Source organism: Candidatus Eremiobacteraceae bacterium, assembly GCA_035710745.1.
Taxonomy (GTDB): Bacteria; Vulcanimicrobiota; Vulcanimicrobiia; order Eremiobacterales; family Eremiobacteraceae; genus JANWLL01.
In genome coordinates, this window is the sequence record DASTCX010000014.1 from 1 (window position 1) to 57,671 (window position 57,671).

Annotated in this window: 51 protein-coding genes (1 of these 51 running past the window's edge); 29 read left to right on the forward strand and 22 right to left on the reverse strand. The window is 63.5% G+C overall.

Annotated features, from left to right (window positions below; genetic code table 11):
* Positions 1–274: 274 nt before the first annotated feature.
* The 15 genes from VFO25_05080 to VFO25_05150 all read left to right on the forward strand — a co-directional run bounded on the left by VFO25_05080 (position 275) and on the right by VFO25_05150 (position 19,197).
* Positions 275–700, forward strand: a complete 426-nt coding sequence (locus VFO25_05080; protein HET9342263.1) for a DUF5069 domain-containing protein — start codon at positions 275–277, stop codon at positions 698–700.
* Positions 701–763: 63 nt separating this feature from the next.
* A complete protein-coding gene (locus VFO25_05085; protein ID HET9342264.1) occupies positions 764–1,288 on the forward strand; it encodes a hypothetical protein in 525 nt (174 codons plus the stop codon).
* Between the two features lie 241 nt (positions 1,289–1,529).
* Positions 1,530–2,642, forward strand: a complete 1,113-nt coding sequence (locus VFO25_05090; GenBank protein HET9342265.1) for a hypothetical protein — start codon at positions 1,530–1,532, stop codon at positions 2,640–2,642.
* 670 nt (positions 2,643–3,312) lie between these two features.
* The gene (locus VFO25_05095; protein HET9342266.1) at positions 3,313–4,350 is read left to right on the forward strand and encodes a hypothetical protein; all 1,038 of its coding nucleotides are present in this window, start codon (positions 3,313–3,315) and stop codon (positions 4,348–4,350) included.
* Between the two features lie 135 nt (positions 4,351–4,485).
* Positions 4,486–5,823 (forward strand): alkaline phosphatase family protein, encoded by a 1,338-nt coding sequence (locus tag VFO25_05100; GenBank protein HET9342267.1) that lies wholly within the window; start codon positions 4,486–4,488, stop codon positions 5,821–5,823.
* A 301-nt stretch (positions 5,824–6,124) separates the two neighbouring features.
* Positions 6,125–9,787: an AAA family ATPase gene (locus VFO25_05105; protein ID HET9342268.1), complete on the forward strand. Its 3,663-nt coding sequence runs from the start codon at positions 6,125–6,127 to the stop codon at positions 9,785–9,787.
* Positions 9,777–10,661, forward strand: coding sequence for a carotenoid biosynthesis protein (locus VFO25_05110; protein ID HET9342269.1), 885 nt, complete (start codon positions 9,777–9,779; stop codon positions 10,659–10,661). Before VFO25_05105 ends, VFO25_05110 begins: the two co-directional genes overlap by 11 nt.
* A 10-nt stretch (positions 10,662–10,671) precedes the next feature.
* Positions 10,672–11,463, forward strand: a complete 792-nt coding sequence (locus VFO25_05115; protein HET9342270.1) for an enoyl-CoA hydratase — start codon at positions 10,672–10,674, stop codon at positions 11,461–11,463.
* Positions 11,464–11,592: 129 nt separating this feature from the next.
* Positions 11,593–12,237: a DUF1326 domain-containing protein gene (locus VFO25_05120; GenBank protein HET9342271.1), complete on the forward strand. Its 645-nt coding sequence runs from the start codon at positions 11,593–11,595 to the stop codon at positions 12,235–12,237.
* Positions 12,238–12,516: 279 nt separating this feature from the next.
* Entirely contained in the window at positions 12,517–13,245 is a 729-nt protein-coding gene (locus tag VFO25_05125; GenBank protein HET9342272.1) for a DUF2182 domain-containing protein, read from the forward strand.
* Positions 13,246–13,349: 104 nt separating this feature from the next.
* A complete protein-coding gene (locus VFO25_05130) occupies positions 13,350–13,916 on the forward strand; it encodes a helix-turn-helix domain-containing protein (protein ID HET9342273.1) in 567 nt (188 codons plus the stop codon).
* On the forward strand, positions 13,913–16,060 hold the full coding sequence (locus VFO25_05135) for an alpha/beta fold hydrolase (protein HET9342274.1): 2,148 nt from the start codon (positions 13,913–13,915) through the stop codon (positions 16,058–16,060). The genes VFO25_05130 and VFO25_05135 overlap by 4 nt, the downstream gene beginning before the upstream one ends.
* 697 nt (positions 16,061–16,757) lie before the next feature.
* A complete protein-coding gene (locus VFO25_05140) occupies positions 16,758–17,162 on the forward strand; it encodes a hypothetical protein (GenBank protein ID HET9342275.1) in 405 nt (134 codons plus the stop codon).
* Positions 17,149–17,889, forward strand: coding sequence for a prepilin-type N-terminal cleavage/methylation domain-containing protein (locus tag VFO25_05145; protein HET9342276.1), 741 nt, complete (start codon positions 17,149–17,151; stop codon positions 17,887–17,889). Before VFO25_05140 ends, VFO25_05145 begins: the two co-directional genes overlap by 14 nt.
* 3 nt (positions 17,890–17,892) lie before the next feature.
* Positions 17,893–19,197: a hypothetical protein gene (locus tag VFO25_05150; protein ID HET9342277.1), complete on the forward strand. Its 1,305-nt coding sequence runs from the start codon at positions 17,893–17,895 to the stop codon at positions 19,195–19,197.
* 175 nt (positions 19,198–19,372) lie between these two features.
* Here VFO25_05150 and VFO25_05155 read toward each other — a convergent pair whose 3' ends face one another.
* Positions 19,373–19,921: an alpha-ketoglutarate-dependent dioxygenase AlkB gene (locus tag VFO25_05155; protein HET9342278.1), complete on the reverse strand. Its 549-nt coding sequence runs from the start codon at positions 19,919–19,921 to the stop codon at positions 19,373–19,375.
* A gap of 326 nt (positions 19,922–20,247) precedes the next feature.
* On the opposite strand from VFO25_05155, the gene VFO25_05160 reads away from it, so the two are divergent.
* Positions 20,248–20,841, forward strand: a complete 594-nt coding sequence (locus VFO25_05160) for a hypothetical protein (protein HET9342279.1) — start codon at positions 20,248–20,250, stop codon at positions 20,839–20,841.
* A gap of 62 nt (positions 20,842–20,903) precedes the next feature.
* Here the strand turns inward: VFO25_05160 and VFO25_05165 are convergent, their stop codons facing one another.
* From VFO25_05165 to VFO25_05190, 6 genes are all read right to left on the reverse strand, one after another.
* Complete coding sequence (locus VFO25_05165; protein HET9342280.1) at positions 20,904–21,389, reverse strand: ferritin-like domain-containing protein; 486 nt, start codon at positions 21,387–21,389, stop codon at positions 20,904–20,906.
* 125 nt (positions 21,390–21,514) lie between these two features.
* Complete coding sequence (locus VFO25_05170; protein ID HET9342281.1) at positions 21,515–22,480, reverse strand: hypothetical protein; 966 nt, start codon at positions 22,478–22,480, stop codon at positions 21,515–21,517.
* Between the two features lie 99 nt (positions 22,481–22,579).
* Positions 22,580–23,083: a DUF4239 domain-containing protein gene (locus VFO25_05175; protein HET9342282.1), complete on the reverse strand. Its 504-nt coding sequence runs from the start codon at positions 23,081–23,083 to the stop codon at positions 22,580–22,582.
* Positions 23,047–23,388, reverse strand: a complete 342-nt coding sequence (locus tag VFO25_05180; protein ID HET9342283.1) for a hypothetical protein — start codon at positions 23,386–23,388, stop codon at positions 23,047–23,049. The genes VFO25_05175 and VFO25_05180 overlap by 37 nt, the downstream gene beginning before the upstream one ends.
* Entirely contained in the window at positions 23,388–24,290 is a 903-nt protein-coding gene (locus VFO25_05185) for a pirin family protein (GenBank protein HET9342284.1), read from the reverse strand. Before VFO25_05185 ends, VFO25_05180 begins: the two co-directional genes overlap by 1 nt.
* Positions 24,291–24,325: 35 nt before the next feature.
* Positions 24,326–24,841: a hypothetical protein gene (locus VFO25_05190; GenBank protein HET9342285.1), complete on the reverse strand. Its 516-nt coding sequence runs from the start codon at positions 24,839–24,841 to the stop codon at positions 24,326–24,328.
* A gap of 114 nt (positions 24,842–24,955) precedes the next feature.
* Here VFO25_05190 and VFO25_05195 point away from each other — a divergent pair, with 114 nt between their 5' ends.
* A complete protein-coding gene (locus tag VFO25_05195) occupies positions 24,956–25,957 on the forward strand; it encodes a hypothetical protein (GenBank protein ID HET9342286.1) in 1,002 nt (333 codons plus the stop codon).
* 88 nt (positions 25,958–26,045) lie between these two features.
* On the opposite strand, the gene VFO25_05200 is transcribed toward VFO25_05195, so the two are convergent.
* The gene (locus tag VFO25_05200; GenBank protein ID HET9342287.1) at positions 26,046–26,771 is read right to left on the reverse strand and encodes a TonB family protein; all 726 of its coding nucleotides are present in this window, start codon (positions 26,769–26,771) and stop codon (positions 26,046–26,048) included.
* Between the two features lie 47 nt (positions 26,772–26,818).
* Positions 26,819–27,457, reverse strand: a complete 639-nt coding sequence (locus tag VFO25_05205) for an HD domain-containing protein (protein HET9342288.1) — start codon at positions 27,455–27,457, stop codon at positions 26,819–26,821.
* 156 nt (positions 27,458–27,613) lie between these two features.
* Here VFO25_05205 and VFO25_05210 point away from each other — a divergent pair, with 156 nt between their 5' ends.
* On the forward strand, positions 27,614–27,997 hold the full coding sequence (locus VFO25_05210) for a VOC family protein (protein HET9342289.1): 384 nt from the start codon (positions 27,614–27,616) through the stop codon (positions 27,995–27,997).
* Between the two features lies 1 nt (position 27,998).
* On the opposite strand, the gene VFO25_05215 is transcribed toward VFO25_05210, so the two are convergent.
* Together VFO25_05215 and VFO25_05220 are read right to left on the reverse strand one after the other, a co-directional pair.
* On the reverse strand, positions 27,999–28,424 hold the full coding sequence (locus VFO25_05215) for a hypothetical protein (GenBank protein ID HET9342290.1): 426 nt from the start codon (positions 28,422–28,424) through the stop codon (positions 27,999–28,001).
* 94 nt (positions 28,425–28,518) lie between these two features.
* Positions 28,519–29,592 (reverse strand): acyltransferase, encoded by a 1,074-nt coding sequence (locus VFO25_05220; GenBank protein HET9342291.1) that lies wholly within the window; start codon positions 29,590–29,592, stop codon positions 28,519–28,521.
* A 240-nt stretch (positions 29,593–29,832) separates the two neighbouring features.
* On the opposite strand from VFO25_05220, the gene VFO25_05225 reads away from it, so the two are divergent.
* Positions 29,833–31,305, forward strand: a complete 1,473-nt coding sequence (locus VFO25_05225; protein ID HET9342292.1) for a hypothetical protein — start codon at positions 29,833–29,835, stop codon at positions 31,303–31,305.
* Positions 31,306–31,344: 39 nt separating this feature from the next.
* Here the strand turns inward: VFO25_05225 and VFO25_05230 are convergent, their stop codons facing one another.
* Positions 31,345–31,890 (reverse strand): GNAT family N-acetyltransferase, encoded by a 546-nt coding sequence (locus VFO25_05230; GenBank protein HET9342293.1) that lies wholly within the window; start codon positions 31,888–31,890, stop codon positions 31,345–31,347.
* A gap of 360 nt (positions 31,891–32,250) precedes the next feature.
* Here VFO25_05230 and VFO25_05235 point away from each other — a divergent pair, with 360 nt between their 5' ends.
* The 5 genes from VFO25_05235 (at position 32,251) to VFO25_05255 (ending at position 37,585) form a co-directional block, all read left to right on the forward strand.
* On the forward strand, positions 32,251–33,312 hold the full coding sequence (locus VFO25_05235; protein HET9342294.1) for a hypothetical protein: 1,062 nt from the start codon (positions 32,251–32,253) through the stop codon (positions 33,310–33,312).
* 190 nt (positions 33,313–33,502) lie between these two features.
* Positions 33,503–34,588 carry a hypothetical protein gene (locus VFO25_05240; protein HET9342295.1) on the forward strand — a complete coding sequence of 362 codons (1,086 nt, stop codon included), beginning with the start codon at positions 33,503–33,505 and terminating at the stop codon, positions 34,586–34,588.
* A gap of 193 nt (positions 34,589–34,781) precedes the next feature.
* Positions 34,782–35,864, forward strand: coding sequence for a hypothetical protein (locus tag VFO25_05245; GenBank protein HET9342296.1), 1,083 nt, complete (start codon positions 34,782–34,784; stop codon positions 35,862–35,864).
* 96 nt (positions 35,865–35,960) lie between these two features.
* On the forward strand, positions 35,961–37,037 hold the full coding sequence (locus VFO25_05250; protein ID HET9342297.1) for a DUF2891 family protein: 1,077 nt from the start codon (positions 35,961–35,963) through the stop codon (positions 37,035–37,037).
* Entirely contained in the window at positions 37,034–37,585 is a 552-nt protein-coding gene (locus tag VFO25_05255) for a hypothetical protein (protein ID HET9342298.1), read from the forward strand. Before VFO25_05250 ends, VFO25_05255 begins: the two co-directional genes overlap by 4 nt.
* A gap of 25 nt (positions 37,586–37,610) precedes the next feature.
* Here VFO25_05255 and VFO25_05260 read toward each other — a convergent pair whose 3' ends face one another.
* The 3 genes from VFO25_05260 to VFO25_05270 are packed head-to-tail and all read right to left on the reverse strand — an operon-like array spanning position 37,611 to position 40,467.
* Complete coding sequence (locus VFO25_05260) at positions 37,611–38,384, reverse strand: hypothetical protein (GenBank protein ID HET9342299.1); 774 nt, start codon at positions 38,382–38,384, stop codon at positions 37,611–37,613.
* Positions 38,384–39,763: a M20/M25/M40 family metallo-hydrolase gene (locus tag VFO25_05265; protein HET9342300.1), complete on the reverse strand. Its 1,380-nt coding sequence runs from the start codon at positions 39,761–39,763 to the stop codon at positions 38,384–38,386. The genes VFO25_05260 and VFO25_05265 overlap by 1 nt, the downstream gene beginning before the upstream one ends.
* Positions 39,760–40,467 carry a GntR family transcriptional regulator gene (locus tag VFO25_05270; GenBank protein ID HET9342301.1) on the reverse strand — a complete coding sequence of 236 codons (708 nt, stop codon included), beginning with the start codon at positions 40,465–40,467 and terminating at the stop codon, positions 39,760–39,762. The genes VFO25_05265 and VFO25_05270 overlap by 4 nt, the downstream gene beginning before the upstream one ends.
* A 94-nt stretch (positions 40,468–40,561) precedes the next feature.
* On the opposite strand from VFO25_05270, the gene VFO25_05275 reads away from it, so the two are divergent.
* Complete coding sequence (locus VFO25_05275; GenBank protein HET9342302.1) at positions 40,562–42,064, forward strand: alpha/beta fold hydrolase; 1,503 nt, start codon at positions 40,562–40,564, stop codon at positions 42,062–42,064.
* Positions 42,065–42,451: 387 nt separating this feature from the next.
* Here the strand turns inward: VFO25_05275 and VFO25_05280 are convergent, their stop codons facing one another.
* From VFO25_05280 to VFO25_05290, 3 genes are all read right to left on the reverse strand, one after another.
* Entirely contained in the window at positions 42,452–42,889 is a 438-nt protein-coding gene (locus VFO25_05280; protein HET9342303.1) for a hypothetical protein, read from the reverse strand.
* Between the two features lie 210 nt (positions 42,890–43,099).
* Positions 43,100–44,965, reverse strand: a complete 1,866-nt coding sequence (locus VFO25_05285; GenBank protein ID HET9342304.1) for an aspartyl protease family protein — start codon at positions 44,963–44,965, stop codon at positions 43,100–43,102.
* Positions 44,966–45,037: 72 nt separating this feature from the next.
* A complete protein-coding gene (locus VFO25_05290; protein HET9342305.1) occupies positions 45,038–45,766 on the reverse strand; it encodes a helix-turn-helix transcriptional regulator in 729 nt (242 codons plus the stop codon).
* A gap of 63 nt (positions 45,767–45,829) precedes the next feature.
* Between VFO25_05290 and VFO25_05295 the strand changes: the two genes are divergently transcribed.
* On the forward strand, positions 45,830–46,177 hold the full coding sequence (locus VFO25_05295) for an NIPSNAP family protein (GenBank protein HET9342306.1): 348 nt from the start codon (positions 45,830–45,832) through the stop codon (positions 46,175–46,177).
* A 253-nt stretch (positions 46,178–46,430) separates the two neighbouring features.
* Here VFO25_05295 and VFO25_05300 read toward each other — a convergent pair whose 3' ends face one another.
* From VFO25_05300 to VFO25_05315, 4 genes are all read right to left on the reverse strand, one after another.
* Positions 46,431–48,137 carry a S53 family peptidase gene (locus tag VFO25_05300; protein ID HET9342307.1) on the reverse strand — a complete coding sequence of 569 codons (1,707 nt, stop codon included), beginning with the start codon at positions 48,135–48,137 and terminating at the stop codon, positions 46,431–46,433.
* 70 nt (positions 48,138–48,207) lie between these two features.
* Positions 48,208–51,375: a BTAD domain-containing putative transcriptional regulator gene (locus VFO25_05305; GenBank protein HET9342308.1), complete on the reverse strand. Its 3,168-nt coding sequence runs from the start codon at positions 51,373–51,375 to the stop codon at positions 48,208–48,210.
* A gap of 334 nt (positions 51,376–51,709) precedes the next feature.
* On the reverse strand, positions 51,710–53,608 hold the full coding sequence (locus tag VFO25_05310) for a S53 family peptidase (GenBank protein HET9342309.1): 1,899 nt from the start codon (positions 53,606–53,608) through the stop codon (positions 51,710–51,712).
* 216 nt (positions 53,609–53,824) lie between these two features.
* A complete protein-coding gene (locus tag VFO25_05315) occupies positions 53,825–54,073 on the reverse strand; it encodes a hypothetical protein (GenBank protein ID HET9342310.1) in 249 nt (82 codons plus the stop codon).
* Positions 54,074–54,185: 112 nt separating this feature from the next.
* Here VFO25_05315 and VFO25_05320 point away from each other — a divergent pair, with 112 nt between their 5' ends.
* The 3 genes in view from VFO25_05320 to VFO25_05330 are tightly spaced (each overlapping or abutting the next) and all read left to right on the forward strand, a layout consistent with a single transcriptional unit that may run on beyond the window.
* Positions 54,186–55,718 carry a hypothetical protein gene (locus VFO25_05320; GenBank protein HET9342311.1) on the forward strand — a complete coding sequence of 511 codons (1,533 nt, stop codon included), beginning with the start codon at positions 54,186–54,188 and terminating at the stop codon, positions 55,716–55,718.
* Positions 55,715–57,331, forward strand: a complete 1,617-nt coding sequence (locus VFO25_05325) for a hypothetical protein (protein HET9342312.1) — start codon at positions 55,715–55,717, stop codon at positions 57,329–57,331. Before VFO25_05320 ends, VFO25_05325 begins: the two co-directional genes overlap by 4 nt.
* Positions 57,328–57,671, forward strand: partial view of a hypothetical protein gene (locus VFO25_05330; protein HET9342313.1) — the 5' portion only. 1,501 nt of this gene lie beyond the right edge of the window; only the first 344 of its 1,845 coding nucleotides appear in the window; the start codon lies at positions 57,328–57,330; its stop codon lies beyond the right edge, outside the window. Before VFO25_05325 ends, VFO25_05330 begins: the two co-directional genes overlap by 4 nt.

Consider the following 57,671-nt stretch of genomic DNA (forward strand, 5'->3'; position numbering starts at 1 on the left):
GGCGCGAATCGCAGCAGCATCCCAACGAGTGGTATAATGCATGAGGAGCCCTCCGGGTGGTGTGTGTTCACAACAACACCGTTCCGGAAGGGCTCTCTTCGTACCTCAGGTGTGTGGGGAGTACACTTTACGGTCGACCGCCGCGGCCCGTCCAGGCGATCGATGTAGCAGGCCGAGCGAAGCTCGGCGATACGCTCCTCCACGATAGTAGGAAGCGCGGGCGTGTCGGATTGAACCGCCGAGCATCTCCCATTCCCGAGAAAGCGAAATAAATATGGACCTGACGAAATCCTATCCCCGCAGCCCGCGCGCGACGCTCATGGGGCTGCCGATGTTGCCGCGGACGATCGACAAAGCGCGCGCGTCGATCGACGGCACGCTCGGCGAGTACGTCTTCGGCGAAAAAAGTTCGTTCGACATGGCGCTTTTCGACTTCTTGGCGGTCAAGCCTGATGCGTTCCGCGAAGGCGTGCGCGCCTCTGCCGACGATGCCGCGGTCGAGAGTTGGATAAAGGCCAACGCACGCAAGTTCACGCCCGATGAAGCAGCGGTCTTCGCGCGCGTCTTCACCAACGACGGCGATGATGACGCGGACCGGGCGCGCTTCCAAGAACGGCGCGCGAAGCTTCCCGCTCATGTGCAATCACGCGTGACAGGATGGGTCGATTTGCTCGACGTTGCCGAGGACCGCATCGCCTGACTTGAGGCCGCGGCGAGGCGAGGTGGTCGAGGTCTCGAATAACGATCCAAAGAAGATTCAACCGTGCATAAGAAACCGGCCGAGCTTCGCTCGGCCTACTACATAGTGCCGATAATGGTGCCGATCGTGATTGCTGCAGTCGCGCTCGTAGCGGCCGCTCCCACGCCTGTACCGATGCCGAGCGTCGCGCCGGCGCCGGCGGAGTCGCTGCCGCCGATCGCGGTCGAGATGTGCCAAGCAGAGCCGGAGAGCCAGGACAATCCCAACCTTCGCGTCGGGATCTCGTTCCGCGACCTGCGCGATGAAGAAGCGACGACCGTCCGGTTCGACGTGCTCGTCGTCGACGGTTCGGGCAAGGTCGTCAACGTGCAGCTCGTGAGCATCGACGGACATTTCGGGTCGAACGTCTTGATCTCGCCCAAGCGGTCGCCGCTCACCGACGAGATGCTCACCCAACCTGAATATCCTAGCTCTCCCGCTTGGAACATAGCCAACCATTTCGGGTCGGGCGCCCGAAGCGTGCGATGCGAGGTCGACTCGGCCGAGTTCGCCGACCATACCGCCTGGCAGCGCACGCCGCCGGAATAGCCGCGAAGTTCGATGTGATAAGGCCGCGGCGGTCCAGATGAATCTCGACCGCTCCCTGTATCTATCACGAAAGCGTGGTCCAATCCACTATATGAATGAAAGCGGCCGTCTTCTAGTCGTAGGTCTAACGTCTCCAAAATCGGGCCGTCGGAGGTAACCGAAGGGCGCCGCTAAACAACCATATTCTCGGAAAACTGAAGACGGCGCCGATTTTTTCGCGTGCCGACGGGAGGAGACTGGAGTGAGGCTATTCTCGCGCATCCTAGGTTTGGCCATCGTGGCACTGGCGCTGTGTTCGCAATCCGCGACGGCTGCTCAGCGCTATTATGGTACGCCGGTGTACGTCACCGGGATTCCCGACCACGTCAATTACGCTACGCTCAACGCGCAGCGGCAAGCGGGAATCACGATACCGTTCTTCCAGAACACGGTCACATCGCCGCTCGACGGCCACACGTATACATTCCAAATCGCGGGAACCGATCCGACGTTGGCACCCGCATCGACGACCATCCAGTACGTACCGGTCGCTCTCGTCGTCCATTTCTCGAACGGCGCAGTTCTCGATCCTCGCCTGCCGGGATGCAACGACACGAAATCCGTTAAGGCGCGCTTCTTCAGGTCGCCGCTCTTCACGAACGCGAGTCTCGTCTCGAACGGCATCAACGTCGGCACCACGCAGATCATCGACGCCTTCCAGCGCGCCGAGTTCTGGTCGCTCGTCGGCGGCACGGGCTATCACATGCTGCTCGCGCCTTCGGCCGCGGTCAAAGTCGTCAACATCACCGCGCCCTCCGGTTCGACCGCGGTGACGGGCGCTTGCTCGGGTTCGGGTCACGACCTCGGTGAGATCCCGTTCTTCGCGTGGGATTCGATCGTCCGGACCGAAGTCACGAAGTTCGCGCAGCCGAACCAGCTCCCGGTCATCATGGCGTACAACATCGTCCTGACGTCCGGCGGCTGCTGCATCATCGGTTACCACAATGCGTTCGGCACGGGCAACGGCACGCAGACGTACGCATACGGCGCTTACACTGACGCCGGCATCTTCAGTGGCGGTCTCCAAGACATCCACGCGTACACGCACGAGATCGGCGAATGGGCGAACGATCCGTTCGTCAATAACGCGACGCCCGCGTGGGGTCACGTCGGACAGGTCAGCGGTTGCCAGAACAATCTCGAAGTCGGCGATCCGTTGACCGGCACGGCGTTCCTCGTCACGAAGAACGGGTTCACGTACCATCCGCAAGAGCTGGCGTTCTTCGATTGGTTCTTCCGGACGCCGTCGAAAGGCACCGGCGGCAAGTTCTCGTTCGAGGGCAAGTTCACGATGGCCCAAGGCGCTTGCCACTGACGAGGATCGTAGCCTCAGCCTAGACCGTGGCGGTCGAGCTAAAGCTCGACCGCTACATTTTTGTCAAAGGCGAGGCCGCGGCGGTCGAGATAAAGCTCGACCGCTCCCCATTTCCTTTATGACGAGATAAAGCTCGACCGCTCCCCATTTCCCTTATGACGAGATAAATCTCGACCGCTCCCCATTTCCTTTGTGGCGAGCTAAAACTCGACCGTTCCCTTGCTTTCGAGCCCTATGGCGAGGTCGCGAGTTAGCCCCATGACCTAGGTCCCACGAGCAACGTATAGCCCTTGCTTGCCTGGCGACGTCTGCGCGATACGTGCTCTGCACGCATCTAGAACGTCATGCGATCGAAGCAATTTACGGCCATCGCTCGACACCAAAAAAAACCTCTCTAGAACATCGGTCCCGTTCTCATATGATGCCGAATCGACTGAAAATTTTCAAACGTGTCGCGCCGAAAAATTTTCAAAAAATTGAGGCGATTGGTCCGAAGGACACGCAAAGGAACGGTGTGAAATGACGCCACCTTCGTTTGAGCAGATCTTCGTCATGTCGTACGCGGCGACGCGTGACAACGGGCCGGAGAAAAGCGCAGGCGAATATCGGATGAAGTTGCATGCCCCTGTGGGCATTGCAGTTTCCCGCTGCTTGAGGAGGAAAAACAAACATGCGAGTTACCCGCATTGGGTATGCGCTCGGCGTCGCCGCGGCGGTCGCGGTCTTCGCCGGCTGTTCCGGCAACGGATCGTCGCTCGGATCAGTCGCGCAGTCGCCGACGATGGGCGGACAGGCGATCGTGAGAAATCACCCGGCGTCCGTTCTCCCGTCGCGTTATCTCAGAGCTTTCCCGCAGAGCAACCAGGTCACTGGCCACAACTGGCAATCGGTCAAGCCGAATGCGAACACGACGTACGTCATCGGCTGCCAGTTCTTCAGCGGCTTCTGCAACATGTATGTCCAGAACCATAACACCGTTGTCGGCCAGATCTTCGAGTCGTATGTCAACGGTCTGTGCCAAGACAACCTCGGCAACGTGTACATCCCGGATGGCGGAGCTCAGACGGTCAGCGTGTATGCGCACGGCAGCACGACGGCCTTCAGAACACTCGCAGCCGGTGACGGCAACCAGCCGTCGACGTGCACGGTCGGCAACAACGGCACCGTCTACGTCGGCGACATCACCGCCGCCGAAGTCGCTGTCTATCCGGCGGGCCACAACAGCCCGACGCGTTTCATCTCGGTTCCCGACGCGGTTAGCGGCTTTGTCGGCGGCGTTTCCGTTGACGAGCTCCCGTCGCGCAACAACCTCGCGGTCTCGTTCGAGGGCGCGGGCGGTGTGGGCGTCGACACGTTCACGCACGCGAAGGGCTCGGGGAGCAGGCTTGTCAACACGACCGGTCTTGCCGGCGTAGTGTACGACAAGAATGAGAACCTCGTCCTGACCGACGACGGACTCGGCGAGTGGGAAGTATACAATGGAAGCTTCTGCAACGCCCAGCTCTCGACGAACGGTGGCGACGCGATCTTCAGCACGCTCAACCATCCGAACACGCGCATCATCAGCGGTGACTTCGTCAACAGCGAACTCATCAGCCAGACGTATGCGTTCTGCACGGGCGGCGGCACCAATCCGAAGATCTACACTGGCTTTGTCTCCGGCGACGACGTCGAAGGCGTTGCCATGAGCCCTGGTCAGACCAACTAAACTCGGCTTAGTTAGAACAGCCGGAATGGGTGAGGCGGGCGCTCCGGCGTCCGCCTCACTCTTTTCACCAGGACGAACGAACGCGAACACGGCAATCTAGTGCACTCATACCTTCATAACGGATTCGGAGCCGTCATGCGAAGTTCAACCGGGTTATCATTCATCTGCGCAGTCGCACTCGCGATCACACTCGCCGCTTGCGGCGGCGGCGGCGGTGGAAGCCAATCGGTGTTGGGTGGTCCGCATCCATCGCCGTCGCCCTCGCCGACAGGCAACCCGCTTTCTCGCATCCAGCATATCGTCATCATCGAGCTCGAAAATCGCTCGTTCGACAGCTATTTCGGCACGTATCCTGGCGTCAACGGCATCCCGCCGAACCCGAACTGCAATCCCGACCCGAAAACCGGCCAGTGCATCTTGCCGTGGCACAATTCGAATCTCATCAACTACGGCGGGCCGCACAGCACGAACGACATGTACAAGGACATCGACGGCGGCAAGCTCGACGGCTTCATCGAGTCGGCTGAGAGCGGCTTCGGCGGTTTCGAGGACCCGTCGCCCGACGACGTCATGGGCTACCACACGTGCGCCGAGATCCCGGTCTACTGCAACCTTGCGGCGGCGAACACGCTGGCCGACAATCATTTCGCCGCCTCGAACACGTGGAGCGCGATCGCGCACCTCTATCTCGTGTCGGCGTGGTCGGCGAAATGCGTATCGTCCGATCCGATGAGCTGCGCGTACTCGGGCAACGTCACACTCGGCGCCGACGACTTGGCATGGACCGACATCACGTGGCTGCTGCACAAGAACAACGTCAGCTGGAAGTTCTACGCTTTCAAATTGGCCGGCAACGGCCAGCTCGGACCGTTCAATCGCCAGAATGACGGCGAAGAGCCGGAAGCGGTGGGGGTCAAGACCGGTACCGGGGCGCCCGCGACCGATTGGAACCCGCTCCCCGATTTCGACGACGTCAACCAAGACGGCGAGCTCGGGAACATCGTGCCGGGCGGCAACTTCCCGCTCGATGCGAAGGCCGGACTGCTGCCTTCCGTCGCGTGGGTGACGCCCGGCTTCGCGGACAGCGATCATCCCGCCGAGTCGATCCAAGGCGGGCAGACGTTCGTGACCGACATGCTGCGTGCGCTCGACAAGGGCCCCGACGCGTCGTCGACGATCGTGCTGCTCACGTGGGATGAATGGGGCGGCTTCTACGACCACGTCATCCCAGTACAGATCGACCAGGGCGGCTACGGCTTCCGCACGCCGCTCATCATCATCGGGCCGATGGTGAGGCACGGCTTCATCGACCACCAGCTCTTGACGAGCGACTCGTACTTGAAGCTCATCGAGGATCGGTTCTTGGGGGGCCAACGGCTCGACCCGACGACCGACGGCCGGCCGGATTCGAGACCGGACGTCCGCGAGACGCAGCCCGGACTGGGCGATATCATCAACGACCTGACGAACTAGGGGGCCGGCCCGGGGTTTGGACGCATAGCGGACGCCCCGGGCCGTATCATGTGGCCATGGCGCGAAGCGAACACCGATTTGTCGTCAAGGTCTGGCATGAGGAGGGGTTGGGAGGTCCCGGCGGCTGGCGCGGCGCGGTCGATCATCTAGGACACGACCGCCGTCTCTATTTCTCGTCGCTCGGGGACCTTATGGACTTCATCCGCGCTCGGATGACCGCGGAAGACGCGGAACCGTCGACGCCTCGCCGGCCGAGCTAGGGCCGACAAGAGCGCCCCTCGCGCGGAGCGAATCGCCGACCGTGGGCACTTCTCCGGCTGCCGCACCCTTGCGCATCTATCTGCTGGGGCAGCCGCGCTTCGAGGCGGCCGGCGCACCGTACCGTTTCACCGCGCCGCCGAAGGCGCTGCCGCTGCTCGCCTTGCTCGTGCTGCGCCGCGTCGCACCGGTGCCTCGCGAGAAGATCGCCTTCACCATCTGGGAGGACGAGACCGAGGAAGACGCGCGCGCGAACCTGCGCCGCCACATCTACCACCTCCAGCGTGCCCTCCCACCGCCGCCACGCGCGTCATCGCCGTGGGTCGTCTCCGACGGCGATTCGATCCAATGGAATCCGGAATCGGGCGCGTCGACCGACGTCGACGATTTCGAACGTCTGGCGAGCAGCGAGCGCGATCGGGCTGCGGCGGTCGAGCTGTACGGCGGCGATCTGCTCGAGGGATCGTACGACGAGTGGCTATTCGCCGATCGCGACCGGCTGCGCAACCTTTATCATTCGATCCTCGCCGAGCTCGTCGTCGAGTGCCGCGGACGGCGCGATCTCCAGCGCGCGGCCGGCTACGCGCAACGCATCCTCAACAGCGATCCGTGGCGAGAAGATGCGGTCCGCCATCTCATGGCGGTGCGCTACGAATCCGGCGACCGCGCCGGCGCTATCGCGGCGTATCAGCAATTCGACCGGCGGCTGCGCGACGAGATGGGCGTCGAGCCGATGCAGGACACGGTCGCGCTGCGCGATCTCATCATGCACAACGAACCGCTGCCGTCGGTGCTCCTGCCTACGGGCGCGCCTGCTTCGCTATCAGGCATGTCGCGCGTCGACGACGATGAAGGATCGCGAGGCGCGTCATCGTCGCCGCTCTTGCCGTTCGTCGGTCGTGACGACGAGATGGAACGGCTTCGGATGTCGTGGAGCCGCGCAGCGCGCGGGCGCGGCCGAATCGTGCTCATCGGCGGCGAGGCGGGCATCGGCAAGTCGCGTCTCGCAGGCGAGTTCGCGCTCCAAGCGCAGGCGCAGGGCGGCCGAGTGCTCATGGGGACGACGACGTATCCGGAAGGCAAGCCGTTCCAAGCGATCGCCGATGCGTTGCGCGGCGCGGCGTCGCTGCTCGTCGCTTTAGATATCGCGCCGATCTGGCTCGGCGTCGCGACGCAAGCCGTTCCGGAACTCCGCGTCCGCAAGTCCGACCTGCCGACGCCGCCCGACGTCGAACCGGCGCACGAGCGCATGCGGCTGTTCGAAGCGTTCGCCGTGTGCTTCGAAGCGCTCGCAAAACAGCGGCCGCTCGTCGTGATCCTCGAAGACCTGCACTGGGCGGGCGAAGCGACGATCGCGGCGTTGCAGTTCATCGTGCGCCGGCTCGCGCAGCAGCCCGTCCTCGTCATCGCGACGTATCGCGAGGAGGACGCGCCGCGCGTGCACCCGCTGCGCCGGATGCGTCGCGAGCTGCAGGAGGAGAACATCCTGTTCACGCTTGCGCCGACGCCGCTCGGCCGCGATCACGTCGCCGATCTGCTCGGCCGGATCGGAGCTTCGAGCGGAGCGGCGATCGCACCCGAGAGCGAGGCCGGCGCATTGCGCGAACGATGTGCCGGCAATCCGCTGTTCTTGAACGAGCTCATACAAGGCATGCGCGAGCACGGCGGTGGCGCGGGCGGCGCCGGTGCTGGTGCCGGCGCCGCGCTCCCGGTGACGACGCGCCAGGCGATCGCGCAGCGCGTTTCGCGCCTCGACGATCGTGCGCGTGCGGTCGCGGAGATCGCCGCGGTCATCGGGCAGGGCTTCGACGTCGATCTCGTCAGCGACGTCAGCGGCTGGTCCGAGAACGACGTCCTCGACGGCTTGAGCCAGCTCATCGACCGGCGCATCGTCAAAGAATCCGGGCGACGCAGCGGCTACGCGTATGCGTTCACGCACCACCTCGTGCAGGACACGATCTACGGGCAGATCGCCGACGATGCCCGCTCGACGCGCCACCGGCGCGTCGCGCGCGCGTTGGAAGAGACGTTTCCCGAGCGTATCGGCGAGTTGGCCGCCGAGATCGCGCGGCACCGCGAGCTCGGGCTCGAGCCGGAGGCTGCGGCGACGGCGTATCTCACCGCCGCTCGTCGCGCGTTCGACGTCTACGCGTACGATGAAGCGCTCATCCATCTCGATCGCTGCGTGAGGCTCGACAGCGCCGGCACGCTTCGCCGCGAGGCGCTCGGCCTGCGCGAGACGATCCGTTCGCGAAGCGGCTTGCGGCAAGCGCAGCGCGAGGATCTCGACGCGCTCGAACGATTGGCGGCGGAATCGGGCGATCCGGTCTTCGTCTGCGACGTGCTGCGGCGCTCGATCTTCTACGCGCGTGCGGTCGGCGAGCCGGAGCGCGAAGGCGCGCTCGTCGAAGAATTCGCGGCGCTTGCGGCGGCCTCAGGCGACAAGCGGGTCCGCGCGGAATCGCTCGTCACGAAGGCCGCGTACGCGGCGCTCGTCGGCGACCACGACCTCGGGATGAGCGCCGCGACTGAAGCGCTGGGCATGTATCAAGAGCTCGGCGACGCCGCCGGCCAATGGGATGCGCAGTGCCGGCGTTTCGAAATCGAAGCGAGCACCGGCGGATTCGAGACGACGATGACGATGCTCGGCGAGCTGCGCAAGATCGTCGCGGTGACGGGCGACCGCTATCTGCTCGTCCGAGCGCTCACGTCGGCGACGCACGCGGCGATCGCGAGCCAGCACTATGAGGCGTGTCTCGAACTCGCGGCCGAGGCGCGCGATCTCTTCAAACGCATCGGCGATCGCGACGCCGAGGCGGACGTCGTCATGCACGAGGCATCGGCGCTCAACCGGATGTCGCAGTTCGAGCAAGCGCGGAGGCGTTACGAAGAGGCGGCCGCGCTGTACGCTTCGATCGGGAGGCGTCAGGGGCTGGCCGCGGTCGCCGTCAACAGCGGTCTCGTGAGCGTCCACCTCGGGCTGCTCGACGAGGCGGAAGAGTCGATGCGCAAAGCGCACGCGCTCTTCACGTCGCTGGGGAACGTCCGCGGTCAAGCGGCGTGCGCGATCAACCTCGGGTTCGTCCAGCTCATGCGGAAAAATCCGGCCGCCGCGAGAGAGACATCGCTCGCCGCGCTCGACATCGCTCGCTCGATGCAGCACGCGCACTACGAGGCGTCGGCCCTTGCGAACCTCGGGCAGGCCGAGCGAGACCTCGGCGATCTCGCAGGCGCGATCGAGCACATGTCGGCGTGCGTCGCGATCCGGCGCGCGCGCGGCACGCCGGCCGACAATATCGACGACATCGTCAACCTCGCGTACGTGTACATGCTTGCCGGCGACCTCGACGCGGCCAAGCCGCTCGCCGACGAGATGCTGCCCGCGCTCGACTCGATGTCGACCGTCGTCTTCATGCCGCAATTCGCGCTTTGGATGGCCGCGCAGGTGTTCCGCGGCATCGGCGATCGCGAGCGCGCGAAGGCGATGCTCGAGAAGGCGCACGAGGCGGTCGAGAAGCAGGCGGCGCTGATCGCTTCAGCGACCGAGCGCTCGTGCTTCTTGGATCTCGAAACGCACCGCGAGATCGGGGCAGCGTACGCGCGAAAGCGCTGGCCGGCGCTCGATGCCTCTGTTGATGGCCTGAAGAACGGCGGCAGGGGTCGTGCCGTGCGCGTTCCGGTGAAAGCGGTCGACGATGGGCGTTGATGCCGGCGGCCCGGGTTCGCCATCAGCGTCGACGCAGCGCTGGTCGTGGGTCATCGTGTGGCTCATGGCCGCCTTCACCATCGTCACGAGCGTCTGGACGAGCCTCATTCCTGGCGGTCTCGTCGGCATCATCAACACGGTGCTGCTCGTCGCGTTCGCGCTCGTCCACGGCATCGCGGTCTACGGCGGGAGGACGATGTTCTGGTTGATCGTCGTGTGTCTGGTCGTCAGCAACGTCGCCGAGAACGTGAGCATCGTGACGGGATTCCCGTTCGGGCATTATCATTACACCGATGTGTTGGGCGTGAAGCTCTTCCTCGTGCCCGTGACGATCGGCGGCGCGTACTTCGGCGCCGGCTATCTCGCGTGGACGGTCGCGCTGGCTCTGCTCGGGCGCGCGGGCACTGCGTTGGATGGTTTTGCGCGCTGGGCCGTGCCGCTCGTCGCCGCCGTCTTGATGACGAGCTGGGATTTCATGCTCGACCCCACTGCCTCGACCATCAACAAGTGGTGGATATGGGAGCAGGGAGGCGGCTTTTTCGGCGTGCCGCTCTCGAACTATCTCGGGTGGCTCTTGACGGTGTTCGTGTTCTTCACGATCTTCTCGGCTGTCGTGGCGGCGCGGTTTCGCGGTCTGCAGGGCGCGACGCCCGCTTCGTTTTGGATCACAGCGGTTGCGATGTACGCGCTGCTCGGCGTGCGGTACGTGTTGCTGAATGCGCTTCCGTCGGCCGAGACGACGTACGTCGATGCAGCCGGACACGCGTGGCTCAAGCACGACATCTACGAAACGGCGGCGCTCTGCGCGATCTTCACCGTATTCGCGTTCTCGCTGCTCGCGGCGCTGCGATTGAAGGAGCCCGCACGTGGCTGAGGGGCCGACTGTGAAACAGACGACGAACGTCTTGGTCGAGCTTGACGGGCCGCTGGCGCGTCTCACGCTCAACCGGCCCGAGAAGCGCAACGCGCTGTCGCTCGAGACGATGGAAGAGCTGCTCGCCGGCCTTCGTCATATCGGCGATCTGCCGGAAGTGAAGGTCGTCATCTTAGGTGCGCGGGGCAGCGTGTTCTCCGCCGGCCACGACCTGAGCGAAATGGTAGATCGCGATCCGGAAGCGTATCGGCGCATCTTCGACGTCTGCGTCGAGATGATGGAGGCGATCCAGACGATACCGCAACCGGTGATCGCGTCGGTTCAGGGCCCGGCGACGGCCGCCGGCTGCCAGCTCGTCGCGACGTGCGATCTCGCCGTCGCCGTCGACACCGCCTGGTTCGCGACGCCCGGGGTGAAGATCGGGCTGTTCTGCTCGACGCCGATGGTCGCGGTCAGTCGCGCGATCGGCCGCAAGCGCACGATGGAGATGCTTCTGACCGGCGATCCGATGCCGGCGAGCGAGGCGAAGGAAGCCGGTCTCGTCAACCGCGTCGTGCCCGCAGGTCAGCTGGAGGCGGCTACCCGCGAGCTCGCCGAGAAGATCGCAGCCCTCAGCCCGACCGTCATCGGCCTGGGGAAGCAGGCGTTCTACAAGCAGATCGATTTGCCGCAGCACGAAGCGTACGCGTATACGGCCGAGGTGATGGCGTTCAACGCCGCACTCGCCGACGCGCATGAGGGCATCACGGCGTTCCTCGAAAAGCGGAAGCCGGACTGGCGCCAGACCCGGCAGCAGCCCTAGAACTCTGTCCCCCGGCTAGGCTTTTCCCGAAATTCATCGGCCAGACTCTTGACAGGGAGGGTTAGTTTGTTGTATTAGTCAAATGACTAATACGCGCGCCCAACCCGGTGGCTAAGGAGGCACACCCCGATGGCGACTCAGACGCAAGCCCAACCCTCGACCAGATCCAAGACCTACGTGCTCGAAGGCACGCTGCTCGAAGCCTGTTCCTGCCGGACGCTGTGCCGCTGCTGGATCGGGGAAGACCCCGATCACGGCTCGTGCGACGCGTTCAACGCCTATCACATCGACAAAGGCGAGATCAATGGCATCGACGTTTCGGGATTGACGTACGTCCAGGTCGTCAAGATCCCCGGCAACGTGCTGGTGCCCAAGAGCTGGCGGCGGGTGACGTACGTCGACGCGGCCGCGACCGAAGCGCAGCGCAACGCGATCCTTGACGCCTGGCACGGCCGGCTCGGCGGACCGCTCGCAGACCTCAACGGCCTCATCGGCGAGGACATCGCGACCCACACGCTACCGATCGAGCACGCGCTCAAGGGCGGCGAGGGGACGATCTCGGTCGGCGACAAGGTGCGCGCGACGATGGCCCCCTACAAGAGCGCGTACGGCGCAGTCACGACGCTGCGCGACAGCGCCTTTAGCACGATCGCCGGCGCGCCCGCCTACGTGTCGAAGGCGTCCGAGCACGTCGTCAACATCCCCGAGCACGGCATGGTGTGGTCGTTCAAGGACTGCAACGCCATTCAGGGCGACTTCCGGTTCGAAGGCTGACGGATCGTGATCGCCCCAAACGCGATAGGCCCAAACACGAAAGAAGAAGGGGGCGGTCGAGATTTATCTCGACCGCCACGGCCCCCCCAATTCGATGGAAAAGGGAGCGGTCGAGATTTATCTCGACCGCCACGGTCCTTCCAATTCGATGGAAAAGGGAGCGGTCGAGATTTATCTCGACCGCCACGGCCTAGCCAGTCCGAAAGCTCGTCTTCGGTCGAGCTAAAGCTCGACCGCTACAAGAACGCGGCGTCGAAAAGGCGATCGTCGGTCGTGCCGATGCTCGGCGGCGTTGTCGCGGCGGCATGGATGGTCGCGATATGGGCCGAGATGAGCGGTGCTGCAACGCAAGTCCATCATCACGCGCTCTACGAGAGCGGCCGCCCGTTCTGGCTCGCTGCCCTCATCCTCGTGATCGCCTGGCAAGTCATGACCGCGGCGATGATGCTGCCCTCGTCGCTCGGCTTCATGAAGATGTACGCTGCCGCGGCCGCGGGGGCACCCGGTTTCGGCCGCGCGCTTGCGGCGCTGCTCCTCGGCTATTTCGGTGTCTGGTCGGTGTTCGCGCTCGTCGCGTTCGCCGGCGACATGCAGCTCCACAGGCTCGTCGACGCATGGCCGTGGCTCGGAGCGCACGCGCAGGTGATCCCAGCGGGCACGCTCGCGTTCGCAGCGATCTACCAATTCACACCGCTCAAAGATGCATGCCTGAAAGCGTGCCGTCATCCGGGTGCGTACCTGATGCGGCACTACAAGCGGGGCACGGTCAACGGATTGCGGATCGGCCTCGGTCACGCGGCGTTCTGCGTCGGCTGCTGTTGGGCGCTCATGCTCGTCATGTTCGCGGCCGGCGTCGCCCATCTCGCGTGGATGGGCGTGCTCGGCGCGATCATGCTCGTGGAGAAGGGCGTGCGCGGCGGCGACCGGATCGTCGCGCCCGTCGGCTTCGCGCTCGCCGTACTCGCAGCGATTGCGTTGTTCGTGCCGGGCGCGGTACCAGGGATATGACGGCCCGCTGCGCGTAGTCGCAGCGGAGGAGGATTACGACGATCAAAGCATCGCAACGCGCGCGCATCGGCGTCACGCAGGCGCGCGAAGAGGCGGAACAGGCGCTGCTCGACGCGGCCGAAAGGCTGCTCGTGAGCATCGGCTACGCGAACATCACGACCCGCAAGCTCGCAGAAGAAGCGGGCGTCAACCACGGCCTCGTCCACTACTACTTCGGATCGATGCAGGAGCTGCTGCTGCAGATGCTCGAGCGCTTCACCGACAGGCTCATCGAGCGTCAGCGCGCGATGTACGCGGCGCCCGGCCCGTTCATCGACAAGTGGCGGGCGGCGATGGGCTTTCTCGAAGACGATGCGGCGAGTGGCTACGCGAAGGTGTGGTTCGAGCTTCAGGCGCTCGGGTGGAACGATCCGAGCATCCGCAAGCGCGTCGCGCAAGTCAACCTCGCGTGGTGGCGCGTCGTCACCGACGCATTCGAGAAGGCGTACGACGAATACGGCATCGATCGCAAGCAGTATCCGCTCGAGGCGATCGTCGCGCTCGTGAGCACGTTCAACCAGGGGATGCATCTCGAGGTCCTGTCGGGGATCAGTCACGGCCATCGCGCGCTGCTCGATCTCATCGACGGCTGGCTCGTAAGGCAAGAGAAGCAGAGGAGACGCAAGCGATGAAAGCGCGGCTGCCGGACCGCACGGGCGATGCCTATCGAGAGGGTGTCCGGATCTCGTACGAGGTCTTCGGCGACGGCCCGCACACGATCGTGCTCATGCCGCCCTGGGCGATCAACCACTCGCGGACGTGGAAGGGACAGATCCCCTATCTCGCGCGTCATTTCCGCGTCGTCACGTACGACGCGCCCGGTAACGGAGCATCGGACCGGCCGCAAGATCCGGCCCAGTATACCGATTGGAAGCGCGTCGCCGACGCGATCGCCGTCATGGATGCGACCGATACGAAGAGCGCGGTTCTCGTCGGCATCTGCACGGAAGCCTGGACCGCCGGACTGCTCGCCGGCGAACATCCGCACCGCGTCGACGGGCTCGTCTTCATCGCGCCGGTGTCGCCGTACGGGGAGTCGATGCCCAAGCGCGAAGCGACGAGCTTCGACGAAGTGTTGGACGAGCACGAAGGCTGGGCGAAAGAGAACCGCTATTATTGGCTTTCGAACTACCGCGACTTCCTGCAGTTCTTCTTCGCGGAAGGGCTGTGGGAGCCTCATTCGACGAAGCAGATCGAAGATTGTGTCGGGTGGGGGCTCGAGACCGATCCAAAAACGCTCATCGCGACCGTCGATGCACCGGAATATCTCGCGACCCTGAAGCCCGGCGATCCGGAGCTCGACGAGATATATAAGAAGATCGATTGCCCGGTGCTCGTCATCCACGGCGAGCAGGACCAGCTCGTCTCGCCGACGCGCGGTGTCGAAGTGGCAAAAAGGATAGGCGCAGAGCTCGTCATCGTCGAGAACGGCGGCCACGCGCTGTGGGCGCGTCAGCCGGTGAAGATGAACCTCATGCTGCGCGGGTTCGGAGACCGCGTGTTCGGATCGTCGTCGACGGCGCCGTCGATCGCGAACGGCGGCAGCGGTTCGCGTTGGCGAACCGGTCGCTCGCGGGGACGACGCGCTTTATACATCTCGTCGCCGATCGGGCTCGGGCACGCGCAACGCGACCTCGCGATCGCTCGCGAGCTGCGCAAGCTCCATCCTGATCTCGAGATCGATTGGCTCGCGCAAGATCCGGTGACGCGTGTCTTGGAGGCGGAAGGCGAGCGGATCCACCCGGCGAGCCGGTTCCTGTCGAGCGAAAGCAAACACATCGAGGTCGAGTCGGGCGAGCACGACCTGCACGCCTTCCAGGCGATGCGCCGGATGGACGAGATCCTCGTCAACAACTTCATGGTTTTCCACGACATCGTCCGAGATGCGCCGTACGACGTCTGGATCGGCGACGAGTCGTGGGAGCTCGACTACTACCTCCACGAAAACCCGGAGGAGAAGCGCGCGGCGTACGTCTGGATGACGGACTTCGTCGGCTGGATACCGATGCCGGACGGCGGCGAGCACGAGCGTTTCCTCACCGCCGACTACAACGCGGAAATGATCGAGCACATAGCGCGCTATCCGCGGCTGCGCGACCGTTCGATCTTCGTCGGCAGCCCGGACGATATCGTGCCCCAAACATTCGGGCCGGGGTTGCCGCAGATCCGCGAGTGGAGCGAGAAGCACTACGAATTCTCGGGTTACGTGACGGGGTTTGATCCGTCGTCATTGGGCGACCGGGCCGCGCTGCGAGCCGAGCTCGGCTACAAGCCGGACGAGACGGTCTGCATCGTAACGGTCGGCGGTTCGGGCGTCGGCGGGTCGCTGCTGCGCAAGGTCATCGCGTCGTTTTCGGCCGCGAAGCGTCTCGTGCCGTCGCTGCGGATGATCGCGGTAGCCGGGCCGCGCATCGATCCGGCGTCATTGGGGGCCGCCGACGGCCTTGAGATCCGGCCGTACGTCCACAACCTGTATCGCCATTTGGCGGTGTGCGACATCGCGGTCGTGCAGGGCGGGTTGACGACGGGCATGGAGCTTGCCGCGAACCGGCGTCCGTTCTTGTACTTTCCGCTGCGCCACCACTTCGAGCAATGGTTCCACGTCCGACATCGGCTCGATCGCTACGGCGCGGGTCGCTGCATGGACTACGAGACCGCGACGCCCGACGTCATCGCCGAAGCGATCGCCGCCGAACTGAAGCGGAAGATCGATTACCGACCGGTCGAAACCGATGGCGCCGCCCGAGCGGCCGCCTCCATCGCGCAATTGCTCTAGCGAATACTTCGACGTAAGCTCTCGACCGTTATTAGGATGGGGAGCGGTCGAGATTCATCTCGACCGCCGCGGCCTCACGAGTGCTCGCTCGTCTCCGGTCGAGCTAAAGCTCGACCGCAGCCTGCTAAATTGATGCAAGCTCGTCTCCGGTCGAGCTAAAGCTCGACCGCTCCCTGCCAAGTCGATGCGAGCTCGTCTCCGGTCGAGCTAAAGCTCGACCGCTCCCTGCTAAATTGATGCAAGCTCGTCTCCGGTCGAGCTAAAGCTCGACCGCTCCCTGCCAAGTCGATGCAAGCTCGTCTCCGGTCGAGCTAAAGCTCGACCGCTACACGCCAAATTGATGCGAGCTCGTCTCCGGCCGAGCTAAAGCTCGACCGCTACAAATCCATCGTCGCGAGCCCTTGTGTCATCACACCTTTTCTCATATGACAGGCTGAGGGCCTGACCGGCCCCCTCGTTTTGGGTCACACGCCCCCACGGCATGATGACGGACGTCACGAAAAGTCGACCAATGTCGCCTCGTGCCGCAAATCACTTCTTCCTCGCTGTCACGGTTTGTAGGGGCCTCATAGTCGAATAGATATATGAGGCGCCCATACACAAGGCTCAAAGAACCGGGTGCTGCGGAGTTGTGGTGTTCGACAAAAACGAATTGAGGATAAAGCGGAGTGGGTCGCGTTCGCGCGGCTTTTCGCTCATGGAGATCATGGTCGCGTTCGTCCTCGCACTGACCGCGGTCTTGACGCTTCTCGGCGTTTTCCCGCAAGGCATCACGTCGATTCAAGAGAGCAGCGACTCGATCCAAGCGCAAGCGATCGCTCAAGCATATCTCGACTACATCCGTGAGTACTACCAAACCGAGACCGGCGTTCCGTCGGGATTCCCCGCCTCGGGCACGTCGTTCAGCTGCACGCCAGGCGGCGTCCAACCGCTCCAGTTCCGCGGCGTCACCCAGTCGCAGATGCAGTTCAACTGCATCTACACATACTCGAACGTCGCAGTCGGCACGACGCCCGAACATCGCATCGATTTCACCGTCAGCTGGTCGTCAGAACAGCGCGGCAGCCAGTCGAGGACGTACGAGGAATATGTCATCAACTAAGCTTGCCGCAAAACGCGGCTTCACGCTCGTCGAGGTCATGGTCAGCTCGGTGATGGCGGCCATGTTCTTCACGATGCTTTACGGCATGTTCTTACCGGTGCTCAGCGTCTCGTCAGCGAGCAGCTCGAAAGCCGATACGCTATCCGCGGCGACGACGGCGCTCTACCAATTGGAAGCCGACATCCGCGTCGGCACGACGAACGGCATCACCGTCGGCTCGGCCGCCGCGACACCGCAACCGACCCTCGGCTCGGCGGCGGAAGTCACGGAACTCGCGGTCGAAGTGCCCGAATTGTTCGCGAACACAAACGACAACTACGGCCAGACGGTCTACGACTCGGGGACCGGCCTTTCCGACTTCGCATCGTACGTCGTATACGCGCTCGTCTCTGAATCGGGCGGGTCTTGCGATTCGACGCACCCGTGCGATCTCTACCGGGAGACCTGGCCTATCGGGTCCTCGTCGACGGCCGCGCAATCGATCGAGCTGACGCAGCCGGGCGAGCTCGCGACGCTTGTCGGCTCGATTTCGACCAACGGCCGACTGCTCGCGCGCAACATCACGAGTTTCCAGATCGCGAACCAGACGATAACCTGCGGCGGCGCCTGCCCAAACGGCCCCGCGCGTCCTGAGGTCGACCTCGAACTCGCGCAATACGCGACCGACCAACAAGGCAAGGTCAGCCAGACAAGTTACCAGACCCAAGTCTTCGTGAGGAACAACTAAGGAGTGCATACCATGCGAGAAGTTCGACGCAACCGGCACGATCGCGGCTTCGCGATCGTGATGGTGCTTTTCGTCATCGGGTTGCTGTTGGTGCTCGGCGCAGCGCTGACGATGACCTCGGTGATGAATTCGCAGAACACGGTCAGCGCAGACGCCCGCCAGCGCGCGTACAACACCGCGGAATCGGGCATCGCCGACGTCATGACGCAGCTCGGCAACGGCACGATCACGGCATCGACGACGGGTTGGGTCAACGGCAATACGTTCCCGTCGCAGACCGACACGAACTCGACCTACGACTATCAGATCAACATCAACACGAGTTCGGCCCCGGTCGCCGTGCAAGATCCGCTGACGAACACAGGCCAGACGTGCTCGTCGACGTCCAACCCAGGCACCGGCTGCGTGGCCGTGCCGGGGCTCGGGGCATTCGTCACGGTCCGTGGCCATTATTTGAACCATCAGATGAACGCCGAAGTGGTCGCGCTCTCGAATGACCTCACGCTCAACGGCTACACGCTGTTGACGAAGGGCAACGCGGGCACGAACGGCAACGGCAACATCGCTTCGGATCCGTGCCTTTCGAACACGGGCTGCGGCGGCTCGGCGCCGTCAACGCACAACGTCAAAGCATTCACGGACGGCAGCTTCAACGGCGGCAAGGGCGTGATCGACGGCATCGTCCAGTCGGTCGGCACCGCGACCGCTACTCTGCCTAGCGGCTGTTCTTGGTGCGTCGCGCAGTCAGGAGCCTCCGCCATCGCGTTTCCGTCGAGCAACAACCTGGTCCAAGACGAGAACACGTGGAAGAACGACGCGACCACCCAAGGCCACTTCTACAACTCGACCGCGACGCTGCCGAGCAGCATCAACATCGGACCGGGCCAGACGTTCTTCATCGATCAGGGCATCGACCTGAAGGACATCTCGATCACGAACGGCGGCGGTATCCTCGTCGTCACCGGCGCTGTGACCGAGACCGGCAACCAGGCCGACTCCAACTACAACCTCAGCTCCAACTGCAACACCGACTGTAGTTGCCGGGCGAAGGCGCAGTTGATCGACCTGTCGACCAGCGGCGTCGCGCTGCATGGCGAGGGCACCGGCAAAGGCAACCTGGCCTCGCAAGGCGTCATCTTCGCGCCGAGCGGTCCGGCCACCAACGTCGGCAATGCGTCGCTACAAGCCGCGATCGTCGCGGCTAGCGCGCAGATCGGCGGCGCGGGCGACATGACCGCGGATACATGCGCGGCGCAAGCGCACATCAACATCCCAGGCTACAACATCACCGGCTACGGCGAATATTGATCGCGAAGACCCATCTCGCAAGCGCTCCTCACCGCGCCGGCAACCCGGCGCGGTTTTCTTTTTCCGTGGCCGCTCGAGGTGACTGGAGCGGTCGACCTTTACGGTCGACCGCAGACGACCTAACAAGTCGAAAGACCGCGGCGGTCGAGCTGAAGCTCGACCGTTACATCCGCATCTACCTGGGCGGGAGCGGGCGCTCGCGTTCGACGCGGCCCTTGCGAAAGGCGACGCTGATGCGCGGCCCCACATTGTCCTTCGTCTTCGGGATGCCGTGATCGTAGTTGAAGTGGCTCTCGAAGCTCATCACGAGGAGGCTGCCGGGTTCGAGGTCGAGGTCGAGGATGCGTCGCGGTTTGAATCGGCTGCGGATCGTCATGCGCCGCACGGCGCCGAGACTGACGAGCGCGACAGGTGGCTTTTCCGGCGTGGGTTCGAGCCGATCGCCATGCGGTGCGACGCTGTCGTCGCCGTTTCGATATAGGTTGAGCCCGGCCGACGTGAAGCGCACCTTGCAGAACGCTTCGACGTCGGGCACCATTCGGGCGATCGGTTCCGGCAGCGCATCATCGAGCTTGAACGACGCGACGAGTCGAGGCACGGCGACGATGCGATCGTACATCGGACGCTCTTCAGAGCGCCATTCGACGCCAGCGCGCAACTGCTCGAACCACGCAGCAATCGTCGTTTGATCGAACAGATTACGACGATATATGATGCGTCCCAATTCGTCATCGACGAGCGTTTGGGTCTCAGGGGGTTGGGAAAAATATAGTTGCATAAGCATGCGAGTGTTCGCCCGCTGCGAGTGTGACCCCCGTCGCTGACTCAGGCGAGCGATTCGACAGAGAATGATATCGGGATGCGCCGCGCAGCTGCGGCGCAAGGAGTTGGAAGAACATGGATGCTCTCGTCATCGTGCTGCTCGTGATCATCTTACTCGTCGTGACGGGCCACGCGAATCTCTAGACAGAGATATTGAATGGGAGCGCCGGTCCATAAGTGGCCGGCGTCCCAGGCACGGGCCGTCGGGGTGCCGAAACCGGGCCTCCGATGAGCGGTGCGTCTACCCTTGAAGTCGTCAACGTCATCGCCACCGTGAGCACCCTTTTGGTGCTCACGGCTACGAGCGTTGCCGCGATGATCCAACTTCGGCACATGCGGGTCAGCAACCAGCTCGGTGCGTTGATGTCCCTCGAACACGAATTCCACACGGAAGAGCTCCAGAAATCATTCCGTTTCGTGCAATTCGAGTTCAGCCAACGCATGCACGATCGCGGGTATCGAGGGGAACTCGAGCGCATCGGCTTCATCGATTCGCGGATCCATCCGGAGATGGACGTCCTCAACTGGTTCAACGAGATGGGTACGCTGCTGAAGAACCAGCTCGTCGACGAGACGACGTTCATGGAGCTGTTCGGCCGCCTTGCGGTCCAGTACTGGGAGATCCTAACGCCCGCGATCGCCATCGTCCGGCGCCGGCGAGGCGAAGCGCAATTCCACAACTTCGAGTATCTCGCGATCCGTGCGCGTAAATGGCTGTCGGACCATCCGCACGGCGACTTCCCGAAAGGCGCGCCCCGAATACCGATCCTCGATGAGTGGCGCGAAGAGGACAGCAAAGAGCCCCAACCCCTCGAATCCTGATCAAAATCGGCGCGCGTCAAATGGAGCGGTCGACCTTTTACGGTCGACCGCCACGGCGTTGCCTAGCGCTTCGCTTTCTTCGTGGGCCGAGTCAGATCGGGTGCGTCTTCGCCGAGCGCCGTCGCTAGATCGATCTGATGGTCTTGCTCGTTGACGAGGATCGCGCGGATCTGCTCGGCCATCGCGAACTCGCCGAGCTCCTCGCATTGCCGGACGCGCTCACGATAGTTGCGGATCGTCTCGTTCTCGTTCTCAAGATCGAAGCGGAGCATCTGCTCGGCGGATTCGGACGTGCGAACGGGCTTCGGCGTGACCGTCGGCATCGCACCAAGATAGTCGATCTGACGCGAGATGATGAGCGCGTGTTCGAGCTCTTGCTTCGCGTGCTCTTCGAGCTGCGCGGCGATGCTCATGTACGCGGCACCTTTGAGCACCTGCGAGTAGACGACGTAGCCGATTATCGCTTGGTATTCGCGCGAAAGGTCTTCGTTCAACAGCTCAGCGAGCCCGGCTCGCGAGATGGTTGTTTGGCCGTTCGAAGATGGCATGGTAGGCTGCTCCTGTATAGGGGGTGGTTTCGAAGGAGCGTACCCTTGGGCGGAGCGACGCAAAACGCCCTCTAGAAATGGCCGCGGCGGTCGAGCCAAAGCTCGACCGCTACAAGCCTCTTGGGTTACCGGGCGGGACCGACGGCGACACCGAAGCCGAGGTTGCCGGCGGGCTCGTTGATCACGTTGTCGGGCGACGAACTGCCCGGCTTGTACTCGTCGACCCCACCGCCGGTCATGGCGTAGAGCGTGCCGTCGGGCATGACCGTCAGGTCCTCCGCGCCACCGTTGATCATGCGCGTCGGGTTTTCAGAACCCGGCGCAAACACCGCGATGACATCGCTGTTATATGTAGAGACGTACATGTTGCCTGCACCGTCAACGGCCAATCCAGGACCGCCGAGACCGCTCAGGTTCACCTTCAGCTCCGTCACCTTGAGCGTCGTGACGTTGAGCTTGAAGATGTGGTAGCCGTCCTTGAACGTCGAGGCGCCGACAAGCAAGTTGCCGCGGCGATCAAAGGCCATCTGATCCGACTCCAACGCATAGCCGTTGAAGTTCAGCGGTACCGTCTTCGATATCGAATCGCTACCCGGCGCGTAGATCGCGACGCAGTCGCCGGTGCAGTTGTTCGCGAGCCGCTCGTTGACGTAGACCGTACCGTCCTTGCCGACCGCGACCTCGGTCGGATACCAAAGCCCGTCGTTGAGGACTTTGAACGGGAAGCCTTCGCCCGGATGGAATTCCGTGATGCCTGTCGTCGGCGCGCCTTGCGGGATGTTCGCGACGTAGAGCGTGCCGACCGAGTCGACCCACATGCCGAACGGTCGCACCGTTCCGTGATTGATGATCCGCTGCGGCTGCGACGGATGTGCTCCGAGAGCCGCCGGATAGACGAAGACCTGCCCGATACCGGGCGCCCCATCGAAACTCGAGAGATAGACGACATTGTGCGTGCCGCTGTTCTGCTGCACGAACGCATTTCCGCTGCGCGAAGGCGTAGCGATGGCCGATGATGTGCCGGCCGAGCCGCAGCCGGCGACGACAGCGGCGAACGCGACAGCCGTCAACCCCAGGCGCAAGGAGTTCATAGACATCTCCAACCGTCCTTATCGTGACATCTACCCTGTCAGGTCCAGGCTAGCGCGCGCACCTTAAACCGTGCTGAAGCGGTCGCGGCGAAAGTCGTTTCAGTTTTTCAGATTCATCATCGAGCCCGGCCGGCTATCCATAAACTCGATGTGCGAGATGACCGCGTTCCAGGCTGACGACGAGATGCCGATCGGGCTTCGAAACGGACTCTCGAGCTCGAAGATGAGCACCATCATCGTCGCGATGATGACCGCGACCGCGCCCGTCATGACGAGATGCGCGCCCGCGCTCTCGACTTGGAAGAGGTAGCAGAAGCCGACGACGACGATCGCGCCGATGAACAGCACGATCCATTGCAGCTCGGTGAGCGCCGCATCGCTGCCGCTCAAGCGCTGCTGGCGCGCGTCGTGTAGCGTGTTGAGCAACGCGATCTCGGCCGCCTGCGCGTTGGACTCGGTCGCATCGCGAGGGCGCAGCTGACCGACGGCGGTCGTCGCATCCATGATGATCGTGTCGCCCTGCAGGCTGAACCCGCCGTCGCGCATCTTCGGCCACTCGTCGTCGATCATGACGTGAGAGTAGTCGAGCATGTCCGCGCGCATGACGCGGCGCGCTGCGGGAGCTCGACCGCGTCGTGCCAGGCATCGAGGACGCTCGCCGTCTCCGACGCAAGTCGTTCTTGCGCCGTCTGATAGTGTTCCCAGGTGACGACGGTCATGAAGCCGAGGACGACCGCGTAGAGCGTGCCGACGACGGCGATGATGAAACCGGCGACTTCGTTGCGCCTGACGAATTCAGCCGACTTGAAGCGCCGGTGGACGAGTATCTGCCCTCCACAGGCGAGGGCCGCAGCGAGTACGATCGCGAGGAAAAGCAAAAGGTACGGCGGGATAGCGTAGAGCCCCATCAGGCTTTGAGGAACGTGCCTTCTTGCAGTTCCGTGAACGCCTCGCGCAGCTGCTCCTGGGTGTTCATCACGATGGGTCCGTACCACGCGACCGGCTCGCCGAGCGGCTTGCCAGATACGAGGAGAAAGCGGACGCCGTCCTCGCCCGCTTGGACGACGACCTCGTCACCATCGTCGAAGAGGACGAGCGATTTGTTCTCCGCGTTTGCAGGCGGCGCGGTGTCCGCCCAGGCGACCGGTTCGGTCGGCACGTCGAGCGGATCGGACGCGTTCGCGAATTTGCCGTCGCCCGCGAAGACATACGCGAAGGCGTGCCGCGTCGTCTCGACTGGGATCGAGCGTTTGCGGCCGGCCGGTACCGTGACGTCGAGATAGATCGGATCGATCGCGACCTCGTCGACAGGACCGCGCTTGCCCCAGAACTCGCCGCAGACGATGCGCACGTGCGTGCCGTCGTCGTCGGTCACCTCGGGTATGTCGCCGGAGATGACCTCTTGATAGCGCGGCTTCATCATCTTGAGCTTGGACGGCAGGTTCGCCCACAACTGAAAACCGTGCATGCGTCCGGTCGTGTCGCCCTTGGGCATCTCTTGATGGATGATGCCGCGACCCGCGGTCATCCACTGGACGTCACCCGATGCGATCGTGCCGCTGTGCCCGATGCTGTCGCCATGTTCGACGGAGCCGGCGAGCACGTAAGTGATGGTCTCGATGCCGCGATGCGGGTGCCACGGGAAACCCGGCAAGTAGTCGGCGGGGACGTCGTTGCGGAAGTCGTCGAGCAGCAAGAACGGGTCGAAGTCGGACGTATTGCCGAACCCGAACGCTCGCCGGAGATGGACGCCCGCGCCTTCGAGCGTCGGCTTCGATTTGATGAGGCGCTTGATCGGTCGAACTGACATGGGCCCGGCTTTCGCGAAGGCGATTTGAAGTTCTTTTAGTCCTTGGCGGACGGATTGTAGAGGTCGCGGTAGACGAACGCCAAGATGATCTGATAGCCGAGGAACGTCATGATCGCGCACGACCAAGCGAGGACGCGCGGATCGGGCCACACGAAGACGAGCACGAGCGGGATGAACTCGACCGCTTGCATGACGGTCCAGAACGACTTACCCGAAACGCGAAGCGCATCGACGTAGGGAAGGAAGAGCTCGATGTTCGGTTCGCGCTGCGCGAGCCTTCGCGTGTGGCGCGCGAAGAACGACGCGTAGCAGAGCACGAAAAACACGGAGATGAAGCGCAGCGTCAAGGCGTTCGAGAGCAGCGCGAGCATCGAGCCGAAGAACGCGTATTGCAGGTATGACATCCCGGCGAGCAGTGCGGCCGACGTCGACTGCGCCCAGCCGCGCACGATGAAGCCGCCCGTCCAGATGACGACGGCGACGCTGGCAATCGCGACGAGCGCGTTCGTCGGCACATCGACGACCGGGGGCGGATTGAGCAGCCAATTCATCGGATTGCTTCTAGGAAAAGCATTTGTGCCGCGTCCATCAAACGACTCCGCCCATACATGTTGTGCAGGGCCGAAAACGGTTGTTACGCCCGATACGCGGGCTGTCCTTGGACGATGCGGCTGGTCGCCGTCATCGCCGTCGGTCTAGCCGGCTGCAGCGCGCTGCCGCATCACTCCGGCATCTACGCGATCATCGATCTTGCGCCGCACGCCCAAGTGAAGGCGCTCGTACCGGCGGAGGCCGGTCACGTGCTCGTCGTCGCAGACGACCTGCAGACCCACAACGACACACTGATCGATGTGGCGTCCGACGGCTCCGTGAAAGCGCTGCCGGTGAGCGGGAACTGGCACGACATCACCGGCATTTCGCGTGGCACGGATGGAACCGTCTGGTTGTCGGCAGGCGATCCGCGAACGCGCCGCTACGAAGTCGCGCGCTATGCATCCGGCCGCGTCGAGTTCGAGCGTCGAACGGCAGGCTCGGCCGCATCGATCGCTGGCGCGCCGGATGGTTCCGCTTGGGTGGCGGAGACGTCGAACGATGAGATCAGGCATATCACAAGCGCCGGCGAACTCACGGAATTCAAGCTTGCGCGGATCGCTTTGGTGCCTCACGCCGGTCCGTGGAGCATCGCGATCGACAAGCTCGGTGATGCGTGGTTCACGCTCACGTGGGCGGACGCGATCGGGCGGATGACACCCGCGGGTAGGCTCTCCATATTCAAGGTCAAGACCCCGAATAGCCGGCCGCAGGGGATCGGCATAGGCCCGGACGGCGATGTGTGGTTCACCGAACTGACCGCGAATAGGATCGGACGGATCTCACCCGCCGGCGCCGTGACGGAGTTCGCGAGTCCGAGTATCCGAGACAATCCGCACGCGATAGTCGCCGGCATGAACGACGACCTCTGGTTCTGCGAGATCGGCACCATCGGTCGAATCACAACGTCAGGCGAGATCACGACTCGGCTGGCGCCGTTCGGTGCGTGCGGCGGGATCGGGGTCGATCGGTCAGGGCAGGTCTGGTTCACGCAAGACATCCCGTCGGCCTTATTTCGTGGACCAACGCGAACGGCAGTCGCGACGTTCACGGAAACGGACTGGTCGGAACGCTAGTTTGACGTCATTCGCGCAAGGCCGCGGCGGTCGAGCTAAAGCTCGACCGCTACATTCATCTTTAGTAAGGCGGCGGCGGTCCTTGCTCTCATGCGTCCAAAGCAAACGTGTAGATGATGAGGTAGTCGCGCGTCGTGGGGTTGCCGTCGAGCAGCGGGGAGCGGTAGACACTACCGCGCGCGGCCTTGAGAGCTGCGTCGTCGAGCTGCGAGCTGCCTGAGGACTGGACCACGACTGCAGCCTCGACCTGACCATCAAGGCCGATCGTCACGCGAACCGTTACGGTCCCTTCGACGTTCTCATCCTTGGCGATCTCCGGATAGTCCGGCGTCATTTTGCGGATGAATTCGCTGTCGACGATCTGCTCAGGTGCTCCGGGTGTCGGGCTTGCGGCGGGAGCAGCGGATGGTAGTGAGGTCGGCGGCGAGACGACTGGCGCCCCGGTCGGTGTCGCGATATCTGTGATCCCGCCGTGTTTCGGTTTGTTGTCGCCCGAACTTTGGTGTGGCGGGTGTACGGGGGGACGTGTCTCCGGCGAGCGGGTTTGTTGTTCGTGCGGCACCGCCGTCACGACGATGCGCGGGGTAGGCGCTGGAGTCGGGGTCGGGGTCGCCTTTATCAGGTGTTCGAGCTGCGCATATTGCAGCGGTGCGGCCGCCGCTGGTTGGAAGCGAGGAAATATGCTGCTGCCGACGCTGCCGATGACGACGTGGACGAGCGCCGAGGCGACGATAAACGAGAGCGTCAGCACCGCGAGCGCATATTTCTCGCGTTTCGTGAAGAGCGGCGGCGGCGAATCGGTTTGCGTGTCCATCGTGCACGCTATGTCGCGCTAGCGTGCCCGACGGTTCACATCGAGTGCTACTCGTGCGCGGATTCTTCGCCGCGTTCCGACTCCGTGTCGAGCGCATCGACCACTTCCGTGAGCCTGCGCACGATGGACGTCCGCCGGGGATCGTCCGGCCCACCGCTATACACCCCGATGAGCTGGCGGTAGTTCCATACGATCCGGTCGCGTCCGCCGTCGCGACTGAAGCGCGACCAAAGGCGGTCACCGACGACGCGGTAGTCATCGAGCATCGACCGCGCGTTGTGGAGCTTATCGGCGGCGCTGATGAGGTAGACGGAAACGTCGTCGTCGGCGGCGAGCTGCTCGATGTAATGCTGCTTGCGTTCGCGCCACGGCGCCTTGACTTTCGGGTCTTCTTCGAGCGAGTCGGAACACGACTCGACGATGTCGGCGACTCGAGATCCGAAATGTGTCCGAATCTCTTCGAGCCGCCGATGGCCGCCTTGATCCTCGGCAGCGTCGTGGAGCAGCGCGGCGATCGCCTCATCTTCCGTGCCGCCCGCGTCGATGACGAGGCCCGCAACCGCGAGCAAGTGGCCGAGGTAGGGAATCTTCGTGCCCTTGCGCCGCTGGTCTGCATGGACGAGCGCGGCATAACGTACCGCATCGAGAAAGCGGTCGGTGAGTCGGGTGCCGGTTTCATCCATCATCTATATAATAGCGTGGATTGGCGTCCCACCCAAGGCGGTCATCTTATGGACGGGTCGTTATCTGGACGGAATTCGCCATTAAGGGTTGACGCGGAGGAGTTCGTAGACGGCGGACCGTAGCGCCCTTGCCCCGTAACCAAAATCGAGGAGTCAAAGATGGCCACAGCCAGCAAAGTCGGCATCAAAGGCATCGACACGACGATGTATCTCGTCAAGGACGTCGATCGAGCGAAGAAATTTTACACCGATCTCTTGGGATTCGAGCCGACCCTCGAGTTCTTGCCCGTCGGCGTCGAGTGGACGTTTCCGACCGGCGAGACCTTCGGCCTCGTAAAACCGCCGAATGCGCCGTGGGAGAAATCAGGCGGCGTGCATTTCGGCGTCGAGGACATCAAAGCTGCAGTCGCCGAGTGCCAGGAGCGCGGTATCGTGTTCGAAGATGAAGCGAAGATCTACGAGACGCCCGGCTGCTTCTTGGCGTTCGCGCTCGATACCGAAGGGAGCGGCCTCATCCTCCACCAGTTGAAGCCCGGCCGCTAGGTCACTTCAGGCGCGCAAGCGCCACGATGTACCACGCGCCGTTCTTTTCACCGATCTCCAGCGACCCGTCGTCTTCCAAGACGCCGGGTCCGTGTTTATAGTAAAGGATGAGCTTGTTGAGCGGCTTGATGCTCGCCCCGTACGTGTGGCCGTTCGGGTCTGCGTAGTGCGGATCGGGATCGGGGGCGAGTTTTGTGACCTTCGTGCCGACGATCGTCTCGACTTCGAATGCCTTGAGCATCGTCTCGGTGAGCCAGCGCGACGATGTGTCGGCGGTACCCCAGTACACGAGCGAGTCGACTGTCTTTCCGTCATGTGCATTGATGGCATCGGATAGGCGTTGCGCGAGTTCTTGCGCCGTCTTCGGGAGCGCTGCCGCGGTCGAGCCGGCGCGAGAGGCGATCGGAAGGGCGAGCGCGAGACCCAAAGAGAGAAGAAGAGCTAGACCGAGTCCCAACTGGATAGCCCGCGGCGGTCGAGATGAATCTCGACCGCTCCCCATTTGACGTGAGTCTGGATCGCTAGGTTTCACTGTACACTTTGGACGTTTGCTGATCGCTCACGTTAGGTTTCTTGAAGTCGAGAATGCGGCGGACAGGCCGCTCGATCGCGGCGACGAGGCGATCGCGCACGCGCCGTTCCGTGATGTACCGTTCGACGAGCAACCAGCCGAGCGCGCCGACGAGCACGCCTGCTACCATCGCGGGGATCAAAGTCTGGCCGCCGGCGAATGCGAACCACGCCTCGATTGGATCGTGATAGAGGTAGATGCTGTACGCCATGATCCCGATCATCGCGAGCGCCCGATACGAGAGAACGCGTTGAAAGACGCCATTGGCGACGCCGGCAAGGACGAGGAAGAAGGCAGCGACCTGCCACCATATCTGGTTCTGCACGGCGTACGCGAGATGACCCTTCGGTTCGAGCCACAGCGAGGCGGCAACGGCGATGACGAACAACGCGGGCGCGAAGCGGTTCACTTTGTTTCCACGGATCGCAAGATCGGCCGCGATGATGCCGAGCAGAAAGCCCGGCAGCGTTGCGAAGTCGAGCCGCTGGAAGGGCGTGAACCAGTACACCGACGGAGCCGCGATCATGAGCGCGTAGATCGTCACCGGCCAGCGCATGTAGAGCCACATGAGAATCGGGAAGACGATGTACCACCGCATTTCGACGGCGAGCGTCCAGAAGGCACCGCATAGATTCGTTGAGCTGTTCAGGAAGAACAACTGCAAGACGCCGTTGCCGAATGTCGGCGGCAACTTGACCGTCGGCCACGGAACTTCTCCGCCGTGCGCGACCACGAAGAGCGAAACGGCGAGCAGCGCTAGGAACGCCACCCAATATGCAGGCACGATCCGGACGACGCGCCGGCAATAAAAGCGGACGACGTCGAACGAAAGCGCACCGGACTCGAAGCGCCGCCGCAAGATCGGGTAGGCGAGGCAAAACCCGGAAATGACGAAGAAGAGGTCGACGCCGTGCGCGCCCTCCTCGAGCGCGTGATAGGACCACCCTTGATGAAAATCCATCGTGTATTTGGCGCCGTGGCAAGCGACGACGAGGAGGATCGCGATGCCCCGCAGGCCGTCCATGTACGCAAGGTGCTGCGGCGCGACGCTTGGCGATGCGGAACTGGGACCGGGGATTGACGCATTGTCGTTCACGATGGGGTGAAGGTTGAACGCGCCCTCGCCGCATAAGCGTCGGGCATCATGCTAAAACGCTGCACTCTACCTATTGTTATCGTCCTAACGCTCGCCGTTCGGAGCCAAGCGGCCGCTGCGGCATCAAATGTCGAGCTTGTCGGGCATAATCCGCTCTTCAATCGCGGGATGAACGCCGCGCTCGCGCTCTACGACCACTACGTGTACGTCGGCGACCGGACCGACGGATCGTCTGTTTGCGTCGGTGCGACCGGCCTTCCGTCAGGCACGACGTGTCCGCATCCACATCCCGGGATACTCGTCGTCGACGTGAAGGACCCGTCGAAGCCGTCGGTCGTCGGGGAAATCGGGCCGCCTCACGCCGGCCTCGTCGGCATCACGACGCGCGAGCTGCGCGTCTGGCCCGCGAAAAAACTGCTCATCGTCATGAGCTTTCGGTGCAGCTCGGTCATCCACGCGTGCCCGAAGGGGACCGACAAAGACTTCCCATTCGACGTCTCGTTTTTCGATCTCGCCGATCCCGTCCATCCACGTTTCATCTCGAAGTACGTGCCGACGTCCCACGACGGTCGTGCCGTGAAGCCGCACGAGATGTTCCTCTGGATCGACCCTAACGACGCGGATCGCGGCCTGCTCTTCCTCTCGACGCCGACGATCGAGACCGATACCGCCCTGCCAAACCTCATCGTCGCGGACATCAGTCAGGTGAGCTCCGGCGGCACCGCGAGCGAGGTCGCCGAGGGGAATTGGAATCGTCTCTTCCCCGGCACGAATCGCCCGGACTACCCGTTCATCTCCGAAAGCAAGGGCATCTGCGGACCGTACGACTGCAACCTTTTCGTGCATTCCGTGAGCATTTCGCCTGACGGCAATCGCGCCTACCTATCTATGGAAGCGGGGCAATTCCTCATCCTCGATACGTCGTCGGTGGCGCGTGCCAAGGCCGGAGATCCCGTCATCTCGCTCAACTCGGACCTCGTGACGAAACCGGTCGACAGGGCGACGTGGGATCAGACGCCGTCATCGCCGACCGCCGTTCCTTTGAACTGCAAAAAGGATTGTCCGAACGGGCACTCGGCGGTGAAGGTACCAGGGCGCGCGCTCGTGTTGACGACCGACGAGGTCTACGGCACGTTTACATCGTCGTCGGGCGGATGCCCGTGGGGTTGGGAGCACCTCATCAATGTGACTGACGAGGCGGACCCGAAGATCGTCGGTGAGTACAAGCTACCGCAGGACGCGCAATCGTTTTGCGGCAGTGCAGGTGACGATGCAAACACAGAAGCGTACACGAGCTGGTCGTCGCACAATCCGACCGTGCTCCACGATCTCGCGATCGCGACGTGGCACTCCGGCGGGCTCCAAGTGACCGACATCAGCGATCCCTCGCATCCAGTGCAGGCCGGTTCGTATTCGCCGACGCCGCTCGACCACGTCGCGACCGAAGATCCAGCGCTCGGACGCGGGGCGAGCCACATCGCGTTTTGGAGCTATCCGATCATCAGGGACGGTCTGATCTATCTCATAGACGTGCGCAACGGATTGTATATCTTGCGTTATACCGGTCCGCATGCGGATGAAGTCTCTCACGTGAGGTTTCTCGAGGGCAATTCCGACCTCGGCGACGGCGCGACGCCTTAGAAAAAAGGGAGCGGTCGAGATATCTCGACCGCCGCGGCCTCACGGTTGCTTGACGCGATACAAAACGTGGCGCTGCAAGCGATTGCCGGCGGGTATCTTCGGATGGTCGAAGTCGTCGGCGGGATCTCTCGTCATGCCGAGCCGTTCCATGACACGCTGCGAGCGGAGGTTGAGCGCTGACGTCATCGCCACGACTTCGTTGACGCCTAGTTTGTCGAACGCGAATTTGAGCGCTGCGCGCGCACCTTCGGTGGCGTATCCCTTGCCCCAAAGATCGTAGGGAAGGCGCCAACCAACCTCGGTCGCAGGCGTGAACGGCGCTTCGAAGGGCACCGCCTGCAAGGCAATGACGCCGCCGAACGACGGGCCCTCCTTAGGTTCGAGCACCCACCAGCCGTAGCCGTTCGCGTCGAGCGCTGCCCTGATGAACGCGGCGATCGAAATCGCCTTCGGACGATCGTACGTGCCGGGGAAGAATTCCATCACGCGTTCATCGGCGCCCATAGCTACCCACGGTTCAAGATCGTCGTCGCGCCAACCGCGCAGCGTAAGCCTAGCCGACTCGATCGTAGGTGCAGTGGGCACAGTACGTCGTTACATACCTGGTTTCGCTCGGCCTACCATCTCGTCTAGAAGATGGCCGCGGCGGTCGAGCTAAAGCTCGACCGCTACAGGTCCGTGATTCAAGGCCGCGGCGGTCGAGCTAAAGCTCGACCGCTACAGATCTTTGTTGGTGCAGTTCGTCCTCAACGTCGTCTTTTTGCGCGCAAGCGGCCAGACGGGCACTCGGTACCGGACTAGGCCATACGTCCTCCCTGCGGAAACTGCGGAGGTCACGCGGTTTTCGTGCGAGCAAATAATCATCGTGACCGTCGCTGAGGCGTTGTCGGTGTTGTCATGTCTAGCGATGGTTTATTCAGGTGCACCTTGAGGAGAATCAACACAATGCGAATCCCATCTCTCGCGACGATAGCCGCCGCATCGGCAGTCATCGTCCTAGCCGGTTGTTCGGGCAACGGATCTTCGTCGATCTCGCAGCTCCCCGGCTCTATCGGCGCGCAGCACTCGATGGTCGCTCGCTCGACCAGCGCGCTGCCCCCGACGATTCAACGGATACCGCGAGTTCATACCTCGGATGCGCGGCAGTCGTTCAATTCCTGCCCGTCTTCAGGAGAGCTCGTCTACGCCGCCGACTTCAGTCTAAGCGTTGTCAACATCTACAGCTTCAGCAACAATACCTTGCAGCTGTGCGGCCAGCTCACGGGCCTCACCAATCCGCAGGGAATGACCGTCCACGCCGGCGACCTGCTTGTCGCGAACACGGACGCTGGGAACACCCTGCGCTACCATCGCGGCGCGTCGGCACCTTTCAAAACCTACACGGATCCGACTGGCGAGTTCCCGACCGGCGTGACCGTCCTTAAGGACCGCACGGTGGTCGTGAGCAACATCTTCAATCCGAATACCGGCATCGGGTCCCTCTCGACGTTCCACCCGAACGGCACGTACGTCGGCACGTTCACGCCGCCGAACGTATCGGAGGACTTCTTCGTCACGAGCCTCGACGGCGTCAACGGGACCACCATCTTCACCGATGGCTTCGACACCAGCGGATTCAGCGCGTTCTGGACGGGGTCGTGCCCCGCTGGCGCGTGCAGCGGCCTGACCGAGGTCGGTGAGGCGATGTCGTTCCCGGGCGGCTTGGTCGACACGAAGTCCGGCGACATCCTCGCGAGCGACCAGATCGGCAACACCGCCGATACGTTCGAAATGCCGAGCTTGACGCCCGTCACGTTCAGCTGGAACTCCGGCGGCGACACAGACGGCATCGACAACGACGTGGTGATCGGCAACCCGATCTCGCACGTCTTCGGCGCGGATGCGGCCAACAACGAGGTCAACTGCTTCCTGTACAGGCAGAGCGGCCATAGCACCGGCACCTGCGGGACCGGCGCGGGCAACTCGGGCGGCCAAGTGGTCGGCGTCGCGGTCGACCCTGGTTCGTAACCTCGACAATTCCACAACGCGGCGGGCGCCCTTGGGGGCGCCCGCTTTTTTGTTGGCGGAGCAGGTTTAGGCGGCTTGGGGTCGCGCAAAAAGGGATTTGTCGCCGTGTCTTCGGGCGGGGCGCCGTTGAGCTTCTCCTGCCTCCGCCGCCGATGGCCACACACGGTGAATCACCTTGAGGAGGAAGCCAATGCGTATCAGCAGTCTCATGACCATCGCTGCTGCGTCGGCGGTGATCGCGTTCGCGGGCTGTTCTGCTAACTCGACGTCCTCGGTCGCGCCGAGTGCCGGGCCAGCCGGACAAGCGCGCACGACGCACTCCACGTTTGGTCACACGACCAGCGTCTTGCCCCCGGCACTCGCGGCCAGGGTCGCTCACCCGGTCAGGTCGGATGCGAGATTGTCGCACAATTCGTGCCCCTCGAGCGGCACGCTCATCTACTTGTCGGATGCAATAAACGGCGTGGTCAATATCTACGACGGCACGCTGACGATGTGCGGCCAGCTTTCCGGCTTCGTCGAGCCGCAAGGTATGACCGTGGTTCACGGCAATCTCTACGTCGCGAACACGCTCGGCAATCCCAACGGGACTGGGGAGATCGATGAGTTCCATCGCGGTGCGACCGCACCGTTTAGGAAGTTCACCGATCCGAGCGGCCAGTACGTGGTCGACGTCGCGGTCACGAGCAACGCGGTCATCGGCAGCAACATCTTCAGCCCGACGACCGGCATCGGATCGATCTCTGGTTTCACGCGCAGCGGAACGTTCGTCAGCAACACCGTGCTGCCGAATATGCTGTTGAGCTATTTCGTCGGCTCGATGGACAACGGAACGCTGTTCGGCGACGGCTTCGATAGCGTTACCTTCACGAGCACGTTCTGGACGTTCACGTGCCCAGGGGGCGCGTGCACGAGCGGGACCGAGCTGGGCCAAGCGATGTCGTTCCCTGGCGGTATCGTCGACACCCAGTCCGCCGACGTCCTCGCAAGCGATCAGACCGGCAACACGGCAGACACGTTTGAAATGCCGAGCCTCTCACCGGCGACCTTCACCACCGATAGCGGCGGCGACGTCGTCACCCTCGACGAACTGGGAGCGCCCGGGGATCGCCCGGCCCCCACGGGCCCAGTGCCGGTATACGGCGCGGATGCGGCTTTCAATGAACTGGTCTGCTTCATGTACAAACAAAACGGTTCCAGCCCTAGCGGCTGCGGCTCAGTCGCGGGCAACGCCGGCGGTCAGGCTCTCGGCGTCGCCGTCGACGCGGGCAGCTGATCTACGACCTAACGCGAATACTCGCACGCGAAGCGGGCGCCGGCATCGGCGCCCGCTTCTTTGACGGATCTAGCATGCGGGGGCCCATGCCATTGGTCCTCGCCGCTAATTCACGTGGAGGTCGGGCGGCTTGCCATCGAGCAAAAGCCATGCGTCACAGCGTCCTTGGGCGAATCACTTGAGGAGGAAAACAATGCGTCTCAACAGTCTCATGACTATCGCCGCCGCCTCGGCAGCGATCGCATTCGCGGGTTGTTCTGCCAACTCGACGTCCGCGGTAGCGCCGGCCGCCGGGTCAGCCGGACAGCCACACACGACGCGCTCCGCGTTCGGTCACTCGACCAGCTTGCTGGCCCTAGCGTTCCAAGCGCGGCTCGCCCACCCGGTCAGATCGGATCCGAGATTGTCGCACAATTCGTGCCCGCCGAGCGGCACGCTCATCTACGTGTCGGATGGGAACCTCGGCCTCGTCAACGTCTACGACGGCACGCTGACGCTGTGCGGCCAGCTTTCCGGCTTCGTCGAGCCGCAAGGCATGACCGTCCATCGGGGCAACCTGTACGTCGCAAACACGCTCGGCAGCCCGAATGGGACCGGGGAAATCGACGAGTTTCGCCGCGGCGCGACCTCGCCGTTCAGGAAATTCACCGATCCGAGCGGACCGTATGTCGTCGATGTCGCGATCGCGAACGACGGGACCGTTATCGGCAGCAACATCTTCAACCAGAACACCGGCCTCGGTTCGATCTCGACATGGCACCGCAACGGAACGTTCGTCGGCAACTTCGTGCTCCCGAACATGCTCGAGAGCTTCTTCGTAGACGCGACGGACAACGGAACGCTATTCAGCGACGGCTTCGACAGCATCAACTTCGCGAGCACGTTCTGGACGTTCGCATGCCCAAGCGGCGCGTGCACGGGCGGGACTGAGCTCGGCCAGGCGATGGGAGCCCCGGGTGGTCTTGTCGACACACAGTCGGGCGACATCCTCGCAAGCGATCAAACGAGCAATACCGCGGACACGTTTGAAATGCCGAGCCTCACACCGACGACGTTCGGCACGACGAGCGGCGGCGATACCGACGGCATCGACGAACTCGGAAACCCGGGGGACGGCCCCAGCGGTCTCGCGCAAGTCTATGGCGCCGATGCGATAAACAATCAATTGACTTGCTACCAGTATAAGCAGAACGGTTCGAGCCCGGGCGGTTGTGGCTCGGTCACCGGCAACAGCGGCGGCGTGTTCGTCGGCGTCGCCGTCGACTCAGGCAGCTGATCCACAAGAAACCCAGACTGGCACGAGAAGCGGGAGCCGGCACAGGCCCCCGCTTTTTTTTGACGGAGCGACCGCTCTTTTCTCGAACTGCGGCGCGTGGACTCGAAGTCGCTGCGTGGCGAGCTTGCGCCACGAATTGCTCCGGTCGTGCTTGCGAACATCACGACGCGCCATCCTTATCACGATTCGCACCTCTTCCGTCAGAACGACGGTCCGTTCGAACCGCTGGCCGTGCATCCAGCCTTCGGGAACTCGTACGATTGGCACTCGAGCGTCCATTCACATTGGACGGCCCTGCAGCTGCTTGCATTTTTCGCGGCGGGTGGCGTTGCTACGACGAGCATCCCGGGAAACATCGTCGATGCTCTGCGGTCCGCGTGTGCTCGCACGCTCGCTGCTAAGAACCTCGAAGCGGAAGCAAGCTACCTCGAAGCGCGGCCCACGTACGAGCGACCGTACGGATGGGCGTGGGCCATGCGGCTGGCCGCAGACGCAAGCGAATTCGGCGCCTCAGATCCGAGCGCTGCGCTGCACCGTCTCGCGCGAGCGATCGCGGATCGAGCGGTCGCGTGGCTGCACGCGATGCCCGGGCCGGTGCGGCACGGCGTTCACAGCAACTCAGCGTACGCCCTCGGTCTGATGCTCGATGCGTCGCACAAGCTCGGGTTCGACGACCTCGCGACCGTGATCGGTACCAAGGCGATGACGTGGTACGGCGGGGACCGCGACTACCCTGCCGCTTGGGAGCGTAGCGCGAACGACTTCTTGTCGCCGGGGCTGACCGAAGCCGATCTCATGCGACGCATTCTGACGCCCGGCGCGTTCACCGATTGGTGGCGCGGCTTCGTATGCGACGGGGTTTCTCGCGACGCGTTATTCGCGGTCGCTGAGGTGCCACGCGTGAGCGACGGCCAAATCGTCCACCTGCACGGCCTCAATCTGTCGCGCGCGGGCGCCCTCGCGCGGATCGCGGCGGTCGTTGAGACCGCGCCTGCGCTCGAATTGCTCGACCGTGCGCGCACGCTCTACGACGCGAGCGTCGCAGAGGCGAGCGGCGCTGAATACCTTTCGACGCACTGGCTCCCGACGTTCGCCTGGGATACGGCGACGAGCCTCGATGCGGCGGGCGCGAAGGGAGCGTCGCGGCGGCACCGTGAACGTCCAACGCCATGAGCAAGGAAACGTCGAGGGCGTTGCGTGTCGACTTGTTGATCGCGCTGTGCGCGCTGTTCGTCAGCTGTCTCGCTGCGGGCGCGGCCGTCTATCAAGGTCATGTGATCGCCAGCCAGCTAAGCGTGACGGTCTGGCCGTACGTCACGGTCAGGGAGTCGTCGAGCAACACGTACGTCGAAGTCGACATCCAAAACGTCGGCTTGGGTCCTGCTATCATCCAGACTGCCGCGCTCTATGTCGACGGCAAGCCGCAGTCGTCACTTTCGACGTCGCTGCGCGAGCTCGGTTTTGTGCCGAAGCGCGGCTCGACCGTGACGTTCACGAACCTCGGCCCAGGCTCGGTGATCCGCCCCGGCGATTCCGTGCAGCTTCTGCGTGTCGATTCGAAGCAGTTCGCGGCCCTGGCGGGCGCGGCTCAACGGCGCACGCGTATCGAGATTTGCTATTGCTCGATGCTCCAGCAGTGTTGGCGCAAGACGACCGGCGATGACTATCCGGCGAGCGTCGGAACGTGCGACCGATCCGGTATCACATCGATCAATACGTAACGCCGTGTCTGAAGGCCGCGAAGGGTCAGTGGCCGGCTGCCGATTCGATGGCCTCGCACGTCGTTGGAGCGGCCTCTCCGTTCGCCTGGTAGCTCTGTTCTGCATCGGCCCGCACGAGAGCGAGCGCTTGCGAACGGATGAGCGCCATGCCGGGCGAGATCTTCGCCCAATAGCTGCGGAACTTGTCGCGCGAGTCCGGGTCGGTCGTTTCCACGCGCGTCACGGTTCGCGCGATCGACGTCGAAGGTCCGGTCGGTTCGGCATCGAGCGTCCAGACGATCTTCGCATAGCCCGCCGACTGGTAGCTCGCGAACTCGTCCGGCGGCAGCGACTGGAACGCGACGTTCTGCTCCCACGGCTGCGAGACCGCGCCGAGGATGATCTCGTGACCTGGGTCCTCGGCTAGCACGCCCCACCCGTACGATATCGCCTGCGCGACGAACGCGCTCGGCTCGCCGCTCGCTTGCGGATCGGGCGTCGCGCCGAGTATGCGCGCGCGATCCTCGATGACCGCGTGGATGACCGCTGAGTTCTGAAGATCCATAAGGCATTCGGCCGCGAACGTGTTCGTCCACGGCGCGCCGACGGCGAGGTCTTGCTGCTCGTCGACCTCGTAGACCGGCATGAAATGATCGAGGGCGACGTTCGGCTGGACGCCCGCTTGCGGCGACCCGTAGTGCATCCAAGTGAGCCCGGAATACCCGAACCATCCCGCGGCCGTGACGCCGATGATGCTGAAGAAGACGATCGACACGAGTCCGAAGATGCGTGCGCGCGGTTTGCGTGGACGGTCGTGCATCAACTAGTCTTCGTACCGGGGGTGGCCGGCCGCGCGGCTGAGAACGCGGAGAGGATGCGCGCGACGTGTTTCGCGCCTTTCGCGAAATCATCGATCCGGACGTGTTCGTCTGGCGCGTGCTTGCGCGAGCCCGGATAGCTGCATCCGACGCTGACGACCGGCAGTTTCAAGATGCCGGTGAAATACGACATCGGGCCCGATCCGCCAACCATCGGCACGACGACCGGCTCCTTTCTCCAAGCTTCGCGCGCGGCATCGATCGCTATCTCTACTATCGGCGAATCCGCGTCGGTCATGGCGGGGAGGATCCGGCCGATGACGGTGAGCTCGACATCGTCGAATCCGCGGGCGTCGAGGTGCGCGCGGAGTTGACGCGCGACGACGTCGGGCTCCTGGTCGGGAACGAGCCTGAAGTCGATCTTGCAGGTCGCCTGCGACGGGATGACCGTTTTCGAGCCCGGGCCGCCGTGGCCAGCCGTGAACCCGGCGATGTTGCAGGTCGGCGAAAAGACGGCGCCGGCGAGGTCGTGCGGCTTACGACCGCCGACGAACTCACGGACGCCGAGACCCTCCGCCCACGATGGATCGGGCGGGGGGATGCGCTCGACGAGCGCCTGCGCCCTCGCCGATAGGGGCCGGACAGAATCGTAGAAGTCCGAGACGAGCACGTGCTCCTTCTCATCTTTGAGCGACGCGACCGCTCGAAGCAAACGCCATGCGGCATTCGGAAGCGCGTGTGCGTCGCCGGAATGAGCGTCGCGTTTCATCGTCCGGCAATTCAGCTCGACGTAGAGCATGCCGCGCAAGCCGAGGTCGATCCGCGGTCTGCCCGCCGTATCGATCCCGCCCGCTTCCCAAATGCATGCGTCGGCATTGAGCATCGCCGCGTGCTCGCGGACGAACGGCTCGAGTCCTGGGCTGCCGATTTCTTCGGCTCCCTCGACGAGCGCTTTGATGCGAAGCCCTTTGGACGGATGAATCGCTGCGAACGCATCGAGGGCCGCAAGACGTGAGACGAGCTCCCCCTTGTCGTCCATCGCACCGCGTGCGAAGAGCGCGCCGTTCCTGTGCACCGGTTCGAACGGCGGACTCGTCCAGAGCTCGAGCGGCTCGGCCGGCTGCACGTCGTAGTGGTTGTAGAAGAGGATGCTGCGAGGGCCCTCTCCTTTTTCGGCATAGACGACGGGCTGCGAACTCGTTTCGAAGATGCGGACATCGAACCCGCGACGCTCGAACATCGCCGCGACGGTGCGCGCGCACGATCCGAGATCGCCCCCTTGGCTCGAGACGCTCGGAATCGCACACAGGCCGCTGAGCTCGGTGATCCGCTCCTCGATATGGCGGTCGACGTGCGCGTCGATCGCGTCGCCGACGCTCACCGAGAGCGGCCGTTCTTCGCGCTCTTGCCTTCGCGGCTCGTCCCGATGACCTTGATGAGGAGCTGTTCCGACTCGGCGAGATGCCGTTCGAGGGCCTTCACCGCTGCGCTCGCGTCGTGCCGCTCGCATGAGCGCAGAATCGCTCGATGCTCGGCGACGATCGCCGCGAACATCTTGCGCTGCTCTTTGGCGAAGGGCGGCCATCTGCTCGCATGGATGTAGAGATTTCTTATCGTCCGAAGGAGCCGCGGCCTATTCGCGGCTTCGTAGAGCGCCTGGTGAAAGCGCCAATTGAGCCGGCCGAACGAGATCGCGTTCGACGATGCCGCCGAGTCGTCGATCGCTCGGGCCGCGTCGGTGAGATGCGTGCGTTCGAGGTTCGGCACGGCGAGCCGCAGCGCGAGCTTCTCGAGCGGCGCGCGCATCTCGTAGATCTCTTTCACGTCGCGCGCGGTGAGCAGTGCGACGCTCGCACCGCGATGCGGATGATAGGCGACGATGCCGTCGGACTCAAGCTGGCGTAGTGCCTCACGGACCGGGATGCGGCTCGTGCCGAACGCGCGCGCGAGGTCGTCCTGGACGAGCTGCTGCCCGGCGACGATCGTGCCGTCGAGGATGCCGCTGCGGATCGCGTCGGCGATGAGCCCGGGCGTGCTACGTTGCGCGTCGAAGCGTGCGCCGGATAGCGCTTTGAAGGCGTCCATACGTTTGATTGTATACTCGCGGGCGCGGCGGCGTCAAGGCGCACTTGACACCCAAAGGTAGATTGTATACAATCCACGCATCACAGGAGGGACGATGATGATGACGTCGGGCTCGAACCTCGTGCGCGCGGTCGTGACGGCGGCCATCGCGATGGTCGTCGGCGCGAGCAGCACAGCAGCTTCCGCCACGATCTCGGATCCGCTTCAAACGCACGCTTGCGTCACGGGCAAGACGCAGACGCCATCGCTCTGCGGCACGTTCCGCGTCTACGAAAATCGACAGGCGGCGAGCGGACGCACGATCGACATCCACTTCGTCGTGCTCAAGGCGAACAAGCCGACCGATCGCGCGATATTCTTCAACCCCGGCGGTCCGGGTGCGGGCGCGACGCAATTCGCGGGCTACATCGCGGACGGCGTGTTCGAGAAATTCCTCCCCCGGTTGCGCGACTCGTACAATATCGTGTTCGTCGACAACCGCGGCAGCGGATTGTCGCACCCGCTTCAGTGCGACTTCTTCTCCGCCGCGAAGCCGCAGACGTACTTCTTGCAGATCTGGCCCGATGCGCAGCTGAAAGCGTGCCGCGCGAAGCTGGTTCAGGACGCCGACCTCAGTTTCTATGCGGATGACTTCGCCGCCGACGATCTCGACGATTTGCGCGCGGCGCTGGGCTATCCGAAGATCGTGCTCAGCGGCACGTCGGGCGGCACGACGTTCTTCCTCGATTTCGCGCGCCGGCATCCGTCGCACGTCGAGAGCGTCGTCCTCGAAGGCGTTGCGCCGCCGCATCTGCTCATCATCCCGCTCCAGGATGCGCAGGGCGGCCAGCTCACGATCGATCACATCGCGACCGACTGCGAGCACGACGCCGGCTGCCGCGCCCACTTCCCGCATTTCCGCGCGCATTTCGCGGCGATCGTCGAACGTCTCGAACACGGGCCGATCACGATCGAAGTAGAGAACACGACGACGCATAAGCTGGAGAAAGTGCAGCTCTCGAAACAAGTCTTCGGCGATCGGCTGCGCCAGGCGCTCTACTCGAACGCATCGGCGGCGTACGTGCCGTATGTCATCGATCAGGCGTATGCGGGAAACGGTGTTCCGCTCGGAACGATGATCGAAGCTTCGGCGGACGGCCTTAATTCGATCATATCAGAGGGCGACAATCTATCGGTGACGTGCGCGGAGGACATCCCGTTCATCACGGAAGCGGATATCGCGCAGACGAGCGTGGGGTCGTTCATCGGCGATTCGCGCGTGCGCGCCCAGCAGCACGCGTGCAAGATATGGAACGTCCGCCCGGTCCCTGCCGCGTTTCAGGATCCGGTCCGGTCGACGGCGCCGGTGTTCATGATCTCCGGAACCGACGATCCGACGACGCCGCCGCAGTACGCGACCGAGGAGCTCGCCTATCTGCCGAACGGCAAGCAGCTCCTCATCGCGAACGCATCACACGACACCGAAGTCGATTGCGCGGACGCACTAGCGGAGCGCTTTGTCCGACAGCAGTCGGTCAAAGATCTCGACACTCGCTCGTGCGCGGCGCAATATCATCGTCCGGCCTTCGCGACCTCGATGAGCGGCTTCGGCGACTGAGACCAGGGAGCGGTCGAGATTTATCTCGACCGCCGCGGTCTGGCCATCTAGAAACAGGGAGCGGTCGAGATTTATCTCGACCGCCGCGGCCTAGCAATTTAGAAATAGGGAGCGGTCGAGATTTATCTCGACCGCCGCGGTCTGGCAATCTAGAAACAGGGAGCGGTCGAGATTTATCTCGACCGCCGCGGTCTGGCAATCTAGAAACAGGGAGCGGTCGAGATTTATCTCGACCGCCGCGGGTCTCGCCTTAGTGTTGGAGCGGTCGACCTTAACGGTCGACCGCCGCGGTCTCGCCTTGTGTCGGAGCGGTCGACCTTAACGGTCGACCGCCGCGGTCTACCCGTAGTGTCGGAGCGGTCGACCTTAACGGTCGACCGCCGCGGTCTACCCACTCGCACTCGGCTCAGGCGAAACTGCGGCCGCGCAGGTTACGACGGCATCCGCGCTCGCCGTTCTAACCGTCGTTTCCGTATAGCCGTTCGGATAAAGCTTTTCGAACTTGACCTCTATCGACCGGGTTATCTTGCCGGCGTGCGAAGCGTCGACCGTTATATCGTCGTCCTCGGAAGAAGATCCGGAGTCAGGAATGTAGCCGTACAGCTCCTTCGTCGCGTTGAAGCCGCCGCCATAGAAGTGATAGCCGTAGACGATCTTAGAATCATCGTTGAGCGTCGCGGTGAAAACGATATCGACCGGGCACGGGCCAGAGTAGTTCGCTGCGTTGGGGAACATATCGACTGTCGGGTTGTCGGCAGGCGTGGCGGCTATCGGGCACGCGATGATAACGATCGACGATGTGAAGACAAGCAAACGACGTCGCATGAGGCGGCCTCCGATTGCGAGAGCTTCGCGCTTGAGACTCGCGCCCACCTACATCCATCGACCTGGACGTCGTCGTGCAGGGCCGCGGCGGTCGAGCTGAAGCTCGACCGCTACAGGGTTCTCAATAATAGGGCCGCGGCGGTCGAGATAAATCTCGACCGCTCCCTATCCTATAGCGAAAACTCGACCGCTTCCAACCTTCAAGGGTTATCAGATGTAGTTCGCGAGGGTCAGAGTGACGTCGCGTTCCACACCCGACGTCGAGACCTTGAGCTGCACTTTTGTGCCGGCTGGACCATGGAGTATCGTACGGATCCGAGCGAGCCCGATGTCGGCGGCGGCCATTCCGTCGATGCCGATGATCAAGTCGCCCGGATGCAAGCCGGCTCGCGCGGCGGGCGTTCCGCTGAGCACGCCGAGGGCTCTGATCCCCGCTTTGCCAGCCACGAGCACGACGCCGCTGCGGTCGTAGATGTCGCCGGTTTCGAAGTCGTCGTTCTTCTGAAGGTACATCAACTGGTGTTGATAATCGAACGTCACGGTGAAGCGTTTGAGCAAGCCGCCGCCGACGTTCCCGGCGATGGTCGGATCGGCCATGGCGCCCATCGTGTCGGTCGACAACGCCGTGATGACGTTCGGCACGTCGAGAGATTCGACGTCGAGCGACTTGACGCGTGTGAGGCTCGCGCTCGACGGTCCGCCGATGCCGAAACCGGTGATTCCGCTGACCGTCGGTTTGTAGCGGCTCGTGAGATCGTGCTTCGCGACGAAAGGCGAGGAGAGGACGAGCGATTGGCGATTGCCGGTGTCGACGACGAAAACGCCGTCGACGCCGTCGATTGAACCATGGAATTCTGGAATCGTATCGTCGAAGACGAACGGCACCGCTACACCGGGCGGGCGAACGCCAGGTTTTGGAAGCGACAGCGTCATCGTGCGTTTCGCGTAGTCGATCGTGACGAGGTAGCGCGCCGCGGTCTCGTAGCCGACCATACCGTCGATATGCAGGCCTTCGATGGCCTGCATCACCGGTCCAAGCGGCAAGATGGCGAACGATTGGTGCGTCAACGTCGCGCCGCCGAGCTGCACCTTGGGCACCCACGCGAAGCCGGTCTGCACGGTGCCTGCGCCGGCACCGCCCGCTTGGAGATTCCCAGTCCCCGCGATGCCCAGCTTTGCAGCGACGTCGGGGTTGAGAATTCCCTGGCCGCCGGTGTCGAAGACGAATCGGAACGGCCCCTTGCCGTCGACCATCGCGTTCAAGTAGATGTGGTTGTTGATGAGCTCGATCGGGAACGTCGTGCTGCCGCTGCTCGACGAGACGGCGAAGTCATGCGGCAGCGTCGACGGCATCGCGAAATGCGACGCCACATCGGCGTTGGGCTGCGCGCTGATGATCGTCGTGACGAACTCGTTGCCGCGCGCGTCTTGAAGGTGGATGTGGTAGGGTAGCACGCAACCGCCGACCGTCCGGTAGTCGGAGAAGTCCGTAATACCCGACTGCGAACGCGATACGGTGACGACCTCGCGCGCAAGCAGATACGTCTGCGGGTCGAAGTAGAGGTCGATGGGGAAGCCGCCCTTCGGCGTCGCGCGGACGACGAGATACGTCTTACCGTCGACGTCTTTCTTGCCGACAAATGTCGTCGACCCGGGACGTCGATTAGCGAACAGGTATGAGAACGATGTCGTGTATGCTCGCGTGGCAGCGTTCTCGAGCGCACCTTCGCTGTCGGTGTAGTGAGCAAGACCCGTCGCGTCTTGCTCCCACGCGTTCTTGCCGTCGAAACCTTGCGCTCCGGCGAGCGGGCCGAGCGCCTTCGATTGCGACTGCGCGAAACGGCCGGTGACGAGATCATCCCATTCGTCGCCGTCGCCGGTGAGGCCGAGCGCGGTGACGCGCTCATGCAGGTGCACCGAACGGAGTTGTGCGAGCGCATCGCCTCCGGCTGCTGTTCGAGCGCGCGACAAGACTGCCATCGCCACGGTGACGATTCCGCTGCCGGAACCGGTCATGCCCCCGGTCGGAGTAGCAGGCGCAGAAAGAAGCGCGGCCGCGGCGAGCGCAGCGATCATGTGGATCGTCCTCCCAAAGTCAATGAAGACGGGTTGGTCAAGGTCTGGTACTGCCTAGGTATGACCGATGTTTCAAGAGCCGCCACCCGAGGTCGGGTCGGCCTCGAGCGATAGACCGAAGCGCTTGTGCAGCTCGCGGCGGCCGAATGAGGTGATGCTTAGCGCGCGGCTGTCGTGGTCGCGGCTTACCCACCGCCGGTTCAGAGCAGTCGTCAGGAGGGCTGTACCGAGCGCGCCGCCGAGATGCGGTCTTCGTTCGCTCCAATCGAGGCACCCGAATGCGAAGCGGCGCCGCTCCGATTGAATCGCGTCGATGTCGATGCCGAGCGCTTCGAGCGCTGATATGCCCGACGGGGTGAGCGAATAATCCGCGCGATCGGGCTGTATCGAGAATACGCGCATTTGGTGAAGTCTATCGTGAAGCGCAACGCCGACGCTGCCCGCGAGGTGGTCGTAGCATGACCTCGCAAAGCGGAGCGCATGGGGCGTGCGCGAGCCGATCTTTCGCGGCGTGCCGGCGACGACGCTCAGCGCTTCGAGCGCCCGCGCGACGTCTGGCCGTTCGAGCGCGTAATAGCGATGCTTGCCTTGTGCGATCACCTTCGCCAAACGCCGTTCTTGCAATAGCTGAAGGTGTATGCTCGCGGTGGACGGCGTCACGCCCGCAGCGAGAGCGAGCTCCGTGCTCGTCCGTGCCCGGCCATCGAGCAGGCAAAAAAGCATCTTCGCTCTTGCGGGAACCCCCATAGCGGCGGCGATCGAGGCGACGGCGGAATCCGGATCTCGCGTCGGTGAACTCATTTGACATCAACGGTTTGACGAACATCAAAGCGAGGCCTGCACACAAAGGCGTACAATCGGGTCATGCATCGACTAGTCTGCCTCATCAGGTACCAAATCGATCCGTTTCAGATCGAGGCGTTCACCCAGTATGCCCGCAACTGGGGCGACATCATCCCGCGCTGCGGCGGCGACCTGCTCGGCTATTTCGTGCCGCACGAAGGCACGAACGACGTCGCGTGGGCGCTCATCGCTTTCGACAGCCTCGCCGCGTACGAAAACTACCGGACGACGCTCAAGATCGATCCGCAAGCGCGCGCCAACTTTGATGAAGCCGAGTCCAAGCGATTCATCCTGCGCGAAGAACGGAACTTCGTGCGAGGAGTCGAGGGGACGCTTTCGCGGCGCGCGTCCATCCGCAACGCTCTATAAAGGCCGCGGCGGTCGAGCTAAAGCTCGACCGCTACATTTCGTGACCGCACGACCGCGGCGGTCGAGATAAATCTCGACCGCTCCCTAGAAAAGAGATAGATCTCGACCGCTCCCTAGAAAAGAGATGGATCTCGACCGCTCCCTAGAAAAGAGATAGATCTCGACCGCTCACCGTTAATCCGACAGAGAAGATGAGCGGCGGTCGACCGTAGGAAGCATCGACCGCCGCTCGGAGGAGACCGCCGGTTTCGTCCTAGAGCCGGTGAGGTCTCACGTGCATCAGGCCCCCACCAGTGCGCGGGTGCGGCACCTGAAGCATGTATTTGTACCCGTTCAGCGATCCGACGCCCGTGACGTTGTCGTAACCGCTGTGGGCATTGTAGTCGCCGTTGCTGCCGCTGAGGATATCGTGCCAGATCTGCCCAGGATACTTGTTGTGAACGAACCCGTTGTACAGGCCGGTGCCCGCAAGGCCTGTACGCTTACCATAGTAACCGTCGATCTGCGCGTAGAGCGCCGCCATGTTCGGAGCGACCGCGCTCGTGCCGCCGACCGATAGCAGCCATGATCCGTTCCAGAACAGCGCATACGGCGTGTTCGGATCGGCGCACAACGCGACGTCCGGAACGTTTCGCCACTGATTGCTGAAGAGCGTCGGAACGTGCGACTGGAACGCCGGCAGGGAGAAGAAGCCCGAGATGCCGCCGCCGCTGCCAGACCACGCCGTTTCCGAATTGATGGAGCGGTTCGAGTTGAGCGCAAGCGTCGTGCCGCCGGCGGCTCCCATCCACGGCGAGCTTGCGGGGAAGTCGACGTTCGTCGGATTCGGCTGACCCGGTAGACCATCTGGCGGATTGTTCGTGCCGCAATCCTTCGAGCCGTTGTCGCCCGAAGCGGCGAACCGCGTCTGTCCTTCGGCAGCGGACTGCTCGAACAGATCGTTGTCGGCGGCGACTTCATTCGGATCACTGCCGGCTTCGCACGAACCCCACGAGGTCGTTATCACGTCGACGCGCGGATCGATCGTCGTCTGCTCGTACATGTCGTCGAACGTCGAGTTGAGGGGATCGACGCCTTCGTAGACGATGACGTTCGCGCCGGGAGCGTTTGAGCTGGCCTGCTCGATGTCGAGCGTCGTCTCGTCGTTCTGGCCGGGCGCGGGTAAGCCTTGGTTCACCGGATCATCGACGATCTTGCGGATGACGTACGCGTTCTGCCCGCGCGATACGCCGTACTGACTCCAATAGCCGGTGAGGTCGGAGTCCATGTAGTCGTACGCCGTCTCGATCGCGATCGTGACGCCGTTGCCATTGTACGTTTTATTGACGTGGACCGGCTCGTCATATGCGGTCTCGATGTCGGGCGGTCCGAAACCCGCAGGGACGTTCGGATTGCCGACGAGCGGTGTGCCGATCTTTTGCACGAAATTGTTGAAGCCGCTCACCGCCATGATGAGACCCTTGAGCGCCGTCGGGATCAATGCGGGCACGCTGTTCGCATAATAGACGACGTTGTCGTACGAATATTGATCGATGACGGTGTTGAAGAGCGCATCCGCCTGGGCGACGGTCGCGACGACGTCGACGACCTTGCGGTTGCCGTACGTCTGCACGACTTGCATGCCGGCGTTCGTGGCGACGTACTCGACTGTCGAGTACGTGCTCTGCGACGGTCCGAACTCGGCTGCGAACTGATCGGGTGTGAGGAACTGACCAAACGAATGTGACGCCGGATTGTTCACCGACGCCGTGAACTGGTCGACCGCCTGGTGATTCGGATACGGTAAGAAGAAGACGAGATGGATCTGCTGCGTCGGCGGTGCCGGACCGATGAGCGTAGCGACCTGCTCGAACTGCGGCACGGTCGCGGCGACGCCGTCTCCGACGCTCGCTCGAGCCGTAGCCGTCCAAGACAGAGCGAGCGCGAATGCTCCAATCGCCGCAAGGGTGCGAAGCTTCATCTGGGTGAGCCCTCCGTTACCCGCATTCTACCCAACCGTCTGTGACAAACGGCGAACACCGCCCGCGACTTCACGGCTTCGAATGGGCCGCATCGTAGGACGGCGACCATATCTCGGGTGCTTCGGCTCCGACAGCCGACAAATAACGTGCACGCCAATCGGCGTAGTCGCGCTTGGCTTCCACGATCCGGGATTCTTCACAAAGCGCCTCGAGCCGAGCTCGCACAGCTTCGAGATCGAAGGGCGCCACTTCGAGCAGGCGTTCGTAAGCGAGGCGCTGGCCCGTGATGTCGCCGGCTGCCGAGCGTTCGGACGCGAGCCAACGGAGCGCCTCGAGGCACGTCGCCCGGAGCCGCTCGCGCTCTCGCCATTGCCAACCGCCCTCCTGCATGCCTTCGAGAAAATCGCCGCGATACAGCGACGTCGCCGCCGCGTAGTTCGTACGAGCGCCGGAGTTGTCGCCGGCTGCCGCTGCTTGCTGCGCGCGCTCTATGCTCGCGTCGAAATCGTCGACGTCGATCGTCGTGCCCGCCGGTGCGACGAAGCAATACGTATTCGCCTCGTACTTGATGACCTCGCCGATCGCTTTGCGCACGGCGGTGATCGTCACGCGAAGGCTGTCGTGGGCGGCGTCCGCGTCGCTATCGGGCCAATAAAGGTCGACGAGCCGTTCGCGCGCGACACCTTGACCGCGGTTGGCGACGAGGTACGCGAATATCTCGGGCGCGCGCCGGCGCTTCCATGCTTCGGGTGCGACGTGCGTGCCGCCGATGCTCACCCTTAAGGATCCGAGCATTTCGATCCGCAGCGCCGCCGCCGGGCGACCCTCGCGGATGAACGGCATGAGGCCGGAACCGATCTGCCAGCGACGCATATCGAGGCGCAGATTTTCGAACGCCGCGGCCTTCGTGCGGAGCAAGAACCGGTAGTCGCGTTGGTGGATGAGCGCGATCGCTTCGGTCGCGGCCTGCGATGCCGCTCGATCGAGGTCGATCGAAAGCGCACCCTTCGCCTGCTTCGTGCAGCGCGCGAGGATGACGGCCGAGTCGATGCATGCAGTGGCATGAAGCAGCGCGTTCAGCCCGTCGCCGGAAGCGACGACCGCTTCGCGAGCCGCATTCGCCGCCGCCTCCCACTCGCCGCGAGCGACGGCGCACGCGGCGCGCGTGATAAGCATGGGCGCGATCTGCTGGCGCCGGCCAGCGCCTTTGAAGACGCCGATCGCGCGCGCGCTCAAGACGTCGGCACGATCGACGTCACCTTTGGCGAGCGCGCATTGCGCGAGACCGTGCTCGATGTCGGGCAATACGAGGACGTCACCCGGATCGCATGCCGCCTCGGCTTCGCGGAACGCGGCTTCGGCGCCGGCGATCTCGCCGCGCATGAGAGCGAGGACGCCGCGCTGTTCGTGGGCGCGCGCGATCATCGACGTCGCACCGATGTCCTGCGCTTGGGCAAGAAGCGCGTCGGCGGCGCGTTCGGCGTCATCGACGTCGCCGAGAAGCGTCTTCGCGTAGACGATATCGCCGAGCGTCGTCAGACGCGACACGCGCTGCCCCGCCGCTTCTTTGAGTTTCAGCGCGCGTTCGTACATCGAGAGACCGGCGTAGATATCGCCGCGGCGGAGATGTGCGACCGCCGTGTTGTGGAGGACGAGCCCATGCGCGCCAAGGTCGCCGCGGCTGACCACAGACGGCGTGATCTCCTTGTAGATCTCGAGCGCTTCGTCGAGACGCTCGGTTTCCAAGTTGACGGCCGCGAGCGTCATCCGCAGGCTCGTGACGCTCGTCTCGGGCAGGTCGAGCCCGACCGCGAGCGCCTCGTCGAGCATGGTCCGCAACCGCTCGAACTCGCCCCGCGAGGCGAGGATCGGAGCGCAGATGCGCACGCTCTCGGCGAGGACGTCATATTGCTTGCGTTGACGAGCTCCGGCGATCGCGCGCTCGAGCGAAGACAGCGCGGCATCCCACTCGCCGCGCTCGCGCTGAAGCCGGCCGAGCGCGCCGAGCAGCGTCGGACTCGAGGCGATGCGCTGTTCCGGGATCTTGCGGACGATCGCGCCGACCGCCGCGACGAGGCCGGCGCGCAGCAGTGCGAAGGCCCTCTCTTCTAGGACGTCCGAGGCTTGCGCGACGTCGCCGCCGTCGAGATAATGCTCGATCGCCGCAGCCGGGTCGCCGCGAGCGGCCAAGAAGTCGCCGGCGCGTCGATGGAGGAGCGCGGCTCGGTCTGCAGGCTGCGATCTGAGCGCGTGATGGCGCAAGAATTCTTGGAAGAGCTTGTGGTACGTGAATGCATCGTCGGAGATCTGGACGACGAAAAGGCCTCGGCGGGCGAACGATTCGAGCGTCGCACGCGAATCGCTCGCGCCGCGAATCGCATCGCACAATCCGACCTCGAGCTGATCGACGACCGATGTGTCTTCGAGGAATCGCCGGTCCGACTCGCCTAGGCTGTTCAAGACCTCGCTTGCAAGATAGTCGAAGAGAAAGCGTCGAGCATCCTCGTCTCCGGCGGCAAGCGATGCGGGCTGCTCGCCGGTGCTTTTTCCCGAGCCGCCCGAAGCGATGAGCGCGAGACCCGCCGGCCAGCCCTCGGCGCGAGAAACGAGCCAGGCCGACCCCTTTCGCGCGTCGTCGTGCGTTGTGCGGTCGAGAAACGTCCGCGTCTCGTCTTCGTCGAATGCGAGGTCTGTTGCGCCGAACGAGATGAGCTGCGTCGAAGCGGCGATCTGATGAAGGGGGATCGGGATCGAGCGGCCGGTGACGATGAAACACGCGCCGTGACGATAACCGCGGTCGACGAGCTCGCCGACGGCGGCAAGCGTGCGGCTTCCTTCTATAGTATGTGCGTCGTCGAATACGAGGAGCGGAGCGTTTGAATCGTCTTGCGTCGCGAGCGCGTCGGCGAAGCGGCCGCCGATGTCCTTGGGCGATCCGAGACTTGCGGCGTCGACCGAGTCGAACGAAGGCATGTCGAGGCCGAGCGATCGCAGACCCGCGTCGAGGTGCGTGGCGAAAACGGCGAGGTCGGTGTCGGACTGATCGAGGCTATACCAGAGTTTCGGGCCCTTCCACGTCTCGAAGAGGCGGCTCGCGAGGACCGTCTTGCCGTAACCGGGACCCGCGATGATCGAGACGACGCGTATGCCCGGCTTGAACCGCCGCTCGAGATGTGGACGCTCGAGCCAATTGGAAAGCAAAGGCGGCGGCGTGAACTTCAGCCGATGGACAAACACGCCCGTGATTTTCGGCCATGGGGCGGCCCATTCCCGGAGTCAATCGCCCTCGAATTCCGTTCGCCGGTGCGGCAGCTCCGGTGCGTGCTGCCGCGATCTCGGGTCGTGCATGAGGTACGTCGTCCAAAGCTCGGCGCAACTCGCACATATGAAGTAAGAACCGAAAGCGTCTCCGACCATTTTCATGGTGGAGACGGCATCGCCGCAAAGGTTGCAGCGATCGGCTGAGCTGACTGCCCTCCCTGGCTCGGCTGCCATCGCCTATGCTCCCTTCATCGTCGTGTAAGGCCGCGGCGGTCGACCGTAAAGGTCGACCGCTCCAACCAGTCGCGACTCAGTGGCCCGAAAAGATCGAGTTCGCGATGTCTTGCTGCATGACGCAGTAGTCGACCGAACCCATCCCTGTGGGCGTATCCCAGCCTGGTCCTGACGGAACGCCCAGACCGTTCGCCCCGATCAGGATGTCGTGGAATCCGCCGACCGGCGCAGTTGTGTCGGGCGGCAGCGCCGTCGTGTCGTCACCGGGCTCGCCCGTCGGCGTGCATGCGGTGCTTCCGAGCGGACACGGCTCGTAGTAGCCGTAGACTCCGTAGTAGACGGGCGCCGCGAAACCGAGCCCGTTGTAGAAGTGCGACTCGAGCCGCGCCCAGACGCCCATCGAGAGCGGCGAGGACAGACTCGTGCCGCCGACGCCGGTCTGCGCGCCGTTGACGAAGACGTCGGCGGGGCAGCCGTTGTTGTCGCCGCACATCGCGATGTCGGCGATGCCGCGTCCGATGCCGGCCTTCGCCTGCACCGTGCACTCAGCGCAGATGCCGTTCGCTTGCCAATACGGCGCCAACTCGAACGCGCTGTAACCGCCGCCTGTGCCGACCCACGCGTGCTCGCCGTAGTACGTGCCGGGTTCGTTGCCGTTCGCGTTCGTGTCGAGCGTCGTGCCGCCGACCGCGACGACGTACGGCGACGACGCCGGGTAGCATGTCTCGGGCAAGCCGGTGGCCGGCGCGCCCGTCGCGAGGAGCACCGGGCAGCCTTCGCCGTTGTCGCCGGTGGAGGCGAACATCGTCATGCCTTGCGCAGCGGCCTGGTTGAGTTCTTCATCGTCGACGAGCATCGCGCCGTCGGCGAACGCGACCGCTTCGGCCTCGCCGAACGACGAGTTCCCGGCCTGCGTGTAGCGATCGTTCACCCACGCGCTATACGCGAGCGCGATGTCCGAGTCGCTCAGCGACGTCGTGTCGTAGACGTAGAGGTGTTTGACGGTTTGCGCCATGCCGGTCGACATCTGCGTGTCGAGATCCCATTCGTCGAGACCGGACGTATCCGTGCTTTTGATGCCGACCGTTCGGACGCTGTAGGCGACCTTCGGAAGGCCCCAGTACGCTTCAGCCGTACGAAGGTCGGTCACGACCTGCGTGACGTCGCCTTCCGCGATGACCGCGACCGACGTGCGTAAGCCGGTGCACGTCGCGGGGCAGACGCTCGGCGCGGCATCATACGCGACTTGATATTGCGGCGGTCCATATTCGCCGCCGACGCAGATGCCGCCGGTCGTCGACAGACATGGCGGCGGCGTGCCTTGAGCCTGATCGCCCATGAAGCGACCCGGCGCCGGCGCGCTGAGCTGAACGCGCGCGTGTGTGAGGTGCACGTTCATCTGGTTCGCATTCGACAGCCCGAGCACCGCGACGACGAGACCGCGGAACTGCGCAGGCACGAGCGGAGCGGTCACGTTGCCGTAGACCGTACGGCCGTTGACGATCGCCGCTCTGATTTGCGTATGGAACGCGGATTCGACTCGCGACGCCGGCCCGTACGCGCTCACGATGAGATGGTTCGGCTCGATCGTGATGTCGGTGAAGCCTTGACGCTGGAGGTAAAACGCGACCGATGCCGCCTGCGAGTACGTGGGATTGAAAGCCGCGGTGAATTCTGACGGTGACAGCCAGCGTTGGAAGAGCGCGCTTCCAGGCGTGTGCTGCTGACGAAGGATGTTATTCGCTCCGACGCGATCGCGCATGCCGAGACCGACGACGATGTGCATCGGAACGGTGTCGGGAAGCCTGCCGACTCGCAGGCGTGGATCGTTGACGAGCCGCATCGCCTGCGTGGCCGTCGGCGCCCATGCTTGTGGCGTCTCGTGGCGTGCAGATGCGATGAGCGGGCTGGCGAAGACCGGCGCGGCGACGGCGAGCGTGGCGGCCGCCGCGCAGGTCATGACGAAGAGCTTCATGAGACCTATTTCCTCCCTCGCGCGCACTTAGGACGCGCCTCTGCGAGGTTAGAATAGGCTACCGGCAGTGACAAACCGCGAACAAACCGCGTGTCCCGCCCGAAGATGGAATGGAGCAGTCGACCTCTACGTCGATCGAATGGAGCGGTCGACCTTTACGTCGATCGAATGGAGCGGTCGACCTTTGCGGTCGACCGCCGCGGCCGTGCCTGTATGCTAGGGCTGGTATCCGCCTGCGATCCAGTCAGACAACAGCTTCACCTTAGCGTCATCCCAGTACGGGCCACCCGGCGGCATGCGCGGCTCCTGATCCCCCGTCAAATATTCGTAGACGTTCTTCGCGTTGTCGGGCTGCGACATCCAGGCGTGATCAGCGAGGAGCACTCCAAAGCCTTCCATATGGTCGATGTCGTCGTCCGTGAAGAGCGGTTTGATATCGCGTTCGAATGAGACAGAACCGGCCATGGTTTTCTCCTCCTTGTAGAAGTCTGTATACCCCGTCGAGCCGAGCTTCGCTCGGCCCACTACAATACTCATTCCTACAGGCGAGGGCGGGCGGCAGACGAACCTTCCAGGCATGAGCCATGCAGCCGTTAGTCGGCTCGCGGTCACTGCATTGTCGGCGGTGGCCGCCGTCCTTATCGCGTACGCCGTGCGCGGGCACGCGGTTGCGGCGGCAAATGGCCTACCGGCGAACCCCTGCCCGCTGTCGTCGATCGCGATCGCGAGCGGCATACCCCAGGACTCGGCGCAGACGTCGCAGATCTACTTCGACTGCTTCGCGTGGCAAGAGTTCATCGGCCTCAATTGGGATGCGGATCCCGATCATGCCGGCGCGCCGAACCCATCGGCACCGGCGTCGGCGTTCGGAAAGCCGCTTGATCACGCGCCGCCCGTCTTCGAATCGTACGCCGACGCGCTTGACGTCTTCAAACCGGGAGCGGCGCCGCCGAGCAAGTGGGGCACGATCAGCCCGTCGCCGTGCGCCATTCATGGCATGGTGTCGGGCCCGGGGCGTCGCCTGCTCCGCATGTCGTCGATCGTCGCACCCGACTTTCAGACGCCGAACGGCGTGAGGCAGGCGTTCCCCGCGTCAGGTCCGAGCTGGCTCGCGGATCGCGACGGCAACATGGTATGGTACCAAATCCTCATCGACAGGGACGAGTTCGAATATATCGTCGACAAGCAGTACTACGACGCAGACCGCCAGCTGCAGACGATCGAGAGCGACGGGCGGATCGACATGCCTGCGGGCGTACCCGGAGGCGCGCTCGGTTCGATCGAGATCAAAGCGGCGTGGCTGCCGATCTCCGATCCGGCTCGTCAGAAGCGCTATCGCATGCAGCACGCGATCATCCTCGATGCGGATGGCGGATGTCACTCGGTCGACGTCGGACTCGTTGCGCTCCATATCATCCACAAGACGCAATCGCAGCCGACGTGGGTGTGGTCGACGTTCGAGCACGTCGACGACGCCCCCGCGGTGGGTGCATCGCCGGGCAACTATCTCTTCAATCGTCCTGCTTGCCAGCCGTCGCCGATCCCCGCATCGTGCGAGTTGAACAGACCGCCGGGCGCGCGGACGTCGTGCGGTGCGAACGAACCGCCGGCATACATGCCGAGCGCGTACTTCTCGAAAAAGGCGGCTTGCCCGATTTATCCGATCCAAGTGGCGCATGCGAATCCCACCGATCCGACGGCGGCATCGGTGAACGCGTACGTCGCATCGCTCATCCTTGCGCAAAACCCGAGTTCGGTCTACCAATATTACCGGCTCGTCAACGTGCTATGGGCGTCGAACTCCGCCGATCCGGATGCAGGACCATCGCCGCCCATCGAACCCGTGCTCGTCAACGGCATCACACCGCCGACGACGCAGCCGGTCGCGAACGTCATCACCGAGACGTACGCGCAGCAGATGACCTGCCTTTCATGTCATGCGAACGCGCGGATCGCAAAGTCGGCGGACGAGTTGGGAAAGTGGAAGCCGTATTTCTCGGATTTCAGCTTCATCATGTCGCAGGCGCACACGCCGCCACCGGTCGCAGCCGGTTTCCTCACACGGCCGAGCTTCGCTCGGCATACCACATCAGCTCGTCTAACGCCATGAACGCATTTTCGCCGCCGGCGAACGTCGTCGACTTCCCATCCGATCCCGCGAAACAAGCGGCGCTCGTCGCGCGCTGGACGCAGTTCCTCGACGGCTTCATGCGGCTCGCGATCGTCGGCGATCCGTGGACCAACGTCAACGATTCCAATCGAACGCTGTTCTTCAATCCGCTGGCGACGTCGATCGGCCCGAACGCGATCGTCGCGCCGATCACTTGGTTCGCGTTCCCGAACCGCGTGCTCTCGTATTTCGCCGCCTCGCAAGGTTCGCCGTACGGCTTGACCGACGTCGAGTTGTACGAACTCGCCGACCAAGGGTTTCTTGCGGGCAAGCCGGATTTCGCGCACGGATTTCCGCCGGTGCCGAGCGACGTCTACCCGGTCATCGATTGGAAACAACCGAAAGCCGGCTGGCGTGAATACGGGCCGCCCGGTGCGCGAGGGTGGCAAGACGAGTATTGCGAGTGGTGCGTGCAGCGCGACGGACAGGGCCGGATCGTCCGCATCGACTTCACGTGCGAGAATCCCGAGTACTGGGTCGCGCTATGGAAGACGGATCCGAACGCGGTTCTTTCCATATATAGAGCTGTCGTCAACGCGTCCGTCCAACTCGACGACATCATCATGCACGACAAGACCGGCGCTCCGATCGTCGACCCCGAGACGGGACTTCCCGCATATAACCCCATCAACAAGTGGAATACGGGCACGATCGCGACCCCGACGAGCGGGGGCGCCATGCATCTGACAAGTCCGCCCAACGACATCGATTCAGAGATATACCTCGCTGCCGCCGCGACGCTGCTGCGAAACGTCACGCCGTACACCGCTGCCGCGCTTATCGATTGCGCCGCGTACGGCGTGCCCTATAGGAACAGCGATCCGAACATCGGCTACAACGTCAATCGGATGGTGAAGAACGCCGGCGGCAACGGGCTGCGGATGGCGACGCTCACCGATCCGATCGGGCTCTACATGCAGCAACCCGATTTCAGTTCGTACGCGACGCCGGATGGGACCGACGCGAGCACGTTTTGGACCGTCGTTCGCGGCTCCGCGCCCGGCATGATACTCCATGCGACGTTCGCCGTGCCAGCGTCGAAAGGTTACACGGTGAGCGACGTGACGATCGGCGGGAAGCCGATCGCGTACGCGAGTCAGATAGGGCAGACGTTCCAGATGGGTCTCAGCGCGACCGTCCAACCGACGGCGCAAAACGAATCGGCGCTCCCGTGCGTCGACGTCAAACCCGATGGCTCGTGCAGCCCGTGGCCGCAGGTCATCATGGGACCTGGGATGCTCGAAGCATACGCCGCGATCATGGGCGTGCTCGGCACGTCTGGTCTGCCGCCGCCGACCCTCCCGCAGGGTAAGAGCGCGAGTTTTGCGCTTCAGGTGCTCTATGCCACCGAAAAGGCGACGATCGAAGTCCTCGGCGGCGGCGTCGACGTCACCGTGACGAGCGCGAGCGTCGACGGCACGACCGCGACCTTCATGGTGGACATCGCGGTCGCGGCGGACGCAACGCCCGGGGTTCGGTCGGTGCAAGTGAGCGATACGACGTATCCCCCAGGGCCGCCGGCGCCGGCGATGCTCATCGTCGCACCCGCATGAGATCGCCCGCGGACGACGCTCGCTTTCGTCGGGGCGTGCGGATCGGCGTCGTCGTTGCGCTCGGGTTGTTCATGCTCGGTTTGGCCACGCCGAACATCTCGCAGCTGTGGCATCCGTTCGCGCAGCTGCCGATCAACGTCAACTACGACGGCGTCATCACGTCGGTCGATCCTGGGAGCGATGCTGCAAGCGAGGGCGTCGCGCCGGGCGACGTCGTCGACTTCAGCTCGACGACGCTGAGTCAGCGGCTCGTACTTCTCGATCTCCACTATCCGCGCGGAGGCGATACATTCACGTTCCGCGTCCGCGAAAAGGGCGTGAGCCGGGTCGTCTCGATCCG

Excerpts from the sequence above, each read along its gene's own strand:
- VFO25_05080 (HET9342263.1), top strand. The coding sequence starts at position 275 with ATGGACCTGACGAAATCCTATCCCCGCAGCCCGCGCGCGACGCTCATG.
- VFO25_05095 (HET9342266.1), top strand. The coding sequence starts at position 3,313 with ATGCGAGTTACCCGCATTGGGTATGCGCTCGGCGTCGCCGCGGCGGTC.
- VFO25_05100 (HET9342267.1), top strand. The coding sequence starts at position 4,486 with ATGCGAAGTTCAACCGGGTTATCATTCATCTGCGCAGTCGCACTCGCG.
- VFO25_05110 (HET9342269.1), top strand. The coding sequence starts at position 9,777 with ATGGGCGTTGATGCCGGCGGCCCGGGTTCGCCATCAGCGTCGACGCAG.
- VFO25_05120 (HET9342271.1), top strand. The coding sequence starts at position 11,593 with ATGGCGACTCAGACGCAAGCCCAACCCTCGACCAGATCCAAGACCTAC.
- VFO25_05125 (HET9342272.1), top strand. The coding sequence starts at position 12,517 with ATGCTCGGCGGCGTTGTCGCGGCGGCATGGATGGTCGCGATATGGGCC.
- VFO25_05135 (HET9342274.1), top strand. The coding sequence starts at position 13,913 with ATGAAAGCGCGGCTGCCGGACCGCACGGGCGATGCCTATCGAGAGGGT.
- VFO25_05140 (HET9342275.1), top strand. The coding sequence starts at position 16,758 with ATGGAGATCATGGTCGCGTTCGTCCTCGCACTGACCGCGGTCTTGACG.
- VFO25_05145 (HET9342276.1), top strand. The coding sequence starts at position 17,149 with ATGTCATCAACTAAGCTTGCCGCAAAACGCGGCTTCACGCTCGTCGAG.
- VFO25_05160 (HET9342279.1), top strand. The coding sequence starts at position 20,248 with ATGAGCGGTGCGTCTACCCTTGAAGTCGTCAACGTCATCGCCACCGTG.
- VFO25_05165 (HET9342280.1), bottom strand. The coding sequence starts at position 21,389 with ATGCCATCTTCGAACGGCCAAACAACCATCTCGCGAGCCGGGCTCGCT.
- VFO25_05170 (HET9342281.1), bottom strand. The coding sequence starts at position 22,480 with ATGAACTCCTTGCGCCTGGGGTTGACGGCTGTCGCGTTCGCCGCTGTC.
- VFO25_05175 (HET9342282.1), bottom strand. The coding sequence starts at position 23,083 with ATGCGCGCGGACATGCTCGACTACTCTCACGTCATGATCGACGACGAG.
- VFO25_05180 (HET9342283.1), bottom strand. The coding sequence starts at position 23,388 with ATGGGGCTCTACGCTATCCCGCCGTACCTTTTGCTTTTCCTCGCGATC.
- VFO25_05185 (HET9342284.1), bottom strand. The coding sequence starts at position 24,290 with ATGTCAGTTCGACCGATCAAGCGCCTCATCAAATCGAAGCCGACGCTC.
- VFO25_05190 (HET9342285.1), bottom strand. The coding sequence starts at position 24,841 with ATGAATTGGCTGCTCAATCCGCCCCCGGTCGTCGATGTGCCGACGAAC.
- VFO25_05195 (HET9342286.1), top strand. The coding sequence starts at position 24,956 with ATGCGGCTGGTCGCCGTCATCGCCGTCGGTCTAGCCGGCTGCAGCGCG.
- VFO25_05200 (HET9342287.1), bottom strand. The coding sequence starts at position 26,771 with ATGGACACGCAAACCGATTCGCCGCCGCCGCTCTTCACGAAACGCGAG.
- VFO25_05205 (HET9342288.1), bottom strand. The coding sequence starts at position 27,457 with ATGATGGATGAAACCGGCACCCGACTCACCGACCGCTTTCTCGATGCG.
- VFO25_05210 (HET9342289.1), top strand. The coding sequence starts at position 27,614 with ATGGCCACAGCCAGCAAAGTCGGCATCAAAGGCATCGACACGACGATG.
- VFO25_05220 (HET9342291.1), bottom strand. The coding sequence starts at position 29,592 with ATGGACGGCCTGCGGGGCATCGCGATCCTCCTCGTCGTCGCTTGCCAC.
- VFO25_05225 (HET9342292.1), top strand. The coding sequence starts at position 29,833 with ATGAACGCCGCGCTCGCGCTCTACGACCACTACGTGTACGTCGGCGAC.
- VFO25_05235 (HET9342294.1), top strand. The coding sequence starts at position 32,251 with ATGCGAATCCCATCTCTCGCGACGATAGCCGCCGCATCGGCAGTCATC.
- VFO25_05240 (HET9342295.1), top strand. The coding sequence starts at position 33,503 with ATGCGTATCAGCAGTCTCATGACCATCGCTGCTGCGTCGGCGGTGATC.
- VFO25_05245 (HET9342296.1), top strand. The coding sequence starts at position 34,782 with ATGCGTCTCAACAGTCTCATGACTATCGCCGCCGCCTCGGCAGCGATC.
- VFO25_05255 (HET9342298.1), top strand. The coding sequence starts at position 37,034 with ATGAGCAAGGAAACGTCGAGGGCGTTGCGTGTCGACTTGTTGATCGCG.
- VFO25_05260 (HET9342299.1), bottom strand. The coding sequence starts at position 38,384 with ATGCACGACCGTCCACGCAAACCGCGCGCACGCATCTTCGGACTCGTG.
- VFO25_05270 (HET9342301.1), bottom strand. The coding sequence starts at position 40,467 with ATGGACGCCTTCAAAGCGCTATCCGGCGCACGCTTCGACGCGCAACGT.
- VFO25_05275 (HET9342302.1), top strand. The coding sequence starts at position 40,562 with ATGATGATGACGTCGGGCTCGAACCTCGTGCGCGCGGTCGTGACGGCG.
- VFO25_05280 (HET9342303.1), bottom strand. The coding sequence starts at position 42,889 with ATGCGACGTCGTTTGCTTGTCTTCACATCGTCGATCGTTATCATCGCG.
- VFO25_05285 (HET9342304.1), bottom strand. The coding sequence starts at position 44,965 with ATGATCGCTGCGCTCGCCGCGGCCGCGCTTCTTTCTGCGCCTGCTACT.
- VFO25_05290 (HET9342305.1), bottom strand. The coding sequence starts at position 45,766 with ATGAGTTCACCGACGCGAGATCCGGATTCCGCCGTCGCCTCGATCGCC.
- VFO25_05295 (HET9342306.1), top strand. The coding sequence starts at position 45,830 with ATGCATCGACTAGTCTGCCTCATCAGGTACCAAATCGATCCGTTTCAG.
- VFO25_05300 (HET9342307.1), bottom strand. The coding sequence starts at position 48,137 with ATGAAGCTTCGCACCCTTGCGGCGATTGGAGCATTCGCGCTCGCTCTG.
- VFO25_05310 (HET9342309.1), bottom strand. The coding sequence starts at position 53,608 with ATGAAGCTCTTCGTCATGACCTGCGCGGCGGCCGCCACGCTCGCCGTC.
- VFO25_05315 (HET9342310.1), bottom strand. The coding sequence starts at position 54,073 with ATGGCCGGTTCTGTCTCATTCGAACGCGATATCAAACCGCTCTTCACG.
- VFO25_05320 (HET9342311.1), top strand. The coding sequence starts at position 54,186 with ATGAGCCATGCAGCCGTTAGTCGGCTCGCGGTCACTGCATTGTCGGCG.
- VFO25_05325 (HET9342312.1), top strand. The coding sequence starts at position 55,715 with ATGAACGCATTTTCGCCGCCGGCGAACGTCGTCGACTTCCCATCCGAT.